The 57,069-nt window shown below is 35.5% G+C and carries 60 protein-coding genes, 2 tRNA genes and 1 pseudogene (2 of these 63 only partly in view); 33 read left to right on the top strand and 30 right to left on the bottom strand.

The window, feature by feature from the left end; all coding sequences use genetic code 11:
- From STA7437_RS04980 to STA7437_RS05015, 8 genes are all read right to left on the bottom strand, one after another.
- Positions 1-510: the 5' end (the start) of a hybrid sensor histidine kinase/response regulator gene (locus STA7437_RS04980; RefSeq protein WP_015192287.1), read on the bottom strand. 1,818 nt of this gene lie to the left of the window's left edge; only the first 510 of its 2,328 coding nucleotides appear in the window; its start codon is at positions 508-510; the stop codon falls past the left edge of the window.
- 43 nt (positions 511-553) lie between these two features.
- Positions 554-2,041: a methyl-accepting chemotaxis protein gene (locus tag STA7437_RS04985; RefSeq protein ID WP_015192288.1), complete on the bottom strand. Its 1,488-nt coding sequence runs from the start codon at positions 2,039-2,041 to the stop codon at positions 554-556.
- Positions 2,042-2,084: 43 nt separating this feature from the next.
- A complete protein-coding gene (locus STA7437_RS04990; protein ID WP_015192289.1) occupies positions 2,085-3,437 on the bottom strand; it encodes a methyl-accepting chemotaxis protein in 1,353 nt (450 codons plus the stop codon).
- Positions 3,438-3,483: 46 nt separating this feature from the next.
- The gene (locus STA7437_RS04995; RefSeq protein ID WP_015192290.1) at positions 3,484-4,554 is read right to left on the bottom strand and encodes a chemotaxis protein CheW; all 1,071 of its coding nucleotides are present in this window, start codon (positions 4,552-4,554) and stop codon (positions 3,484-3,486) included.
- A gap of 42 nt (positions 4,555-4,596) precedes the next feature.
- Positions 4,597-5,724 (bottom strand): response regulator, encoded by a 1,128-nt coding sequence (locus tag STA7437_RS25390; RefSeq protein WP_071882324.1) that lies wholly within the window; start codon positions 5,722-5,724, stop codon positions 4,597-4,599.
- Between the two features lie 455 nt (positions 5,725-6,179).
- Positions 6,180-6,458, bottom strand: a complete 279-nt coding sequence (locus tag STA7437_RS05005; protein WP_015192292.1) for a TMEM165/GDT1 family protein — start codon at positions 6,456-6,458, stop codon at positions 6,180-6,182.
- A gap of 28 nt (positions 6,459-6,486) precedes the next feature.
- Positions 6,487-6,879: a TMEM165/GDT1 family protein gene (locus STA7437_RS05010; protein ID WP_015192293.1), complete on the bottom strand. Its 393-nt coding sequence runs from the start codon at positions 6,877-6,879 to the stop codon at positions 6,487-6,489.
- A 76-nt stretch (positions 6,880-6,955) separates the two neighbouring features.
- Positions 6,956-7,309, bottom strand: coding sequence for a YkgJ family cysteine cluster protein (locus tag STA7437_RS05015; protein ID WP_015192294.1), 354 nt, complete (start codon positions 7,307-7,309; stop codon positions 6,956-6,958).
- A 140-nt stretch (positions 7,310-7,449) separates the two neighbouring features.
- Here STA7437_RS05015 and psb30 point away from each other — a divergent pair, with 140 nt between their 5' ends.
- Positions 7,450-7,581, top strand: a complete 132-nt coding sequence (gene psb30, locus STA7437_RS25395) for a photosystem II reaction center protein Ycf12/Psb30 (RefSeq protein WP_015192295.1) — start codon at positions 7,450-7,452, stop codon at positions 7,579-7,581.
- A 195-nt stretch (positions 7,582-7,776) separates the two neighbouring features.
- On the opposite strand, the gene STA7437_RS05020 is transcribed toward psb30, so the two are convergent.
- The gene (locus tag STA7437_RS05020) at positions 7,777-8,736 is read right to left on the bottom strand and encodes an o-succinylbenzoate synthase (protein ID WP_015192296.1); all 960 of its coding nucleotides are present in this window, start codon (positions 8,734-8,736) and stop codon (positions 7,777-7,779) included.
- Positions 8,737-8,805: 69 nt separating this feature from the next.
- Positions 8,806-9,705, bottom strand: coding sequence for a beta-carotene hydroxylase (crtR, locus tag STA7437_RS05025; protein WP_015192297.1), 900 nt, complete (start codon positions 9,703-9,705; stop codon positions 8,806-8,808).
- Between the two features lie 368 nt (positions 9,706-10,073).
- On the opposite strand from crtR, the gene hisA reads away from it, so the two are divergent.
- Positions 10,074-10,847: a 1-(5-phosphoribosyl)-5-[(5-phosphoribosylamino)methylideneamino]imidazole-4-carboxamide isomerase gene (hisA, locus tag STA7437_RS05030; RefSeq protein ID WP_015192298.1), complete on the top strand. Its 774-nt coding sequence runs from the start codon at positions 10,074-10,076 to the stop codon at positions 10,845-10,847.
- A gap of 31 nt (positions 10,848-10,878) precedes the next feature.
- Here the strand turns inward: hisA and STA7437_RS05035 are convergent, their stop codons facing one another.
- On the bottom strand, positions 10,879-12,741 hold the full coding sequence (locus STA7437_RS05035; protein WP_015192299.1) for a fatty acyl-AMP ligase: 1,863 nt from the start codon (positions 12,739-12,741) through the stop codon (positions 10,879-10,881).
- A gap of 56 nt (positions 12,742-12,797) precedes the next feature.
- On the opposite strand from STA7437_RS05035, the gene STA7437_RS05040 reads away from it, so the two are divergent.
- On the top strand, positions 12,798-14,480 hold the full coding sequence (locus tag STA7437_RS05040; RefSeq protein WP_015192300.1) for a hypothetical protein: 1,683 nt from the start codon (positions 12,798-12,800) through the stop codon (positions 14,478-14,480).
- A gap of 39 nt (positions 14,481-14,519) precedes the next feature.
- On the opposite strand, the gene STA7437_RS05045 is transcribed toward STA7437_RS05040, so the two are convergent.
- A complete protein-coding gene (locus STA7437_RS05045; protein ID WP_015192301.1) occupies positions 14,520-15,002 on the bottom strand; it encodes a DUF29 family protein in 483 nt (160 codons plus the stop codon).
- Between the two features lie 447 nt (positions 15,003-15,449).
- On the opposite strand from STA7437_RS05045, the gene STA7437_RS05050 reads away from it, so the two are divergent.
- Together STA7437_RS05050 and STA7437_RS05055 are read left to right on the top strand one after the other, a co-directional pair.
- The gene (locus STA7437_RS05050) at positions 15,450-16,511 is read left to right on the top strand and encodes a spore photoproduct lyase family protein (protein WP_015192302.1); all 1,062 of its coding nucleotides are present in this window, start codon (positions 15,450-15,452) and stop codon (positions 16,509-16,511) included.
- 31 nt (positions 16,512-16,542) lie between these two features.
- Positions 16,543-17,406 carry an isocitrate lyase/PEP mutase family protein gene (locus STA7437_RS05055; protein ID WP_015192303.1) on the top strand — a complete coding sequence of 288 codons (864 nt, stop codon included), beginning with the start codon at positions 16,543-16,545 and terminating at the stop codon, positions 17,404-17,406.
- 57 nt (positions 17,407-17,463) lie between these two features.
- On the opposite strand, the gene STA7437_RS05060 is transcribed toward STA7437_RS05055, so the two are convergent.
- Both STA7437_RS05060 and STA7437_RS05065 read right to left on the bottom strand, forming a co-directional pair.
- Positions 17,464-18,681: a DUF4336 domain-containing protein gene (locus tag STA7437_RS05060; RefSeq protein WP_015192304.1), complete on the bottom strand. Its 1,218-nt coding sequence runs from the start codon at positions 18,679-18,681 to the stop codon at positions 17,464-17,466.
- Between the two features lie 247 nt (positions 18,682-18,928).
- Positions 18,929-19,117 (bottom strand): hypothetical protein, encoded by a 189-nt coding sequence (locus STA7437_RS05065; RefSeq protein WP_015192305.1) that lies wholly within the window; start codon positions 19,115-19,117, stop codon positions 18,929-18,931.
- A 154-nt stretch (positions 19,118-19,271) separates the two neighbouring features.
- Between STA7437_RS05065 and STA7437_RS05070 the strand changes: the two genes are divergently transcribed.
- Positions 19,272-21,989: an MGH1-like glycoside hydrolase domain-containing protein gene (locus STA7437_RS05070; RefSeq protein ID WP_015192306.1), complete on the top strand. Its 2,718-nt coding sequence runs from the start codon at positions 19,272-19,274 to the stop codon at positions 21,987-21,989.
- A gap of 362 nt (positions 21,990-22,351) precedes the next feature.
- On the opposite strand, the gene STA7437_RS05075 is transcribed toward STA7437_RS05070, so the two are convergent.
- The 6 genes from STA7437_RS05075 to STA7437_RS27355 all read right to left on the bottom strand — a co-directional run bounded on the left by STA7437_RS05075 (position 22,352) and on the right by STA7437_RS27355 (position 25,267).
- Positions 22,352-22,424 (bottom strand) — tRNA-Ala (locus STA7437_RS05075).
- Positions 22,425-22,481: 57 nt separating this feature from the next.
- Complete coding sequence (locus STA7437_RS05080) at positions 22,482-22,664, bottom strand: hypothetical protein (protein WP_015192307.1); 183 nt, start codon at positions 22,662-22,664, stop codon at positions 22,482-22,484.
- 96 nt (positions 22,665-22,760) lie between these two features.
- On the bottom strand, positions 22,761-23,531 hold the full coding sequence (gene hisF, locus STA7437_RS05085) for an imidazole glycerol phosphate synthase subunit HisF (RefSeq protein WP_015192308.1): 771 nt from the start codon (positions 23,529-23,531) through the stop codon (positions 22,761-22,763).
- A gap of 66 nt (positions 23,532-23,597) precedes the next feature.
- Positions 23,598-24,305 carry a rhomboid family intramembrane serine protease gene (locus tag STA7437_RS05090; RefSeq protein ID WP_015192309.1) on the bottom strand — a complete coding sequence of 236 codons (708 nt, stop codon included), beginning with the start codon at positions 24,303-24,305 and terminating at the stop codon, positions 23,598-23,600.
- A 104-nt stretch (positions 24,306-24,409) separates the two neighbouring features.
- Positions 24,410-25,135 carry an SIMPL domain-containing protein gene (locus STA7437_RS05095; RefSeq protein WP_015192310.1) on the bottom strand — a complete coding sequence of 242 codons (726 nt, stop codon included), beginning with the start codon at positions 25,133-25,135 and terminating at the stop codon, positions 24,410-24,412.
- Positions 25,136-25,144: 9 nt separating this feature from the next.
- Positions 25,145-25,267, bottom strand: a complete 123-nt coding sequence (locus STA7437_RS27355; RefSeq protein WP_281169250.1) for a hypothetical protein — start codon at positions 25,265-25,267, stop codon at positions 25,145-25,147.
- Between the two features lie 582 nt (positions 25,268-25,849).
- Between STA7437_RS27355 and STA7437_RS05100 the strand changes: the two genes are divergently transcribed.
- From STA7437_RS05100 to STA7437_RS05110, 3 genes are all read left to right on the top strand, one after another.
- Complete coding sequence (locus STA7437_RS05100; protein WP_015192311.1) at positions 25,850-26,155, top strand: hypothetical protein; 306 nt, start codon at positions 25,850-25,852, stop codon at positions 26,153-26,155.
- Between the two features lie 111 nt (positions 26,156-26,266).
- Positions 26,267-27,121, top strand: coding sequence for a M48 family metallopeptidase (locus STA7437_RS05105; protein WP_015192312.1), 855 nt, complete (start codon positions 26,267-26,269; stop codon positions 27,119-27,121).
- Positions 27,122-27,139: 18 nt separating this feature from the next.
- On the top strand, positions 27,140-27,808 hold the full coding sequence (locus STA7437_RS05110) for a bifunctional 4-hydroxy-2-oxoglutarate aldolase/2-dehydro-3-deoxy-phosphogluconate aldolase (RefSeq protein ID WP_015192313.1): 669 nt from the start codon (positions 27,140-27,142) through the stop codon (positions 27,806-27,808).
- A 32-nt stretch (positions 27,809-27,840) separates the two neighbouring features.
- Here STA7437_RS05110 and STA7437_RS05115 read toward each other — a convergent pair whose 3' ends face one another.
- Positions 27,841-28,251 carry a type II toxin-antitoxin system VapC family toxin gene (locus tag STA7437_RS05115; protein ID WP_015192314.1) on the bottom strand — a complete coding sequence of 137 codons (411 nt, stop codon included), beginning with the start codon at positions 28,249-28,251 and terminating at the stop codon, positions 27,841-27,843.
- Positions 28,238-28,501, bottom strand: a complete 264-nt coding sequence (locus tag STA7437_RS05120; protein WP_015192315.1) for an AbrB/MazE/SpoVT family DNA-binding domain-containing protein — start codon at positions 28,499-28,501, stop codon at positions 28,238-28,240. The genes STA7437_RS05115 and STA7437_RS05120 overlap by 14 nt, the downstream gene beginning before the upstream one ends.
- A 103-nt stretch (positions 28,502-28,604) precedes the next feature.
- Between STA7437_RS05120 and STA7437_RS05125 the strand changes: the two genes are divergently transcribed.
- The 15 genes and pseudogenes from STA7437_RS05125 to STA7437_RS05195 all read left to right on the top strand — a co-directional run bounded on the left by STA7437_RS05125 (position 28,605) and on the right by STA7437_RS05195 (position 42,982).
- On the top strand, positions 28,605-29,828 hold the full coding sequence (locus tag STA7437_RS05125) for a bifunctional cobalt-precorrin-7 (C(5))-methyltransferase/cobalt-precorrin-6B (C(15))-methyltransferase (protein WP_015192316.1): 1,224 nt from the start codon (positions 28,605-28,607) through the stop codon (positions 29,826-29,828).
- Positions 29,829-29,947: 119 nt separating this feature from the next.
- Positions 29,948-30,382, top strand: coding sequence for a DUF29 domain-containing protein (locus STA7437_RS05130; protein WP_015192317.1), 435 nt, complete (start codon positions 29,948-29,950; stop codon positions 30,380-30,382).
- 165 nt (positions 30,383-30,547) lie between these two features.
- On the top strand, positions 30,548-31,375 hold the full coding sequence (locus STA7437_RS05135; RefSeq protein ID WP_041619178.1) for an ABC transporter permease: 828 nt from the start codon (positions 30,548-30,550) through the stop codon (positions 31,373-31,375).
- A 45-nt stretch (positions 31,376-31,420) separates the two neighbouring features.
- Entirely contained in the window at positions 31,421-31,552 is a 132-nt protein-coding gene (locus tag STA7437_RS27360; protein ID WP_281169251.1) for a hypothetical protein, read from the top strand.
- A gap of 12 nt (positions 31,553-31,564) precedes the next feature.
- Positions 31,565-32,845, top strand: coding sequence for an ABC transporter ATP-binding protein (locus STA7437_RS05140; RefSeq protein ID WP_015192319.1), 1,281 nt, complete (start codon positions 31,565-31,567; stop codon positions 32,843-32,845).
- Positions 32,842-33,312, top strand: a complete 471-nt coding sequence (locus tag STA7437_RS05145; protein WP_041619179.1) for a class I SAM-dependent methyltransferase — start codon at positions 32,842-32,844, stop codon at positions 33,310-33,312. The genes STA7437_RS05140 and STA7437_RS05145 overlap by 4 nt, the downstream gene beginning before the upstream one ends.
- Before the next feature lie 89 nt (positions 33,313-33,401).
- Positions 33,402-34,464: pseudogene (locus STA7437_RS05150) on the top strand (IS4 family transposase).
- An 87-nt stretch (positions 34,465-34,551) separates the two neighbouring features.
- Positions 34,552-36,168, top strand: coding sequence for a hypothetical protein (locus STA7437_RS05155; protein ID WP_407696423.1), 1,617 nt, complete (start codon positions 34,552-34,554; stop codon positions 36,166-36,168).
- Positions 36,169-36,180: 12 nt separating this feature from the next.
- Positions 36,181-37,557, top strand: coding sequence for a glycosyltransferase (locus STA7437_RS05160; RefSeq protein WP_015192321.1), 1,377 nt, complete (start codon positions 36,181-36,183; stop codon positions 37,555-37,557).
- Between the two features lie 270 nt (positions 37,558-37,827).
- Positions 37,828-38,364, top strand: a complete 537-nt coding sequence (locus tag STA7437_RS05165; protein ID WP_041619180.1) for a hypothetical protein — start codon at positions 37,828-37,830, stop codon at positions 38,362-38,364.
- Between the two features lie 17 nt (positions 38,365-38,381).
- Positions 38,382-39,239, top strand: a complete 858-nt coding sequence (locus STA7437_RS05170) for a hypothetical protein (RefSeq protein WP_041619182.1) — start codon at positions 38,382-38,384, stop codon at positions 39,237-39,239.
- A 372-nt stretch (positions 39,240-39,611) separates the two neighbouring features.
- Entirely contained in the window at positions 39,612-40,382 is a 771-nt protein-coding gene (locus STA7437_RS05175; protein WP_015192322.1) for a hypothetical protein, read from the top strand.
- Positions 40,383-40,988: 606 nt separating this feature from the next.
- Positions 40,989-41,333 carry a hypothetical protein gene (locus STA7437_RS05185; protein WP_015192323.1) on the top strand — a complete coding sequence of 115 codons (345 nt, stop codon included), beginning with the start codon at positions 40,989-40,991 and terminating at the stop codon, positions 41,331-41,333.
- A gap of 36 nt (positions 41,334-41,369) precedes the next feature.
- A complete protein-coding gene (locus STA7437_RS24705; RefSeq protein ID WP_015192324.1) occupies positions 41,370-42,815 on the top strand; it encodes a lysozyme in 1,446 nt (481 codons plus the stop codon).
- A complete protein-coding gene (locus STA7437_RS05195) occupies positions 42,797-42,982 on the top strand; it encodes a hypothetical protein (RefSeq protein WP_041619186.1) in 186 nt (61 codons plus the stop codon). The genes STA7437_RS24705 and STA7437_RS05195 overlap by 19 nt, the downstream gene beginning before the upstream one ends.
- Before the next feature lie 900 nt (positions 42,983-43,882).
- On the opposite strand, the gene STA7437_RS05205 is transcribed toward STA7437_RS05195, so the two are convergent.
- The 4 genes from STA7437_RS05205 to STA7437_RS05220 all read right to left on the bottom strand — a co-directional run bounded on the left by STA7437_RS05205 (position 43,883) and on the right by STA7437_RS05220 (position 46,804).
- A tRNA-Pro gene (locus STA7437_RS05205) sits at positions 43,883-43,956 on the bottom strand.
- A gap of 87 nt (positions 43,957-44,043) precedes the next feature.
- Positions 44,044-44,889 carry a DNA adenine methylase gene (locus STA7437_RS05210; RefSeq protein ID WP_015192325.1) on the bottom strand — a complete coding sequence of 282 codons (846 nt, stop codon included), beginning with the start codon at positions 44,887-44,889 and terminating at the stop codon, positions 44,044-44,046.
- 113 nt (positions 44,890-45,002) lie between these two features.
- On the bottom strand, positions 45,003-45,923 hold the full coding sequence (locus tag STA7437_RS05215) for a Ycf66 family protein (protein ID WP_015192326.1): 921 nt from the start codon (positions 45,921-45,923) through the stop codon (positions 45,003-45,005).
- A 224-nt stretch (positions 45,924-46,147) separates the two neighbouring features.
- Positions 46,148-46,804 carry a phosphoribosylanthranilate isomerase gene (locus STA7437_RS05220; protein WP_015192327.1) on the bottom strand — a complete coding sequence of 219 codons (657 nt, stop codon included), beginning with the start codon at positions 46,802-46,804 and terminating at the stop codon, positions 46,148-46,150.
- Between the two features lie 153 nt (positions 46,805-46,957).
- Here STA7437_RS05220 and psaK point away from each other — a divergent pair, with 153 nt between their 5' ends.
- Positions 46,958-47,230: a photosystem I reaction center subunit PsaK gene (psaK, locus tag STA7437_RS05225; protein WP_015192328.1), complete on the top strand. Its 273-nt coding sequence runs from the start codon at positions 46,958-46,960 to the stop codon at positions 47,228-47,230.
- 98 nt (positions 47,231-47,328) lie between these two features.
- Here the strand turns inward: psaK and STA7437_RS05230 are convergent, their stop codons facing one another.
- Genes STA7437_RS05230 through STA7437_RS05240 form a run of 3 tightly spaced genes read right to left on the bottom strand, consistent with a single transcriptional unit; the run spans position 47,329 to position 50,347 of the window.
- The gene (locus tag STA7437_RS05230; protein ID WP_015192329.1) at positions 47,329-49,005 is read right to left on the bottom strand and encodes an alpha/beta hydrolase; all 1,677 of its coding nucleotides are present in this window, start codon (positions 49,003-49,005) and stop codon (positions 47,329-47,331) included.
- 55 nt (positions 49,006-49,060) lie between these two features.
- Positions 49,061-49,870: a PIN domain-containing protein gene (locus STA7437_RS05235; protein ID WP_015192330.1), complete on the bottom strand. Its 810-nt coding sequence runs from the start codon at positions 49,868-49,870 to the stop codon at positions 49,061-49,063.
- A gap of 9 nt (positions 49,871-49,879) precedes the next feature.
- Positions 49,880-50,347, bottom strand: a complete 468-nt coding sequence (locus STA7437_RS05240) for a helix-turn-helix domain-containing protein (protein ID WP_015192331.1) — start codon at positions 50,345-50,347, stop codon at positions 49,880-49,882.
- A 246-nt stretch (positions 50,348-50,593) separates the two neighbouring features.
- Here STA7437_RS05240 and STA7437_RS05245 point away from each other — a divergent pair, with 246 nt between their 5' ends.
- The 8 genes from STA7437_RS05245 (at position 50,594) to STA7437_RS05280 (ending at position 56,868) form a co-directional block, all read left to right on the top strand.
- On the top strand, positions 50,594-52,267 hold the full coding sequence (locus STA7437_RS05245; protein WP_015192332.1) for an ABC transporter substrate-binding protein: 1,674 nt from the start codon (positions 50,594-50,596) through the stop codon (positions 52,265-52,267).
- Positions 52,268-52,615: 348 nt separating this feature from the next.
- Positions 52,616-52,834: a type II toxin-antitoxin system HicB family antitoxin gene (locus STA7437_RS05250; protein WP_015192333.1), complete on the top strand. Its 219-nt coding sequence runs from the start codon at positions 52,616-52,618 to the stop codon at positions 52,832-52,834.
- 6 nt (positions 52,835-52,840) lie between these two features.
- On the top strand, positions 52,841-53,071 hold the full coding sequence (locus STA7437_RS05255) for a type II toxin-antitoxin system HicA family toxin (protein ID WP_015192334.1): 231 nt from the start codon (positions 52,841-52,843) through the stop codon (positions 53,069-53,071).
- A gap of 302 nt (positions 53,072-53,373) precedes the next feature.
- Positions 53,374-54,357, top strand: a complete 984-nt coding sequence (locus STA7437_RS05260) for a glycosyltransferase family 2 protein (protein WP_015192335.1) — start codon at positions 53,374-53,376, stop codon at positions 54,355-54,357.
- Between the two features lie 151 nt (positions 54,358-54,508).
- Positions 54,509-55,147 (top strand): hypothetical protein, encoded by a 639-nt coding sequence (locus STA7437_RS05265; RefSeq protein WP_015192336.1) that lies wholly within the window; start codon positions 54,509-54,511, stop codon positions 55,145-55,147.
- 88 nt (positions 55,148-55,235) lie between these two features.
- Positions 55,236-55,550 carry a carbon dioxide-concentrating mechanism protein CcmK gene (locus STA7437_RS05270; protein WP_015192337.1) on the top strand — a complete coding sequence of 105 codons (315 nt, stop codon included), beginning with the start codon at positions 55,236-55,238 and terminating at the stop codon, positions 55,548-55,550.
- Between the two features lie 223 nt (positions 55,551-55,773).
- A complete protein-coding gene (locus STA7437_RS05275) occupies positions 55,774-56,124 on the top strand; it encodes a carbon dioxide-concentrating mechanism protein CcmK (protein WP_015192338.1) in 351 nt (116 codons plus the stop codon).
- Positions 56,125-56,403: 279 nt separating this feature from the next.
- Positions 56,404-56,868, top strand: a complete 465-nt coding sequence (locus tag STA7437_RS05280) for a DUF29 domain-containing protein (RefSeq protein ID WP_015192339.1) — start codon at positions 56,404-56,406, stop codon at positions 56,866-56,868.
- Positions 56,869-56,878: 10 nt separating this feature from the next.
- On the opposite strand, the gene STA7437_RS05285 is transcribed toward STA7437_RS05280, so the two are convergent.
- On the bottom strand, positions 56,879-57,069 hold the final stretch of the coding sequence (locus STA7437_RS05285; RefSeq protein WP_015192340.1) for a hypothetical protein. The gene runs 301 nt beyond the window's last position; only the last 191 of its 492 coding nucleotides appear in the window; its start codon lies off the right edge, out of view; its stop codon occupies positions 56,879-56,881.

The following is a 57,069-nucleotide window of genomic DNA, read 5'->3' on the forward strand; positions in this document are numbered from 1 at the left end:
TGGCGTAACAGTAGAAGCAAAATCTCCCAATAAATCATCCTTAGACAACTTATTTGAATCTAACGTGGTGGGAGTTGAATCGGCAAACAAATCATCTGCTGGTGAAGATACTGTTTGAGAAGCAAGCTCTACCTCTGCTCCCATTAAGGCAGCTAAAACTTGAAAAGTATTGACATTGGCTTCTTCGCCTGTAATAGCTTGATGAACCAATTGTGAAATAGCATCTAAGGCTTGATAATAGCGATCGCAAGTTTGAGGATTAAAAGTCTCTTCTCCTCTTTTAATGGCAGCTAAACAATCTTCTAGTTGATGAATCAACATTTCGATCTCATTTAACCCCAACATCCGCGAATCACCTTTGAGGGTATGAGCTTCTCGCAATAATTCTTCTAATTTGACTTGATCTTGGGGATTTTGTTCGAGATGAAGTAAACCTTGTTCAAGCTTACCAATTCTTTCTGTGCTAGAAGCTTTATATAATTCTCTGAGTTCGTCGTCTTCGATTTTCATACTTTTTTTTAGATAACCTCAGTTTACTAACCAATGACAAATATCAAACCAACTCTTTAAGCTGTTGAGCAACCTCAGTCAGTTGTCGAGTACTAATCCTGACTTGACTAATGCCACTAGCAGTCTCTTTCGCACCCAAATCAATTTCCTTCATCGCACTCAGCATCTGTTGAATGGCTACTGCTTGTTGTTTAGCACTCAGAGAAATCTGTTGCGAATTAAGAAACACATTATTCACTGCATCAGCTACGCCTGCAAAAGTAGAAGCAGTTCCTTGAGCTAACTGTAAACCTTGGTTTACTGTTTTTGTTCCTTCATCAGTTACCATTACCGTACGATTAATCTCAGTTTGAATTTGATTAACCAAACCTTTGATCCTCTCGGCAGAAGTTTTACTACGTTCGGCAAGTTTACGAATTTCGGCAGCTACGACACTAAAACCTTGTCCTTGTTCGCCAGCATGAGCAGCTTCTACCGCAGCATTGAGAGCTAACATATTCGTTTGATTGGCAAGTTCGGCAACTAACTCAGAAATACCGCCAATTTGTCCAGTTTGCTCGCTCAGACTAATGATTTGTTGTGCGATCGCATTAACTTTGTCTTGAAGTAGATTCATGCCTGTCATGGTTTGTTGTACTACTTGAGTTCCTTGTTCAGCCAGATTAAGTGCTTGCCGTGCGCCATTGGCAGAGGATTCTGCTTGTTCGGCTGATTGACGCGAAGATGAACCCAATTCATCCATCGTGGTGGTAGTTTGACTAACTGAACTTGCTTGTTCGTTGACAGTGCGTTCTTGTTGTTCTACCGTTGAGGCTATTTGTGTTGATGATGATGCGATCGCAATTCCTGCATTTTTAATTGTTTGAATATATTTCTGCATCCTTGCTAAAACAAAAATCCAAGTACAAAGCAGAATAATTAAACTAATACTGACTATAACTACCACTGAAAATGCTTGCTGAGATTTGAGTTGAACATTTTGCTCTACATATTCTTTCAAAGCATTGCTTGTATCTTCTAAACCCTGAGCATAAATACCTTTTTGCTGCTCATACTCAAAACTAAACAGAATAGCTACTGCTTCTTTAGCTTTACCCTGATCAATCAATTTAAATGCTTGATCTTCCATAGCAATAAGTTTTTGATTCGCATCATCCGTTTTAGTCAAAACTTCACTTTTAGAAATCTTGGGTAATAATTGTTCAGCCTCTGCGATCGCAGTATCTAATTGGGGAACAAAATTTAAATAACGTTCTTCCCATCTTGTGTTATTAGTAGTAGCTGCTAAACGTGCGCTGGAGGTTAAAACTTCGTCTAAATAAGTAATTTGATTACTCAAGTTTAAAATTCTGGCATCTTGAGTTTGGATTCTTTGGAAAGTTTTGTACATATCCCAGATATACCAAGTTACTGAGCCACCAATAAAAATGGTAAAAACCATCGGAATCAGAAAAATCTTCAAATAACGTACACTTCCAGAGGAACTTTGATTGGGTGAATTAACTTGTTTTTTTTGAAGCAATTGAGTCATAATTACAAATCCCTTCGATTGAAATAAATTTCTTTTTCTCGATTTAAACCAACTCTTTAAGCTGTTGAGCAACCTCAGTTAGTTGTCGAGTACTAATCCTGACTTGACTAATGCCACTAGCAGTCTCTTTCGCACCCAAATCAATTTCCTTCATCGCACTCAGCATCTGTTGAATGGCTACTGCTTGTTGTTTAGCACTCAGAGAAATCTGTTGCGAATTAAGAAACACATTATTCACTGCATCAGCTACGCCTGCAAAAGTAGAAGCAGTTCCTTGAGCTAACTGTAAACCTTGGTTTACTGTTTTTGTTCCTTCATCAGTTACCATTACCGTGCGATTAATCTCAGTTTGAATTTGATTAACTAAACCTTTGATCCTCTCGGCAGAAGTTTTACTACGTTCGGCAAGTTTACGAATTTCGGCAGCTACGACACTAAAACCTTGTCCTTGTTCGCCAGCATGAGCAGCTTCTACCGCAGCATTGAGAGCTAACATATTCGTTTGATTGGCAAGTTCGGCAACTAACTCAGAAATACCGCCAATTTGTCCAGTTTGCTCGCTCAGACTAATGATTTGTTGTGCGATCGCATTAACTTTGTCTTGAAGTAGATTCATGCCTGTCATGGTTTGTTGTACTACTTGAGTTCCTTGTTCAGCCAGATTAAGTGCTTGCCGTGCGCCATTGGCAGAGGATTCTGCTTGTTCGGCTGATTGACGCGAAGATGAACCCAATTCATCCATCGTGGTGGTAGTTTGACTAACTGAACTTGCTTGTTCGTTGACAGTGCGTTCTTGTTGTTCTACCGTTGAGGCTATTTGTGTTGATGATGATGCGATATTATTAGCAGAAAATTTTAATAAAAAACTGATTCTACGACCAATAAATAAAATAGCAATCAGAATAACTATTTCTGTAGTGAATAAAAGTAATTCAAACAGTTTTATTTTTTTGACTTTGCTATTGTACATAGCTTCGGCAGCAAAAACAGCGTCATTAGCAATAGTAAAAAACTCTTGACTTTCATTAAAAATTTCATCTGCGTAAGTAGGATCTTGTCTAAGCTTGGTGATACTGCTTTTAAGATTTAACCACTTTGTTCTAACTTCTTGCATTTTTGTCAAAAAGTCTGAATTTTTAGCAGGCGGTAATCCTAATTCTTTGTCCCCATTAATTAAAGCATCGATAGTTTTGTCTAGCTTATTAATTAATTGATCGTCAGTTTGACCAGCCATTTCTTCTTTGATTAGTTTTTGACTAGCACCTCTGACAATCCCTGATTGATTAACAATTTTGGCATCACTATCAGTAGAAGTTGAAAAGGTACCAACCAAACCACTAACCGCAATGATTGTAATACCTATAATTGAGCCTTGTAATTGTGTAGTAATTTTCATGGATTTACTCTAAATTTAAGTTGAATTATTTCTAATTTTTTTGAAATCAACAAGCAATTTGTTCGTTATAATTCACTATCAAATTTGGTTGTTCAATTAATTTCTTTATATCCAAAATTCCAATCATTTTTTCTTCAGACAAAATAGTGGCTTGAAGATATTGATGTTTGTTTTTTTCTTCTAGTTCTTGTTTGGTTTCTTTATCTTTAAAGCAAGTAACATCGACTACTTCATCAATCACAATTCCAGTTACAAAGTCTTTTAACTTGACTATCGCTACTTTTTTACGACTTGTATCAGAACTATTTCCCAAATTTAAAAATTGACTAATATCAATTAAAGTAATAATTTTTCCTCGTAAATTCATATTGCCAACAATATGATTGGGGCAACAGGGAATAGGAGTGTAATGAAGTAGCTCTGTAAATTCTTCAATCAAATCTAGACTAATGCCAAAATATTCCTGATTTAAGCTAATGACAGCGATAGAACTTAGTTTATTTTTATTAAAATCAATCAAAGAATGACGTAAATTTTTGGCTCTTTCTCGTAAAATACTTTTAATTTCAGGAGTAGCATTAGGCAAACATAAACTATAGAAGTTACTAATATTAAGTTGATTCAAATTAGCTTCACTACCAATATTAATAATCTCTTCTACGGCAGCAATTGAATCGTGAACTTCATCATGATAGCGAACTAAGTTTTCATGATTTAATAAAATAATTTCTTGCTGTTCAACTTGAGCTATTCCTGTTATAAAAGGAAGTTTAATTTGTTTAACTCTGCCATAATCAATCTTATTTGTAATAGCCTGAGATTCAATTTCTTTTACTTCTTGAACCTGATTAACAATAATGCCAATTAATAATTCTTGCCATTTTAAAATAATTACATAATCATCTATCTCACATTCTGTTAAAGGTAATCCCAGCCTTAATGATAAATGCATTACAGGAACAATTTGGGAACGAAGATTGAGTATACCTACAACATCGTGCGGTGTTTCTGCTAAAGCAATCAATTCTGGTAAATAAAAAATTTCTTGAACGATATTGGCATCAATACCATAATGAGAATCATTAAGACTAAAAAGCAGATATGGTTTAGTGTCCATAACTATTTACAAGAAAAATTACAATTTGTCTTTAACAAGCAATCAAATATTAAAATAACTACCAACAATTTCCAGTAATTCTCGTTCATCAAATGGTTTAGTTAAATATTTATTAGAGCCAGCCATTTTCCCTTTGAATTTATTTACAAATCCATCTCTAGCTGTCAGCATGATAATCGGTAGTTCTTGAAATTTAGGAATTTTGCGAATGGTACTACATACTTCTAAACCATCAATATCTGGCATAGAAAGATCGAGAATTACTAAAGAGATAGGATTGTTATAAATAAAATTCAACCCTTCTACTGCATTACTAGCGAGTAACACTTGATAGCGATCGCTTAAAGTCCGATTTAACATGGTGCGGATGATCGGACTATCATCAATACAAACAATAATTGGTTGATTGCTATTTTGGATTTGATTATCATCAATTGGTTTGGTTGCAAATTTAATCCAACCCGCTTGCGCCCATTGATAATATGAATTAGCAATATTAAGTGGATCTTTGTCTAATTTTTTGGCAATATCTACTAAACTAGTTTTCCCATCAACCCATTCTTCTAGATGTTGTTGAACAGTTGGATTGGTAACTGCACTTAATCCTCCTCCAGTAAGAAATGGAATTGCATTCATTGAAGGAATTAAAGGTGCAAAACTAGACCATTTTTGTTGACGATTATTTAACTCTGATTTAAGTACAAACCAATCTAAAGCATGACAATCTTCACCAAAACTAAAATCAAATTTGAGTGAAGGATCGTAAGTAATTTTTCCTGGTAAAGAAGATAATTCTTCGAGTAACCAAATCACTCTTTCTTTAACAAAAGATTCAATCTCTTGCCATTTAAAAATTCGTAATTTAACTAATCCATTAATAGTCTCTTGAACTGAGTTAGAATTATCAATTTGTTTGAGTACAATTTTTAGCGCAGTATCAATTAAATTCGGTTGAAATTTCTTGCCTACAATCAAAGCAAATTCTCGATTATTAGGAACTTTTGAACCCCCGTAAACAATATTACCTTCATGCCAAATTAACACTTGAGATTTTTTAACTTGACTAGATTGGTCTTGAGTCTCTATGTTTATGATTCCAGTGTATTGGTCATTTTTTTTTGACTCCAGTATCAAATTTAATTGTTCAGATTCATATCGATATGATTGCATAGTTATATTCATAAATGCTGATCAATAAACAGCCTGGGTAAAACTTAATCTTATTTTTCCCAAACTTTCAGTAAAACTATCAAAGATAATCAAAATTTTATGAAGCGATTTAGTCTGACAATGCTTATTTTTTTTAACTATAGTAGTCAACAATATCTGATAATTATAGAAAATAACTTATTTATTTCTCGATCTTGAAACTTTTTTACAAGAAAACAATTAAACGAAATCAATTTTCTTCGTTAAACCACAATATTTAAATTGTTCTTAGTTTAAAGTATCAATATTTTCAATAAAAATTATTTTAAAATAACTAATGAATAAGGTTAAAGTCAAATGCTTTAATAATCTTCGTTGTTTTCTAACAAATATTTGTAAGGGTTACTGATAGCTTACCCTCACAAACATATCGGTAAGGTTGATTATCCTAAAAATAAAAAACCACAATGAATAATTTAGGGTTTATTAGGCTGCCAGACTAAACGTAATGCCATAATTGCAAATCCAATCGCAGCAAACGCTTTGAGCAAACGTTCTGGTAAAATTTGTGCAAAGCCTCCACCAGCAATAACACCTAAGAAACTAGCTAAAATCAAAGCAACGGTTGAACCTAAAAATACTGCGCGAGGATACTTAGAACTTCCACCAAGTGCGATCGCAGCAAGCTGACTTTTATCTCCTATTTCTGCTAAAAATACGGTTATAAAACTAAGACCTAAAAGTTGCCAATCCATTATTAATTATTAATTATTAATTATTAATTTAGCTAATTATATCTTGAATTAACCAACCAGTAATTAACAGTAACAAAATTGCTATTCCTAAATCTAAGGTTTTTGGAGATAATTTTTTGGCTAACCAATAACCAATCAAAACGCCTAATAAACTGGTAGCAACCAAAGCCATAGCTGCCCCAAGAAAAACGATCCAAGGAGATTGAGATTCAGCACTCATAAAAAGAGTAACTAATTGAGTTTTATCTCCTATTTCAGCTAAAAAAATCGTAATAAACGTCGAACTAAAAACTGTCCAAAAATTATTTGTTTTATAATGGCTTAAATGTTCTTTAAAATTAACTTCAATAGGATTTAATTCAGTTGTTAATAAATCTATTTTTTCGGGTAAGGGATGATCTTTAGTTTTCTCCATTAACATTTCGAGTTGAAGTTATTCATGAGCAGTTAGCCTATTTTAAGCTTAATTGCCGATAGTTTGGTATTTCATTAAAGCGTTAAAGGTCATAAACTTCCTGATTATAATATTTCATTTCCTCGCTATTTGCTCCATACAGGTCTTCAATGTGTTGATGACAGCAATCAATCGCAAACTCATCAAACTCTTCAGAAGTTACTCCATACATTTGCTCAAAAATATCTGATTTGACACGACAAAAACGAGGACGATCCTCATAAATTTGGCATTTTCTAGTTTCATGGTCAAAATTGATACACCAACCGTCTTTTCCTACCATACTCAGATATCTTTGCAATTCTTCAGAAGAAAGATAGTCTTCTAAATCAGGTCTTTCACTAGGAGCTAGATAACAACAAGCTCCACAATTATTAACACAACGCCAAGTTACCATATTTTATTTATTGAAACAAAACTTTACATACTTTTGTATATATGCTGAGAATTAGCAGATAATTCCCAGGTATTATAGACAATGGCAGACATGATTAAGCCATCTATCAAGCTCGGTTTGGGTAAATTTTAGGAGAAAAGATGAGTTTTATAACTAACCTTTTTAGTGGTATCGATTTCAATGTAATTTTTCAATTAATTTTTGTAGCATTAATTATGCTCTCAGGCCCGATAGTCATCTTTTTGTTGGCTGTACGCGGTGGTGATCTATAAAAGCTCTTTTATATTTTTTATCTTAAATACCCTTCTTAGGTAAGTAGGGTATTTTTTATTTGCCTTTTATTATTTTAGCTTTGTGAGCGGGAAGCAACGCTTATTTGTTAAGAAGGGATCATGACTAGGAATTGTGGCGGTAGGATAGGCTGATATGAAGTTCTGTTGAATGAGTTAGACAAAAGAGAAAGTAGTTCACGATAGCCAGTTATCAATACCAAAACCAACAGCGCGATCGCTATAATTTAATTCTTGAGCTAATTTCAGTACCGCTTGTCTGCCAATTTCAGTTTCAAATACTGAAGAAAAAACAGCATCAATTGAGTAACTATGACAAAACTGACGTAAGTGGCTAGGAAAGCCACATATTGCTGGTTTAATTACAAAAATTCCTCGCCATCCTTGTTGATAACACCATTGCAATTGATCTAACTGAGCGACAGATTCATCTAATGCCAAAGGTGTTTGATATTGATTGCTTAAAGTTAGCATTTCTGAAAAATGTTCAGGAGCTAAAGGCTGTTCAATAAATTCTACTTGCTTGCTGCGATCGCTTATTGCTAACCAATTTTTTGTCTCTTCTAGAGTTAATCCTCCATTAGCATCTAATCTAAATTTTGTGGTGGCGGGTAAAGATTGAAGCAGTTGTTGAAAAATTTCGATTTCTTTTAAAAAAGATTGAACTCCAATTTTCCATTTAAACGTAAGAGGAGACTTTAATGAAGGTGAATCTATTTGACGCCAAATTTTTTCCGATAAGTTTAAAGCTGATTTTCCTGCTGGTAACAGATAACAATAGTTTAACGACTTTTTTCGGTTTAATTGATCAGTAATTGGGGTAATTGCTTGACTCTTAAATACTTCTAAAGCTGATTCAAACCCAAACTGACAAGCAGATAAATGATCGGGAATTGAATTAATCGTTGTTGCTGTAATAATTGAACCTAGCTGCTGACAAAATTCTAATGCTTGCTCAAGAGTTTCTGAACCAAACCACGGTACAGGAGCAATTTCTCCCCAACTAATTTTACCTTTGCTATCTACTAAAGAAATAATAATTCCCTCGCGTACTTGCCACACACCGTGACTTGTTTGCAAGGGTTTTAAAAAAGAACGTCGATAAAGACGAAATTGAAATTTATAGCGATCGCTCATTATCGATGATATTATGTTGCTGTGACTTCATTTTACTCAGTCTCAAAATTTAAGCAACCTCATTACTACTTATTCTTTAATTACTGATTTATTTTTATGAGAATGAAAACGAATTCCCAAAAAAATGTCATACAGAAAAACCCAGAAATTTTTACCTTCAAATAAACCCAAAGATTGATCGCATCCTTTTGCGTCTAATAAAGGTTTAGTGGCACGATAAGCAGCTTGATATTTATACCAAGGAATAGAAGGCCAAAGATGATGAACTAAATGATAGTTTTGTCCTAAAATTAACAAATTTAAAATAGGACTAGGATAAACTCTGGCATTTTTCCAGCGATCGCGTTCTTGAAAAGGTCGGTGCGGTAAATAGTCAAAAAACAGTCCTAAAGCAATTCCTACTACTAAAGCAGGAACAAACCAAAAATTAGTTATATAACCGATAAAACCATATCGAATACTTACAATAACTATAACAGCCAAAAATAATCTACTCAAAAACCATTCTAGTAACTCGTAATTCTTCCACAAACGACGCTTAAAGAAAAATACTTCGTGATAAAAAAAACGAGCAGCAATGAGCCATAAAGGACCACCTGTCGAGACAAAATGATCGGGGTCGTTTTCTGGATCGTTGACATGAGCGTGATGTTGTAGGTGTACTCTCGTAAATACAGGAAAAGCAAAACCTAACATCAAAGCACTGCCATGTCCCAAAATCGCATTCAAAACTCGATTACTATGGGCGCTATTATGAGAAGCATCATGGATAACTGTTCCAGATAAATGTAAAGCAAGGACATTAGCCGAAAAACAGCACCAGCCTGGAACTCCCCACCAGAAATAACCAATAACGGATAAGGCGATCAGCATCAGGGCTGCTGTAAACATTAAAACATTGATATTAATACCACCATGAGGTTTAAGAAACTCTTTTGGTACTGTCCGCAGCGTCTGAGCCGACTGCATTGTTGTTTTTGCTCCTTTATCCACACATATATCTTTCCTTGGGTAGTTTACAATACTATTGTCATGAGGTAAAGATTTGTAACATTATCTAATGTTATTTGTGTCTAGTTTACTCTCAATGATTAGTTAAACAATGATAACTGCTTAGTTGTTGATAGTTAAGACCTACGGTAGTGCGCTTCGCTTATGTTAATGGTTGATTATTTCATCCCTCATCATTCACAACTGATAAGTGATCACTGTTAAACGCGATCGCCTTAAAAATTCTAACAGAAACTTCAATCTTTTAGTTAAAGACAATTGAAAAAGCCTATCCATCTCTACAATAAGATTGAGGCTACAGCTTTTAGATCATTGAGTAAATTTTTATGGAAGTTATACCTGCAATTGATTTATTGGAAGGGAAATGTGTGCGTTTGTACCAAGGAGATTACGACCGCTCGCAAGTATTTAATGAAAATCCAGTGGAAGTTGCCCGACACTGGGTTGAGCAAGGAGCAACCAGACTTCATTTAGTCGATTTGGATGGAGCTAAACAAGGAAAATCAGTAAATTTAAACGTAATTGAATTAATTACGGCAGCTATACCTATTCCTGTACAAGTAGGAGGCGGACTACGCGATCGCTCTGCGGTAGCTAATTTACTTAATTTAGGTGTACAACGAGCAATTTTGGGTACTGTAGCAGTAGAACAACCAGAATTAGTTACTCAATTAGCACAAGAGTTTCCAGGACAGATTGTGGTGGGAATCGATGCTCGTAATGGTCTAGTCGCTACTAGAGGTTGGTTAGAAACGTCGGCAGTAGCAGCGACAGAATTAGCGCAAAGAATGGCACAACAAGGTGCAGCAGCGATTATTTATACGGATATTCATCGTGATGGCACGCTTTCTGGCCCTAATTTACCAGCGTTAAGAGAGTTAGCAAATGCGATCAATATTCCTGTAATTGCTTCTGGTGGAGTTAGTTGTTTAACTGATTTATTGAGTTTATTGGCATTAGAACCTTTAGGAGTGACAGGCGCGATCGTTGGTCGAGCGATTTATACTGGAGATGTCGATCTTAAGGAAGCTGTTCAAGCTGTGGGTAATGGTCGTCTGCAAGATGTTCCTTCGGATTTTGGTTCTTCTACTTTTGCGTGATTATTGAGTAGAGGCAATTCATCAATTGCTTCTACTTGTCAATCTGGCGGATTTGGTAGAGAAAACGGCGTAATTTTCCGCGAAATAAACCCGAATAACGACGTAAATGAGTCATAGGGTTTAAATATCTATGAATTACGGTAGTGAGGTCGCTGCTACTGGGAGGAGATTGCCATATCGCGATCGCTTTGAGGTTTTGATTGAGATATTGTTCTTTACAAAAACTGCGTTTGACTTTACCGCTAGAGGTTTTGGGTAAACTTCCTGGTTGTAGAAGAGCGATCGCATAAACATCGACAAAATGTTCTGCAAAGATTCGCCAACGAATTGTTTCTACTAATTCATCTACGTCAAGACAATTGCGATAACTGCGTTCTATTTCTTGAACAATGACTAATTTTTCTTCCCCTGCAACATTAATCGAGAAAGCTGCACCATTATTTAAACTGAAAGCAGGATGAGATTGTTGAACGGTTTGTTCGAGATGGTGAGGATAACAGGTAAACCCCCAGAACATCATTACATCTTTGAGACGACCTGTGATAAATAATTCTTGGTGGTCTAGAAAACCTAGATCACCTGTTCTTAAAAAGGGTTGTTCTGGATGATCGGATAAATAAGCTTGAAAGGTTTGCTTACTTAATTCTGGTTGCTGCCAATATCCCTGCGCTACTCCTGAACCTGCTACCCAAATTTCTCCAACCTGATGGGGAGGACAGGGGGTTAAAGACTGAGGATCGACAATGACTATCTTTTCATCTAACCAGGCACGACCACAACTAATTACAGAACAAGATCCTGGTTTTGCTATTGTACTAAGAACAACTCGATTTTGTTCAAGTGCTTTTTCTTCGACGTATTTAATTATGGGTGCTTCGTTTTTTAATCCTCCTGTGATAAATAAGGTAGCTTCTGCCATACCATAACAAGGATAAAAAGCTTCTCTACGAAAACCACAATCGGCAAAATAATGAGAAAATTGTTCAATAGTTTTTTGACGAATAGGTTCAGCACCTGTAAAAGCTAATTCCCAACTACTGAGATCGAGATGTTGTTTTTGCGCCTCGGTTACTTGACGACATAACAAGTCGTAAGCGAAATTAGGACCACCACTAATTGTTCCTCGGTAGTGAGAGATTGCTTGTAACCAACGAATGGGTTTTTGAATGAAAGCGAGGGGAGACATGAGAATACATGGTATGCCTAAATAAAGAGAGTGCAAAACATTGCCAATTAATCCCATGTCGTGGAATAAAGGCAACCAACCGACACCGATACTCTGGGAATTACCAGCAAAAACTAGTTGCAACATCTGTTGATTGGACATTAAATTTTGATGGGTAACCATTACTCCTTTAGGAGTTCCTGTTGAACCAGAAGTATATTGAAGAAAAGCTAAATGATCTGGAGTAAACTGAGGAATTTGATAGTTGATTGATTGATTGAATTTAATACTTTCTGTATTTAACCAAACTAATTGGGAGGCGATTTCTGGGTCTAGTTGATGTTTAGTTTTAGTTAGTAATTTTTGAGTAGTTAAAATAATCTTTGCTTGAGAAGAAATTAAACGTCCTTGCAAATTTTTGATTGCTAAAAGATTTTGAGGCGGATGGCAAGGAATTGCGATCGCTCCTGCATAAAGACAACCAAAAAAAGCGGAAATAAATTCTAAACTTTGTTCGTAAGGATAAATGAGAATTACTGGTTTATTGTTAGATGGTAATGAACTTATTTGAGAGGCAATTGCTTTTGCTTGCTGGTCTAGTTGTTGATAAGTAATAGTTTCTTCTTTGCTTTCTCCATCTTTGAGAAAAATATAAGCAATTCGATCTGGTTGTTGTTTGGCAAGATCGCGCAGGTAATCAACTAAAGTAGAATAATTAAACGGTTGCATAATCTGTAAATATATAGCAGAATATTTTCCCTAAAAAGACTCAAAAAAAATCACCAATGACTAATAATAAAAATAATCTTTGGTTTGGTTTAAGCTTACTTGTTACTTTCTACTTTGGACTAATTTCTTTACATTATGTTGTTAGTAATCAATACATTATTCAAGATGATGCTCGACAACATTTAATTTGGTTACAAAGATTAGTAGAGCCTCAATTATTTAAAGATGATTTAATTATTAATTATTTTGAGAGTGTTGCGCCGATAGGATATAAATTTTTTTATTGGTTTTGGGCAAAATTAGGAATTGCACCGATTGAATTGGCGAAAACTTTGCCTTTGATTTTAGCAATTATTACTACGATTTATATTTATAAAGTTACTCTTCAAATCTTTCCTCTTCCTCTTGCTGGTTTTTGGTCTAGTTTATTTGTCAATCAATTGATATGGCTTAATGACGATTTAGTTTCTGCTAGTCCAAGAGCTTTTATTTATCCTTTGTTTAGTGCTTTTTTATATTATTTAATTAAACAAAAAATATTTGAGTTATTAATCGCGATCGCTTTAATAGGCTTAATTTACCCACAAGTTTTATTGATTGAATTGACAATCTTAACAATTAGATTAGTTAGTTGGCAAACCAACTCAATTAAATTTTGTCAAACTCAAAAAGATTATTTTATTTTCTTAGCTGCTGTAATTATTGCTTGTCCAATTTTATTTATTTATGCGACTAATAAATCCGAATTTAGTCCAGTTGTAACATCTCTCCAAATGCAACAAATGCCCGAATTTGGTTTACATGGTCGTAGTCAATATTTTGTAAGTAATCCCATCTTATTTTTTCTGAATGGTTCTAGTGGTTTAAGCTTACCTATTTTTCCTACGATTGTTTGGATTAGTCTGAGTTTACCTTGGTTATTAAAATCTCAATCACCTTTAGTAAAATTAATTCACCCAAAAGTAAAAATTTTATGGGAAGTTTTACTAGCATCTTTATTGATGTTTATACTAGCTCATTTATTGCTACCTAAATTACATCTTCCTAGCCGTTACACTTATCATAGTTTTAAATTAGTTATGGCGATCGCATCAGGAGTTGTTCTTGTAATTTGGTTAGATTATTTTTGGCAATGGTTTTTAAAAAAGAATAAATTTAAAACTAAATTAATTTCTATTTTAGTAAACTTTAGTTTAGCTACAATTATTATTTTTCCTGCAATTCCTGTTGTATTTTTAGTTTGGTTTCAAAATTGGCAAATTGGTCAAGCACCAGTAATTTATCAATTTTTATCTTCTCAACCTCCAGATACTTTAGTTGCGTCTTTAACAAGAGAAGCTGATAATATTCCTGCTTTTTCTTTTCGGTCTGTTTTAGTAGGAAGAGAATTTGCTCTAGCTTATCATACAAATTATTATCAACAATTTAAGCAACGAGTTATTGATTTAATCAAAGCACAATCAAGTCCGAATTCATTAAAAGCTAAACAAGTTATTCAAAAATACAGTATTGATTATTGGCTAGTAGAAAATGATTTTTTTCAACCAGATTACTTATTTCAGTACGATTGGTTAAATTATAGTTCTTTTCATAATTTAGTAAACCAAGCAAATACTAACCTAAAACAAGGCGAAGTTCCTGCTCTAGCAAAATTAATCAAAGAAAATAAATGTATTAGTGTAGCTACTCAAAACCTAACTTTATTAAATGCAGAGTGTATTCTTAAACAATCAAACTAACAAACTTTGCCATTCTTGATAATTAATTTTTTGGTAAAATTAAGAACAAAAGTCTTTTAACTTGTTTTCAATTGCGTTAATTAATTCATCTTGATTATTCAAGTAAGTTAATTGTAGTAAACTATTAGCAAAATTGAATAAAGAAATGCGATTACATTGAGCTTTTAATTCTTTATAATCTATACCACCAAAAATTTCTCGACTAGCACTAACTATGGCAGTATTAAAATTATCTTCTATGTATTCTTGCCAGTTTTCCGAGTAAATATAATGCGCTTTTTTTCCAAGTTTATTTCGTTTTTGAATAGCGAGAAGACTATTAATAATAGATGATTTCCAAGAGCTAGTTAAGCGATTTTCTACTTGTATTTTAATTAAATGAATTAATAAAATTACTAAAAATGATTCTAAATTTCTAATTTCGCTTTGTCGTCCCATTTCTTCTAGCTCTTCGACTATTAACAAAGCCTGTTCAATCTCACCGGCTAATAAATGTTTTTTGAGTTCTAATATTTCCAACATTTGTTTATCTTTAATTTGTAGCTGATTAAATTTATTGTGACAATTTCTTTTCTTTAATTTTATAATGGAAAGATAAATCGCTCTTCGTCCTTACAATAAAATATATTTATTATTCATTATTTCTATCACAAAATTTACTAGATTGATCCATAAACAAAATAACAACCAACCGATAAATATATCTGTTCCTTCGCAAATCTCAGAACAAAGTTGATCAGCGTTTATTCGTGGACATTTTTAAATTATCTGTTTTTGAATATTTTCATCTCAATAATTATCAATAAAACAGCAACTTCTTAAGCCAACATATTTTTAACTTGACAAAACTTCTGCAAGTAGAGAAATCCGACTATTTTTGAAAAAACTATTTAGTTACTAATTACTAAGATCGAGATAGCTAATAATACTAGATTGCCCTGCAACTCTCAAAGGGACATTTAATCTTTGATGATACAAACTCTTACCTCTTCTTCTACTCGTCTGTGGTTACCAGAGCGTGTTTTAGTTACTCCTGCTGCCCTTCAAGAATCTTGGGGACAACAAATTATCAAGCGAATTGAATCTTATCAGATACCAATACAAGAATTACCCCACAATCGATTAACTAATTTAAAAGGAAAAACCGAACAAGAGACTTATGCTAAAGCTAAACGAACCTTAGCAATAGTGACTGCACCACCAAGTAATTTTAAACTAAATCCGATTCCTCCTTCGGCTGACTGGCAATTTCATCTAGCGCAAGGATGTCCAGCGCACTGTCAATATTGTTATTTAGCTGGAAGTTTATCTGGAGTCCCTATCACCAGAATTTATGCGAATTTACCAGAAATTCTCGATAATCTAAGCCAATACGAATCAAAAGACCAAGAAACTAGCTTTGAAGTTAGCTGTTACACAGATCCTCTTAGCATCGAACATCTAACAGGTAGTTTAGCTGAATGTATTCGTTACTTCGGTACTCGTTCTCAAGCTCGTTTACGATGGGTTTCTAAATTTGATGGGGTTGATAAACTATTAAATTTACCTCATCAAGGTCATACTCGTTGTCGTATGAGTGTCAATGCTGCACCAATTAGTTGTTCTTTTGAGGGAGGTACAGCTAGCGTAAATGCTAGACTACAAGCACTACGAAAATTAGCTTTACCAACTAATCAAGGTGGTGGTGGGTATCCTGTTGGATTAGTAATTGCACCAATTATGGCGATTTCAGATTGGCAGTTACATTATACTCAGTTGTTCGAGCAAATTAGTACTATGTTAGATTTTAACTGCGATCTAACTTTTGAATTAATTACTCATCGCTTTACCCCCAAATCAAAAGAAGTTTTACAAAGTTGGTATCCAAACAGCAAGTTAGATTTAGATGAAGCAAACCGCCATCGTAAATATAATAAGTTTGGTGGGGTTAAGTATGTCTATAATACGGAAAAAATGAAAACGTTACAGACTTTTATTGAAAAACAAATTCAAGCAAGGTTTCCTCACGCAAAAATTCTTTATTGGACTTAACCTGAATAAATTTTTTTAAGAGCTTGATTTTATGTCTTTTTCCAGTCAACTGCGACAGTTACTTACTCATCCCAAAATTTTGGTTATTCCTGGTGTTTATGATTGTTTAGGCGCAAAATTAGCCGAACAAAGCGGATTTGAAGCGAGCGCTACTAGTGGTTTTGGTATTGCTGCTTCTACTTTGGGAGTTCCTGACTACGGTTTGTTGACTGCGACGGAAATGCTTAATAGTACAGGCAAGATTGCTAAGTCAGTTAAGATTCCTTTAATTGCTGATTTAGATACGGGTTACGGCAATGCTTTAAATGTGATCCGCACTGTTGAAGAAGCAGTAAATTTAGGTATCAGTGGCATTATTTTAGAAGACCAAGAATTTCCTAAAAAATGCGGTCATTTTGACGATAAACGAGTTATTTCTACATCTGAACATTGTAGTAAAATCAAAGCAGCTATTCAAGCTCGTGGTGAAAGTAATTTAGTGATTATTGCTCGAACCGATGCTCGTGCGCCTTTGGGTTTAGCAGAAGCGCTCGCCAGAGGACGTGCTTATCTCGATGTTGGTGCAGATGTTTTATTTATTGAAGCACCCCAGTCGGTTACTGAATTAGAAGCGATCGCGCAAGCTTTTCCCGATGTACCTTTAGTAGCTAATATGATTGAAGGTGGAAAAACTCCCGAACTAACAGCTTCAGATTTACAACAATTGGGTTTTAAAATTGTCTTTTTTCCATTATCGGGTTTACTTGCTGCTACTAAAGCTATAAATGAATGTTGGCATTATCTTAAAGAAAATGGAACGACAGTAGGATTTGAACCAATAGTTGATTTTCAAGATTTTAAAAGCGCGATTGATTTACCTAAATATCGTCAACTTGAACAAGATTTTAGGAGCTAGATTTTTTATTTTTGTACAGACGTAACATGTTACGTCTCTAAGACTTTTGATTTTAGATTAAACTCTCTCTTCTGGTGGTGGTACAATCCCAAATTTACATAAAGTGCGATCAATTTCTTTGAGTGTTTGAAAATCTTCTTGAGGTAAAGGATAGCTACTACTATTAAACAAACTCGCACTTACGGAAGGATATTTTTCTAAAAAAGAAAAAGCCTGTCGAAACTCTTGCGGTGTCGCTTTAATTACAGATTCAAAGTGACAGGGAATAATTTGCTGAAAATCCCAACTTGCTACTCTATTTGCCCAATTTAACGTCTTTGCTGGTGCGCGGTTAAGAATCCATGTTTGTAAGATAGGTGCCACAAATAAACGTCCATTACCTCGTAAAGCATCAAACGCCTGCTGCCAATTTGGTTTCCATTGAAAAGGAAATAAACCAAAATAAGCCTTTTTAGAGCGATCGCTTGCCTTGAAAGCATTTTGAAATACTTTACTCCATTTAGGAACATCTAAAACACTAGAACGAAAATAAAGAGCAAACAAACAAATCCTTTGCCAACCTTTGCGTCGATTTTCTTGAGTATCAGCGATCGCATCAGTAGCATTATCTCTAGCGTGAAATAATAAAGGGTAAGAATCGAGTTGAACGATTGCTGGAGGATTTTCTGGAATCGAAACAATTGAATCGGTAACTAATAATGTACGCGATCGCTTATGGAAAAAAGCAACTTCTTCAAATTTACCTAAATTGAGATCGATCTCATCTAAAATTGCATATTCGAATTCTGAAGCGAAGGGTGTTTGAGTACTATCTGCTGGTAATATCTGAGTGCGTTGAGCAGGAAAACCTAGCCAACTTAAAGGAAGATTGACAGGAAAACTCCATTGATGGGGAGAAACATAAACCTGGGCGTTGGAAAAATTGCGAGCAAAGGGAACAACAAAACCTTTATGTTCTAAACCTGAAATAGTAGGTAAAATAATATACTTAACTTCACCATGTTCTGCTACTAATTCATGAACCAGCTTTAAACATTCTTTGGTTGGTGCAACTGGTGCATAAACTAATAATCCCCCTTGCTGTAATTTAACTACAGTCATCCTAATGGGGACAACTACATAAAAGATGCCTTGCAGTTGTTCAAAAGTCCAGATTGTATCTTGAACAATTTCCTTACGAATTGTACGTCTTTGACTATAAGGATAAATTGGTACGAGAAACCAATATCGCCAGAAATAATCCTTTGAATTAGATTGATGCTTAATTTGAGACACGCTAACTTTTCCTCATCAATTCCCTTCCCTAGAAGTTGGAGTTTAGCAAATTGTTGTCCCATTCACCTAATATTTTTGAAAAGATTTTTCTGAGCAAAACCAAATAGGTTAAAGTTCAAGGCAATTCAAATAAATTTTTGTTTCTAAATGAATTTATAGCAGTTCTCAGACTTGTAAGGTACATTTAATTCTGCCTTCTGCTTAAAGCAATTAACTTTGTACCTCATGACTATAAGAAACGCTATAGTTAAGCAATTTCATGTCCAGCAGCCACAATTAACTGTTTGAATGTTTCTGCTGAAGCTTCTGATTTTACAGTAACTTTTTTTGCTTGAGAATCAACTTCTACTTGAGCATCAGGTTCAGAAGTCAGTATAGTTTTTTTAAGATCATCGGCAGCCTCTAAGCTATTAAGAGTTGGTACATAAAATTCCATGATTATTTAAACCTTTGATAATGTATTTCATATCCTAGTATTCGCGATCGCTTTTTCACAACCATCTTAAGAGAGAGTATGAAAAGTAAGTTATATCTTCTTTAAGATAGAGATTATTTAATAAGCTTTTTTTTTATTACTAATAAATCAAATTATGAATGCAGAAACAACAAGATTAGCCGATGGCAATTGGCAACAGTGGGGTCCTTATCTAAGCGATCGCGCCTGGGGAACTGTTAGAGAAGATTATAGTGCCGATGGTACAGCATGGGATTATTTTACTCACGATCAAGCTCGTTCTCGTGCTTATCGTTGGGGAGAAGATGGCATTGGCGGAATTTGCGATCAAAAGCAAAGATTATGTTTTGCGATCGCGCTTTGGAATGAAAAAGATCCGATTCTGAAAGAAAGATTTTTTGGTTTAACTGGTAATCAAGGTAATCACGGGGAAGATGTCAAAGAATATTATTTTTATTTGGATAATACTCCGACTCATTCTTATATGAAAATGCTCTATAAATATCCCCAGGCGGAATTTCCTTATGCTGAGTTGGAGAGAGAGAATCAACAGCGCAGTCGTCAAGAATTTGAGTTTGAACTATTAGATACTGGGATATTTAAAGACAATAATTATTTTGATGTTGTAATTGAATATGCTAAAGCCGATCCAGAAGATATTTTAATTAAAATTAGTGTTACTAATCGTGGTTCGGAAACCAATAATTTACATTTATTACCTACACTTTGGTTTCGTAATACTTGGTCATGGGAAGATAATTCACTCAAACCCCAACTCAAAGTTTATCAAAAGAATGAAAGCTCTAGCATTATTGAAGCCGAACATTCCGATTTAGGAAAAAGATGGTTAGTCTGCGACCATAATAATCAGGTAGCAAATGGTGATTTGCCCTTACTGTTTACCGAAAATGAAACCAATAGCCAACGGTTATTTGGAATCAAAAATAATTCTAATTATGTTAAAGATGGCATCAATAATTATGTAGTTAATGGTCAAACTGAGGCAATTAATCCCAATCAAATTGGTACTAAAACTGCTGCTCACTATTTACTTAATTTAGCTCCAAATGAAACTCAAACTATTTGCTTGCGTCTTCAAAATAACCTTCCTAACAATGATTTTGATTTAGAAGAATTTGATTCAATTTTTCAACAAAGAAAAGCAGAAGCAGATCAATTTTATAGCCAACTTACACCTTTCTCTTTATCCCAAGATCATGGTAATATTCAACGCCAAGCCTTTGCAGGGTTGCTATGGAGTAAACAATATTACGCCTACAACGTTGATCGCTGGTTAAAAGGTGATTCTGCCATGCCTCAACCTCCAAACGAACGAAAAAAGGGCAGAAATCGTCAATGGATTCATTTAGATAGTGATGATATTATCTCGATGCCCGATAAATGGGAATATCCTTGGTTTGCTGCTTGGGACTTAGCTTTTCATGTTATTCCCTTGGCTTTAGTTGATGCCGAATTTGCCAAATATCAACTCGATATCCTCACTAGAGAATGGTATATGCACCCCAATGGACAAATTCCCGCTTATGAATGGGCATTTGGGGATGTTAATCCACCTGTTCATGCTTGGGCAACTTGGCGCGTCTATAAAATCGAACAGAAAATGAAAGGCGAAGGCGATCGCGTTTTTTTAGAACGAGTTTTTCAAAAATTACTGTTGAACTTTACCTGGTGGGTAAATCGTAAAGATACCGAAGGAAAAAATGTCTTTGAAGGAGGTTTTTTAGGTTTAGATAATATTGGAGTCTTTGATCGCAGCGCACCCTTACCTACTGGTGGGCATATCGAACAAGCAGACGGTACGAGTTGGATGGGGATGTATTGTCTTAATATGCTAACCATCGCGCTGGAGTTAGCTAAAGAAAATCCTGTCTATGAAGACATTGCGACGAAATTTTTTGAACATTTCCTTTACATTGCCCAGGCGATGAATCATATTGGCGAAGATGGAACGCAACTATGGGATGAAGAAGAAGGCTTTTTCTACGATGTCTTACATTTAACTCATGGGAAACAGATTCCTCTCAAAGTACGTTCGATGGTAGGATTAATTCCCTTATTCGCGATCGCAATTCTCGAACCAGATATTTTAGCTAAATTACCAGGTTTTAAAGAACGTGTGGAATGGTTTATTAATCATCGTCCCGATCTCAAACACAATGTTGCTTGTATGGAAACTAAGGGGGTAGGGGCAAGAAGATTATTAGCTTTATGTTATGTTACGCCTCATCATTTTAATCCTGAAGATAAATTACGCCGAATTTTGGCAAAATTACTCGATGAAAATGAGTTTTTAAGTGATTATGGCATTCGCGCTTTATCCAAATACCATGCCGAACATCCTTATATTTTTAATGTCAACGGACAAAATTATTGTGTCGATTACGAACCTGCTGAATCTAGTACGGGTTTGTTCGGAGGTAATTCCAACTGGCGTGGTCCAATTTGGATGCCTGTTAATTATCTGATTATCGAAGCTCTACAAAAATTCCACTATTATTTAGGAGATGATTTTAAAGTAGAATGTCCCACTGGTTCAGGTAACTGGTTAAATTTGTGGCAAGTTGCTAGTGAAATTTCTCAACGCCTGATGCGAATTTTTTTAGAAGATAATTCTGGTTATCGTCCAGTATATGGCGGAATTGATCAGTTTCAAAACGATCCTCATTGGCATGATTTAATTCTCTTTTACGAATATTTTCATGGTGATAATGGTGCTGGTATAGGTGCTTCCCATCAAACAGGTTGGACTGGATTGATTGCCAAGTTAATCCAACAATGGGGTGAATTTGATGGCGATTTCAGCTTCGCTGAGACGCGGAGCGATCGCGATTAAGATCAAATCCGTTAACTCGTTGTAATTACTTATTACTTCAATTTGATTTTTTTTTCCTCCTGTCTCCATAGATTTTATGGCTATTAATACATTCACTTTTTGAGAGGCTAATTTGCCAAACTTATCAGTCTTGGTGAATTATTGAAATATTCTACTTACGCCATTTGACAGAATTACCCAATGGTTGTATGATCCCACAGCTTTACAGTTTAGACACGAATTTAAAGAGTTGATGAAGTAGCTTGATTTAAGTTTTTAGGTAGGAGTAGAGTGATGACTAATGGACGGATTTTGGACGAATACGAGCAATTGAATAGGGAAAGGCATCGGTAAAAGGACGGTAAATTAGGCGAAAACAAATATGGAGCTAACCGGGCTCGAACCGGTGGCTTTCACAATGCCATTGTGACACTCTACCAACTGAGTTATAGCCCCTAGAATAGCGTATATTATCATGCCTTAAAAAGACGACTTTAGTCAAGAGTAAAAAAATTAAATTAAATGACTTAAACAATTGCCCATGAGAAAATAAACAATCATCATAGCACCAGCAGAAGCAGCAACCAGCATACCTGCTAACATTAATGAAAATTCTTGTTGCGCTAAAGCTTCTTGCATCAAATGCAGTGACCAGGCAACCAAAGCAACATCAAATATGAGAATTGGAATCAGCATTTTTTACAAAATGTAAACTTTAGTCTATTTTAATACACAATTTTTAGTAAAGGAGTTAGATTTTCTAAGTTTTTAACTTTTGTAAAAACCAATAGGTTAAACCGTCCTAACTGAAACTTGATGTTGTTGTAAATAAGTTTTGACATCAGCAATGGTCAACTGCCCGTAATGCAAGAGTGAAGCTAACAGAGCAGCCTCTGCTTTACCTTCAGTAAAAGCTTCGTAGATATGTTGACAATTTCCTGCCCCACCAGAAGCAATTACTGGAATTTCTACTTGTTCGGCAATAGTACGAGTGAGTTCTAAATCGTATCCAGCTTGAGTTCCATCGCCATCCATGCTGGTAACCAATAGCTCTCCTGCGCCTCGTTGTTCTACTTCTTTAGCCCATGCGATCGCATCTATTCCTGTATTTTCTCTTCCACCTCTAACATAGACCTCCCAACCTGGGTTGCTAGAGTCTTTGCGCCTTCTAGCATCGATCGCGACGACAATACATTGTTTACCAAAGCGATCGCTTGCCTGATTAATAAATTTAGGATTTTTAACCGCAGCCGAATTGATACTGACTTTATCTGCCCCTGCTCTTAACAATTTTTTAATATTTTCTAAGGATTGAATGCCACCACCAACAGTTAAAGGAATAAACACTTGTTCAGCAGTACGATAAACTACGTCAACAATTGTGTCTCTGTCTTCATGAGTTGCGGTAATATCAAGGAAAACTAATTCGTCCGCTCCTGCATCATTGTAAATTTTGGCTAATTCAACTGGATCGCCAGCATCTTTAAGATCGACAAAGTTAACACCTTTAACAACTCGTCCGGCATTAACATCTAGACAAGGTAAAATTCGTTTAGCAAGCATTGGTCAAATTAAGTTTCTCTGATCGGCTCAGTATTTCTTATTATTTGTTAATTGTCAATACATTTTTTAATATTGCTCTGAACGCTCAGAAAACAATCCTAAAATAGGACCTAAAATCGCGCCAAAAATAAAACCGCCTGCGTGCGCCCAGTAAGCTACACCACCGTTTTCCATGCCAACGCTGGTACTAACTTCTAAGGAAGCTACACCATTAAAAGCTTGTTCAAGAAACCAAAAACCTAAGAAATAAATTGCAGAGACACGAAAAGTAGGAAAAAAGAAACCTAAAGGAATAACAGTAATAATTTTGGCAGAAGGAAATTTAAGTATATATGCTCCCATAACTCCAGCGATCGCACCAGAAGCACCTAATGAAGGAATATCAGATAATGCAGAGAAGTACCATTGAGATAAAGCAGCTAAAACGCCACAACTTAAATAAAAAATTAAATATTTGACCCTGCCTAGTTCTTCTTCGATGTTGTTACCAAAAATCCACAAAAACAACATATTAAAACCTAGATGAGCAATACTAGCATGAAGAAACTGGGAGGTAACTAGAGTCAAAGGTTCTGGTACGGGTTGAGCTAAGGTAATTCCACTAAAACTCGCAGTTAATTCTTTAGGAACAACAGCAAACAAATGGAAAAACAGGTCTAGTTGTTTAGGGTTTAAGCTAATTTCATAAAAGAAAACAACTATATTGATCGCTATTAGAGTATAAGTGAGGTAAGGTGTAATTTTGACTGGGTTTTCATCCTTTAAGGGAACCATAATTTTTTGATTAAGGTGGTTTTTAAAGAAATTATAAATTATTAAGCAATTACACCCTTGAATTTTCAAATCCTGAGCAAAAATATTTCCTAATTAAATTCAGATTAGTAACCAATTTGGAGAGTTACTGATGCTTCTACTGCTTGCTCTCCACCAATAATAGGAGTGCTAACTTTGTCTTGACTTCGAGCAGAAAAGGCTTCATTTTGAACCATCAGAGGTTGAGGAGGATTAGCTCCATTAATTTGAATAGTTACAATAGATTTAGCAGTTAAACTTAAAGCCTGTAACACAGCCTCAGCCTGAGCTTGAGCATCTTGAACTGCTTTTTTTAATGCTTGTTTTTGGGCATTAGCAACAGCTTCATCACTAGCAGTAAAACTAATATTATCAATTCTGGTTGCACCTGCTTGAACAGCTTGATCGATTAAATCACCCAATTTTTCTGTACTGAGACGAAAACTAAGTGTATTGATACCAACATAACCAATTAGTTTTCTTTGTTCATTACTATAATCATAACTAGGTTGTAGTTGAATGCCTGTAGTTTGAAGTTGTTCTACCTGGCGCGATCGCAAAAATTGAACTAAACTATTAGTTTGTTCGGCAATTTGTTGTTGTACTTCAGTAGCCGTTTTGCCTTGAATTTCTACTCCTAATTGAATATTTGTTAGAGTAGTAGTAATTTTTTCAGTTCCTTGTCCTGTAACAGTTAAAGTAGACACAACTTGTTCAGCAGCACTTGCTTTAAAGGGTAAAGCCAAACCAATCATAACTATTCCCATCAGAATTAAGTAACGAAACTTAGACATCATATAAGTAAACCACATAGATTTTTTTTAATAATTTGAAGGTTCTTTGGCAAGAATTTTTCTGGAGTTGCCATCACTTTTAGACGTAATATCAATCTCGCCTGTTTCATCAACGCCCAAACAAACATCAGAACGTAGTTGGTTTACCAAATCTAACAAAGAAATTTATTGATTATTTTGAAGAATTTTTAATTATTTAATGGTTGTTTGTTTACCTAAAATTAATTCTTTAACAGCAACATCAAACAAGCAGACTGTTCAACCAAGATACCTAACTCAAAGTGATACAAAATAAAATTAAAGTACAAATAAAGTAATTAAAATAAAACGCAAAGGTAAAGTAATAAAAACAGATTAATTGATTCGATTACTTAGAAATCATTCAACTTGAGCTTATAAATTGTCAAATGCAGTAGATAATTATGAACAATTTTTGAACTAGTAAAACTTATTGGACTACTGATTTAATCTTGAGAATAGTTGTTTAATATACTCTAAGCAAAGCTCTCGATCTTGTTTTAGTTGTGACCCAAAATACTGTTAAGTAAAATTTTTTAGATTATTGTAATGTAAGATACTTTTTTGCAAATCGATCTAAATGTATCAAATAAGTAACTAAAGTCTTGGATTTTTTTAAAGAAAGATTTAAGATTCTTGAAATTTCAATCTAGAGGCAGATTTTCCTTCTATTGTAGTAAATAAGCAAAAATAGCTAACCTAGGCAATAAAAAAATGACAAGTTACAATATGAGAATTTTTAATAATTTCTTAGTTTCTCTTTTGGTAACTGCACTGATCAGTTTTAGTACTCCCATAATTTTTTTCGGAGTTATTTTAGGAATTTTATTAATCGTCAGTCAGATACCTGGGGTTGCAGTATTAGGACAAACTGGCGCAATTGAAGTTTTAAATTTTTTAGCCGTTTTTGGTAACGGACAACCACTAATCGGTGTGCTTATTCTGGGTGTCGTAGGAAGCATAGTAGGCGGATTATTTGATATCTTTAACTTCTATCGATATCAAAGTTTACGCGGTTAGGTAATATTTATCACAAATTTAGATTAGGATCGAGGTAGAGACGGCAACTTGAAAGAAAAAATATCGTCTACTACAAATAGTAATCGTCTCGATTTTAGTATTGTCTCGATCATGTTGAAGCATTTTTCTAAATTTCTTTGGTATTCTCACAGACGTTGGTTATACGTCTTGCTTTCTTTAGTTTGTTGTGTAAGTATTGCGATCGCAAAACCTCTCCCTAGTTATGGTGTTCCCTGGATAGAATTATTCATTAGAGGAGCGCAAATCTATCAACTATCAAATATTTCTGAGACTCAAGAATCTCAATTGGGTCAAGAGATTAATCAACAATTGATTAGTTCGGGAAGAGCTCCAATATCTTCTAATCAAACCATCACTAATTATATTAATGAAATTGGACAACGTTTAGCTAAAACCAGCGAACGCCCGAAGCTTAAATATACTTTTCAAGTAGTAAACGATAATGGTATTAATGCTTTTGCCACAATGGGTGGATATGTGTACGTTAATCTTGGTTTAATTAAAAAAGCCAGCAATGAAGCAGAATTAGCTAGTGTAATTGGACATGAAATTGGTCATATTGTTGGTCGTCATGCTATTCAACAAATGCGTCAACAAGCAATTTCTCAAGGTGTATTAACCGCAGCAGGATTAAATCGCAGTGCAGCAGTCCAAATTGGAGTTGAATTAGCACTTTCTCGTCCTAACAGTCGCGAAGATGAATTAGAAGCAGATCAACTTGGACTAGTTAATCTCAAAAAAGCTGGTTATGCACCTTCAGGAATGATTAGTTTTATGGAGAAATTACTTCAAAAAGGTGGTTCGGTTCCCAATATTTTAAGCACTCACCCTGCTACTTCTGACCGAATTAAAGCTTTAGATGCCAAAGTCGATCCTCAAACTGCTAACGTTGGGATGGGTTTAGATTCTCAAGCATATAAAAATAGAATTAGCTCTATATTATAGTGATGGGGTCAGACTACTTTGTCTAGGTTAAATACATCGCTGAACTTAATTAACTCTTGGTCAGAAGTATTAACTTTACATAGAGCGATCGCAGTAATTCGTTCTCCTAATCAAGAAATGGGTTTAGCGATGGCGCAGGCGGTGGCGAATGGTGGAATTCGTTTAGTTGAAATTACTTGGAATAGCGACCAACCAGAAAAATTGATTGCTGAACTAAGAGTTCGATTACCTTATTGTTATATTGGTGTCGGGACAATTTTAAACCCAGAACAACTGCAAGATGCGATCGCATCAGGAGCGCAATTTGTTTTTTGTCCTCACTACAATCCTGCGATTGTGGCAGCAGCAGTAGAACATTATCAAGTTCCTATTGTACCTGGAGCTTTGTCTCCTACAGAAATTATTAATGCTTGGCAAGGTGGTGCGAGTGCAGTTAAAGTTTTTCCGATCGAAACTGTAGGAGGAGCAAACTATATTAAGTGTTTACAAGCACCATTAGGTCATATTCCTTTAATTCCCACAGGTGGAGTTAAAATGGACAATGCCAAAGAAATGTTAAGTGCTGGTGCGTTAGCAGTTGGTCTTTCTAGTAGTCTATTTCCTAAATCTTTATTAGTTACAAGAAATTGGCGAGAAATTACTCACCGCGCTCAGATTTTATGCTCTGAGTTATTCAATTTTCCTTAGTAGCACTTTGGTAACATATTATACTTTAAAGATTAACCATTATTCTGATCTAGGTGAGGTTTTAACACTTTACACTGTGTTAGTTCACTCGCCTTCTTGATAAACTTTTCGTCAAAGGTGTATAGTTCCAAACAGTGTTGACTCTGTGCTAAATGAAAAGCATCTGCAAAATCTAACCCATTTTCATGCCATTGAAGAACTTGAGCAATTAAGTTAGCATTGGCAAGATGGACGTTTGGCAAACCAAATAGCTGCTGTAAAGCTTGACAAATTTCTTTTGGGTTGAATTTATAGGCAAATCGCAGAACCCATTCAGTTTCTAGAATTACTGTATTGCTGATAAAAATATTCTGTGACTGAAAAATTTTTAGACTTTGTTGATATTGTAATTGGTCATCTTGGGTTAATAGTCGCACAATAATATTGGTGTCAACTGTTATCATTATTTAATCTCTCTACTCCCTTACGAATAGCATCTTCCATATCCTCAAGACTTTTGGGAGTTCCTTGATACTTTAAGCAACCTGCTACCCGATCTAAGGTTGTTTCGGGAAAAGGTTTTTTTGGTTTTAAGAGAATTCCATCTCCCATATCAATTGCTATTAATTCTTGTCCTTCTTCCCAGTTATGACTTTCTCGCAAAGCTTTGGGAATAATGACTTGACCTTTACTCGACATTTTTGTAGTTTTCATCAGAATAATGAAGGGTCAAAAGTAAGAAATATGTAAGAATTATTATAACCTTACCAGAATGACCGATTTTTATCTCTAATGCTTAATAGTTAATTGTTTGTTCATGACACTCAACAATTTTCCTCAAAAATGGCTTTCTATAATCGGTATTGGTGAAGATGGACTAGCAGGATTAAATAACGTCGCGCGATCGCTTTTGGATAGTGCAGAAGTTATCGTAGGAGGCGATCGCCATTTAGCTATGCTTCCTGATACAGATCACAGGGAAAAGTTGGTTTGGACTTCTCCAATCAAACATTCAATTGCAGAAATTATTCAACGACGGGGACAGTCTGTCTGTGTTTTAGCTAGTGGCGATCCGATGTGTTACGGCATTGGTGTAACTTTAATTCGTTACATTCCCATAGACGAAATGAGTATAATTCCAGCACCGTCTACTTTTAGCCTAATGTGTGCGAGATTAGGTTGGTCATTAACAGAAGTAGAATTATTAAGTTTATGTGGACGCGATCCAACTTTACTTCATGCTTTTGTTTATCCTCATGCTCGTTTATTGATTTTAAGTGCAGATAAACAAACACCAGCAACAGTAGCCGAAATATTAGTAACTCAAGGATATAGTCAAAGTGAAATAACAGTCTTAGAACATTTGGGAGGAGAAAAAGAACGAATTATTCCAGGCGTTGCTGCTACTTGGGATGCAAAGGATGTTGCCGATTTAAATGCGATCGCTTGTTATTGTATTCCAGACTCTCATACTATTCCTCTATCTCGTGTACCAGGTTTACCCGATCTTGTTTATCATCATGATGGACAATTAACTAAAAAAGAAATACGAGCGATTACCTTAGCAGTTTTAGCTCCTTTACCAGGACAATTATTATGGGATGTGGGTGCTGGTTGTGGTTCAATTGGAATTGAATGGATGCGAAGTGAGCGAAGTTGTAGAGCAGTCGCGATCGAACAGAATAGAACAAGAATTCAATACATTGCCGATAATGCTGCTGCTTTGGGTGTGCCTAATCTTCAGATTGTCGCAGGAAAAGCACCGACTATTTTAAAAGATTTACCCCAACCAGATACTATTTTCATTGGTGGAGGTTTAACTACTCCTAATTTATTAGAAACTTGTTGGAATATTTTACCTGCTAAAGGTCGATTAGTGGCGAATGCAGTCACAGTAGAAAGTGAACAGAAGCTATTGCAATGGCAAGGCGAATTAGGAGGAGAATTAACCCGTATTGCTATTTCTCGGGCAGAACCTGTAGGAAAATTTTTCGGTTGGAAAGCGATCGCGCCTGTAACTCAATGGGTAGTTGTGAAGTGAAAATTTTAGTTGAAAAATCCCAAGCGATCGCTTAAATATTGCTTATTCTGCTGCTGACTTATTTATCTTTTTTATTCGTATCGTTTTAAAATCAAGCTAAAACATTAAATTAATAAATTATGAATTATCACACTTTATACGACAAAGATTATAGTGAGTGGATTCAAGAAACCTTAAAACAAATAAAAGCAAAAAATTTTGATCGGGTAGACTGGAACAATTTAATTGAAGAAATTGAAAGCATGGGAAAAAGCGAAAGAAGAGCGTTATTAAGTCTTTTTACCCAATTGCTTGAGCATTTATTAAAAATGTCTTATTGGGATATAGAAAAAGAACGTAATTATCGTCATTGGGCATCTGAAGTTGTTAATTTTAGAGCGCAAATTGAAAGTAGATTAGAAGATAGTCCTAGTTTGAGAAGGGAATTACCAATCTTTTATGAACGCGCTCACTCAACTGCAATTAAATCTGTCTCAAAACTGTTTAATCTCGATCAAAAAGCTTATATCTCTCTAGAAAATGCTTTGGATGAAGAATGGTTTCCAGAGCTTTAAAAAAAATTATGACTTTATTGAGCTAAGGCGATCGCGTGGAGCAGCAATTAGGAATATATACGCAATCGTTGTTAAAAGAAATATTACTTTACGCAAGCAATTTTTGTCTTGAGATGGGTATTCTAAAGCATATTTTTAGTGCGCGAATCTTTAATTAAATATATTATGTCGATTAACCAAGAATTGATTATTGAAGCAGGTCGCACAGAAAGACAATATTGGCAAGATATTTGGCGTTATCGAGAGTTATTTTACTTTCTGGCTTGGCGAGATATTTTAGTACGCTACAAACAAACTATTATTGGTATAGCTTGGGCATTACTCAGACCGTTTCTGACTACAGTCGTTTTTACTTTAGTTTTTAGTAAGCTAGCAAAATTACCATCAGACGGTGCGCCTTATCCTATCTTAGTTTTTGCAGGAATGCTTCCTTGGCAATTTTTTGCCAATGCTTTAGCAGAATGTAGCAATAGCTTAATTACTAACGCTAATCTGATTTCTAAAGTTTACTTTCCTCGCCTCATTGTTCCTGCAAGTGCCGTAATTGTTAGTTTTGTGGATTTTTTGATTTCAGGAATGATTTTGCTAGCTTTGATGATTTGGTATGATTTTGTTCCTAGTTGGCGAATTATAACTTTACCTATTTTTATTGCGATCGCGTTTACCGCTTCAATGGGTGTAGGGTTATGGCTATCGGCGTTAAATGTTCAGTATCGGGATTTTCGCTACATTGTGCCGTTTATTATTCAATTTGGTTTGTATATTTCTCCTGTAGGTTTTAGTAGCAGCATCGTACCCGAACAATGGCGTTGGTTGTATTCTCTCAATCCAATGGTAGGAGTAATTGATGGTTTTCGTTGGGCAATTATTGGCGGAGATATCCCAATTTACTGGTCAGGTTTTATTATTTCTATTGGTTTAGTAACATTATTATTTATTAGTGGTATTTGGTATTTTCGGAGAATGGAAAAAACTTTTGCCGACGTGATTTAGTTGTGACTACATCGTGGAAAAACATATAAATATCTAAAATTACCAATGATTGATATCTCGCACAGCGATACTTTAAGCGATCGCTCTTACCGAGCAAAAAAATTTTCCCCAGATGATAATTTTTGCGTGAAGAATGGGAAGTCTAGTGATATAGATCGCAGTCAATTTACTGTTTAGTGCGGTAAGAAAGTGTCTGATACTATCATTAGGGTCGAAAATCTCGGTAAAAAATATATCATCGGGCATCAGCAGGAAGGGCGTTCTCAATATGTCGCTTTACGAGATGTAATTGCTGAGGGTGCGAAGTCTGTAGTTAAAAGATTTACGAAACCTCAAGAGAGTAACTCTAATCGTGAAGAGTTTTGGGCGTTAAAAGATGTTTCTTTTGAGATTAAACGAGGGGAATGTGTTGGTATTATCGGGCGTAATGGTGCAGGTAAATCAACCTTACTCAAGATTTTAAGTCGCATTACTGAACCAACGACGGGGCGTATTTCGATTAAGGGTAGAGTTGCCAGTTTATTAGAAGTAGGTACGGGTTTTCATCCAGAGTTGACTGGTAGGGAAAATATCTATCTCAATGGTGCAATTTTGGGGATGAGTCGGGCGGAGATTAAGAAGAAGTTTGATGAGATAGTTGCGTTTGCAGAGGTAGAAAAGTTTCTGGATACTCCTGTCAAACATTATTCATCTGGGATGTATGTACGTTTAGCGTTTGCAGTTGCTGCCCATTTAGAACCAGAGATTTTGGTAGTGGATGAGGTTTTAGCAGTTGGTGATGCTGCGTTCCAGAAGAAATGTTTGGGCAAAATGGGAGATGTGGCAACCAAGGAAGGGCGAACGGTTTTATTCGTTAGTCATAATATGGCTACTGTTCAAAATTTATGTTCTCAATGCTTATATTTAAATAGTGGGAAAATAAAAGAAGTTAATTCAACAGAATTTGTTATTAATCAATATTTAGTAGATATTTCTTCTGAGTCTAATAAAGATTCTCTTGCATTTAGAAAAGATAGACAATGTTCTAATAAAGTTAAAATAGTTAATTTTTATATTCTTGATGATTGTCGAGAAAAACAATCTGTTCTTCAGTCTGGTAACAATTATACTTTTGTTATGGAATATGAAAATTATTGTGTAGAAAAAATATTTGATGATGTAATTGGTAGTATTGCTATTACAGATAATAGAAATGAAATTACATTTTTAATTCGTTCTAATTTTACCGATCAAAATTTTTCTATTAATCAACAAAAGGGTTATATTGAGGCACAAGTAAAAGATTTTAATCTTACAACGGGAATATATAATACTATACTTTTTTTATCGCATAGAGAAACTGAAATTTTAGACTGTATTAGTAATGCTTGCATAATTCAAGTGGAAGCTGGTGATTTCTTTAATACAGGTAGTATAGGTCTTCCCTCTCATTGTAAAACTTTAACTCGTGCAGACTGGATAACAAAATGATAGCAACTAAGTTCATTATTTTAAAACTTATACGTTATTTATTGAAAACCATATTTGGCATTAAAAATCTAGAAAAAACAATAGTTTTTATTTGTCGTTTATTAGGCATAAATTTATTAAATCTTGCCTATAACAATATAGGAATATTAAATTACCAAAATTGTGATATTTCTGGAGAAAACTTAGTAATAAATAAAATTTTATCTCAATATTTTAACAGCCAACAAAGCTTATTTTTTTTTGATATTGGTGCGAATACTGGTAGTTATTCAACAAAATTAAGGCAAAAATTCAAGAATGCAATAATTTATGCATTTGAACCTAACAAATATAGTTTTGATGAATTATCAAAAATTAAACTTGATTTTAATATTAAAACTTATAATTTGGGCTTAAGTTCAAAATCATGCCAGCAAAAAATTTATACATATGCTGATGAAATTAAAAGCCAACACGCAAGTTTCTAAGTACAGGACAAAAAATAAGCGAAAGACTTGCAAAGTCTTATAGAAAAGGGGTTTGATGAAAAGTAACCACACTTAAACAACGAACCCCTATGAATCAGATTAACTTACTTAGACAAACCTTAAAACCTCATCTTGGATGGCATGGCGCACGCTTAAGTTTTTTCGCTTTGTTTTTGATTGCCTTAGTTAGAGTTAGAACAGTAAATTTGACAGAAATAGCAACAGGTTTTCGGACTCATGCCCAGACAGAATCTAGTTACAAGCGGTTACAACGTTTCTTTCGAGATTTTGACCTTGATTATTCTGCGCTCGCTCTTTTCAATAGTTACTTTAATGGATATACCACAACCTTGGATTTTAAGTACAGATAGGACAGAATGGTCTTTTGGGCAAACTCAGTTTAATATTCTCTTTCTGGGAATAGTGCATAAGGGAGTGGCGTATCCTGTAGTTTGGAAAATGCTGCACAAGAAAGGCAATTCTGACAGTGACGAAAGGATGGACTTACTTGATCGCTTCGAGGAAATTTTTCCTGATGCTCAGATAGCCTATCTAACTGGCGACCGTGAATTTATTGGTCAACAATGGCTCTCGTATCTTTTAATTGAACCGACAATTCGATTTCGATTGAGAATCCGAGAAAGCGAGCGGATCGACGATGGAAAAAAACAACTTAGAGCTTCAATTGTCTTTGCTCATCTTCAACCTGGAGAAACTCAAATCTTATCTGGCAAAAGATTAGTTTGGGGACGTTTGGTCTATGTTTCTGCTTTACGTCTGGATGATGGCGAATTATTGATAGTCATTAGTCCCGATTCTTCTTCTAGCGCAATTTCAGATTATGGGCAACGATGGGGTATCGAAACTTTGTTTGGGATGTTTAAGACCAGAGGCTTCTGTCTCGAATCTACTCACTTCAATGATTCAGAGCGATTGAGTAAGTTATTAGCTTTGATGAGTTTAGCTCTTTGTTGGGCAGTTAAAACGGGAGAATGGTGGCATCAACATCAACCTATCAAAGTCAAAAAGCATGGACGATTAGCTAAAAGTATTTTTCGTCATGGTCTTGATTATTTGCGCTCGATTTTTACCGATTTGGATTTAAAACAATTTCAGTTTCTTGAATCCTTAAAATTTTTGTCCTGTACTTAGCTAATTAGTTTATATCCTGTTCCTCAAATCATAAATCAGATTAACCAATTGCATCAAGCGAACAAAAAAGTAATATATATTTCTGATATGTATTATTCCTCAGATATAATTAAATACTTTTTAAAACAAAAATATATATGGAAATCTGAAGATATTATATACGTTTCCTCTGAAGAAAGAGTTAACAAAGCATCTGGAAATTTATTTAAAGAATGTCTCGATCAATTATCTTTAAAACCATCTCAAATATGTCATATCGGAGATAATTTACATTCCGATGTTAAAATTCCAAATAAACTGGGAATTAAAGCCCAAGCTTTTACTTATACTCACTTAAATCGCTACGAGCAAAAAATATCTAACAATACAGAGCCTCCACTCAAGTTTCGTTCTCTTTTAGCAGGTACTTGTCGATTAACCCGTTTACAGTCTCAAGAAAAAATTTTTCACAATCAAATTATTTGGGATACAGCAAGTAATGTTATTGCTCCAGTATTATTCGGATTTGTTTACTGGTGTCTTTCTCAAGCTCAAAAAAAAGGTATTCAAAGATTATATTTTGTAGCTAGAGATGGTCAAATACTTTTAAAAATTGCTCACATTATTTGTAAAAATTGGGGTTACACTATTGATTGTCGTTATTTATATGGTTCTCGTCAAGCTTGGCATTTTCCTGCTATTCAAGAAATTGGACAATTTGAATTAGATTGGATTTTCGATCCGACTGAATTTTTATCTGTTTATTCAGTTTGTGAAAGAGTTAATGTAAATCCTGAAGAAATAGAAAATATTCTCGAACACTATAATTTTGAACGAAGTATTTGGAACAAAAACTTAACTGAAGAACAAAGATATTTTTTAAAAAAAGTATTTGAAAATGAGCAAATTAAAAATCTAATCCTAAATAAAGCTTTACAATTTCGTCAAATAACTCTTAATTATTTTGAGCAAGAGGGTGTCTTTGATGATATTCCTTTTGCAATTATTGATATTGGATGGAATGGTAGATTGCAAAAATCTTTAAGTCAATTACTTAGTGTTGCCAATCGATATCCTTTAGACGGAATTAATGGTTTTTATTTTTCATTATCAAAACGAATAAAACCTTTTTCAAAAGATAATTTATTTGTGTATTTTGCCGATACTAACTTAAATCCAGAAAGAAATTTTGTTTTTCTCTATAAAGGAGTTTTAGAACTTTTTGTTAATGCCGATCATGGTAGTACAATTAGATTTGAAAAAATACAAGAAAAATATATACCAATTCTACGAGGTAACAAAAATGAAAAAGCAATACAATGGGGACTGTATATATTACAAAAGGCAGTAATATTTTTTGCCGAGCAATTAGTACGTATTTTAGAAGAAAATCAAATTAAAGAAGAATATATATTAAATATTTCTAATTTATTACTAAAAGAATTTTTATTATCGCCTTCTTATTGGGAAGCATCAGTATTTGGTTCTTTCCAAATTACAGAAGATCAAACAGAAAATATTTTCTATGAATTAGCTCCTAAGTATAATTTATTTAATACTTTACGACTAATTTTATACAATAAGCATATTCATCATAACGTTTGGTTTCCTGCTTCAAAAATTAGAAGTTCTATAATATGTACTATATTGCTTAATCAAATTGGAAAAGGTATTAAAACTAAAATAAAGCAAAAATTAAAACCAATTAATTTTATGAAAAAATAATCAAATTTATTAATGATAACAAATATTCTTCAACTTAGTACTCAAGACATTAGTGGTGGTGCAGAAAAAATTGCTTACACTCTACACCATAGTTACTTAGTTAAAGGTCACAATTCCTGGCTTGCTGTAGGAACGAAAAAATCTGAAGAAAGTAATATTTTAGAGATTCCTAATGATAAATATCGTAACCCTTGGGCGAAACTATGGCTTAAAACCGCCAACCCGTTATTCCCTATTATTGAAAAAAACCGAGTTGCTTGGAAATTCCATCGATTGCTTACCCAAACCATCGGACAACCAAAACGGTGGTTAGAACGTCAACTAGGACATGAAGAGTTGGATTTTCCTGCTAGCATCGATATATTGAATTTACCGCCACAGCAACCCAATATTTTACATTGTCACAATTTACACGGTGAATACTTCGATTTAAGAGTTTTGCCTCAGTTAAGTAAACAAATTCCTACTATTTTGACCCTGCACGATGCTTGGCTTTTAAGCGGACATTGCGCTCATTCTTTAACTTGCGATCGCTGGAAAACTGGCTGCGGACAATGCCCAGATTTAAACATCTCACCTGCTATTAAACGTGATGCTACAGCTTACAATTGGCAGATCAAACAACAAATTTACGAAAAAAGCAAACTTTATCTCGCTACTCCTTCACAATGGTTGATGGATAAAGTCGAACAATCGATACTTCAGCCAGCCATTATTGAGAATAAAGTTATTCCAAATGGTATCGATCTGTCTATTTTTCATCCTGGCAATAAATTTGCTGTTCGGTCAAAATTAAGTATTCCTGTTAATGCCAAAGTAATTCTTTTTACTGCTAATACGATTCGGAATAATCCTTGGAAAGACTATCAAACTATGCAGACTGCCATAAATATAGTAGCTGAGTGTTTAAACCAAGAACAGATTTTGTTTATCGCATTAGGAGAAGATGCACCAGAAACACAAATTGGTTCAGCAAAAATTAGATTTGTTCCCTATCAAAAACATCCAGAAACAGTAGCCTCTTACTATCAAGCAGCAGATGTCTATATTCATGCTGCCAAAGTCGATACTTTTCCTAACACTATTTTGGAAGCACTTGCTTGTGGTACTCCTGTAGTTGCTACTGCTGTTGCTGGTATTCCCGAACAAATTGAAGATGGTGGTACGGGTTTTTTAGTTGCACCAGGCGATATTAATTCTCTGGCAATTTATATAGAAAAATTATTACTAGATGACGTTTTGCGAAATCAAATGAGCGATCGCGCTGCTATAGTAGCAAAGCAAAAATATGGATTAGAACGGATGGTTGATGAATATGTGAATTGGTATCAACATATTCTAGAAAATTATAAATACTTGGTGGTAGAAAGAGAGTTAAATCAAAACTAACAAAAGCCTGGATGGACAGAAATATATCAGGAGCTTTGGGAATTTTCTCAAGACACTGGTAGATACATCCTCTCTTGAAAATATCAAGAGTGCATTTGTTAATGAGTATTAATATTTGTTAACGAAAAAGTATCGGTAAATCCCGAGCTTATGTCAGTTTTTTATATATCGGAGCGGCGGGATTTGAACTAATGACTTCATTTAGCTATGACGAGACATCAAGGACTTAAATGCTTACTCATTGGTAATTTCAAGCAAAGTGAGTAAAAAGTGAGTAAAGATTGCGATTACGAAGTAGGCTTTGAAGCCTTATTGAAGGACTTCAAAAGGTATCAAAAAGATAGTCCAAAAGGGATTAGCTTGATTCGCAAAGGTCAAACTATATCTTTACAGTTCAAGATAGGTAAAAAGCCTAGAAGCCAGTATGGTTGCAACTGTTCCTTTACCTTAGATGGGATGGTAGAAGCTCTTAGCAAGGCTAACAAGGTAGCTGAAGCCTTAAGGTTATTTGCTAGCGAGGTTGAATTTTGGCAATGGTACGACAAAGAAATTAAGGAAGTAGGCAAGATAGAGAATGACCTACTCACTTTTAAAGACGCGATCGCGAGAGTAGAAAATGATTTTTGGAATAGACCAAGCAGAACAAGAAGGAGAAGAGACAAAAATAACCCTAGTGATATTCGCTCTTATAATCGAACTTATGGGCATTTCTTTAAATTATTGCCTCAAGATAAAATAGTTAACTTAACAGACATAATGTCTGCTATAGACACAAAAAAAGGGGTACAAGACAGTATGGCTATATAGTCGGAGCAATGAGAAAGATGGCTAGGCTGTGCAAGAGAGAAGATATATTAAAAGGACTAGAAAGCATAGATACAGAGCAAATTGAATTTCAAGAACTGCAAACTGTTGAGTTAGAAGAGTTTCTAGCCTGGAGAGATAAAGTACTAGGCATTACCTCTTCATTGCACTTCAATGCTGACTTAGAAATAAGAGAGCGTTGGCTATGGGTATTTTCAACACAAATAGTGTATGGGTTAAGATTGTCAGAAGTGTTCGCTATCCAGAACTTGGATAAACCCTTTGTAACAAAAGATAAGCGAACAATCCCAGCTTTAAGCGATCCCGAGAATACTGACAATCTAATTTACATTGGAGAAAAAACAAACCTAGGGACTAAGGTAAAAACTGGTAGCAGGCTAGCTAGACCTTTTATTCCTCCTAAATACCCTAATCTCATTGAAATGTTAAATATTAAAACTCCTGCCTTGCCTACTAACCGCCCTAGAAGCGATAGGCCTGAAACTATAGCAGGGTTTTACGCTGCTGAAGCTAGAAAAAGGCTCATTAAATGGAGCGCTCCATTTACCCAGACTCATGCGGATAGGCATTTAGGGAATGTTAACGGGGTACAAGCAGGAATACCGCTAGAAGTAAGAGCGCAGTCTATGGGGCATACTTCAGCAATGAATGACTCTGTTTACAAGAAGCGTCAAGCGACTAAGACGACTATTGACCTACTGCTAAACAGTAATACCAACGCTGTCGACTTCGTAACTGGACTAAATGAGGCTAAGAAGCTACTACAGGATTATCCTCATAGCTTAGAACCTGTAGCTAAGTTAATAGCAAGGGTATACGGCAAAAATGAGCAAGAGATACTAAAACTACTTTCTTAACCCTATTAATCACAAATAAACTATGTAAGGGTAGCAATACCCTTTTTTTTGTTTGTCATTAGCTCAAGGTATGGTAGCGATCGCGCGAATCCAGGGACGATGAAAACTAACTAATATTACCTATACCAAAAAACTCTCTACAGCACAATAGGACAAAAGAACTATAAGGAAGTGAGGTAACCAACCCTACCAGGGCAATAAGGATTATATCTCTAGTCTATTCGTCGTCAATAGTTCTTTCAGAAGCTCTACGACCCAAGCTATTGACTACTCATCGCGACTAGATAATCTCTTATTTTTGCGCCCTGGGGAGGGATTGGGTTTCCTTTTTTTAAGAGGAAAGTTCACAAACAAATCTCTTAGGAGGGTTCTATGGTAACACAAGTAAACAGTAAAGCAATCCAAGCAGGTCAAAAAATCACTCTAACCTACGAAGACAGAGAGTTTGAGGTAATAGTAATCGACCCACACGGGTTAGGGCGTAACCAACCTCTAATCGGATTCGGGTTCAGAATGGCAGAGCGTCATATTGGGATACCAAACTATACCCTGTCAAGATGGTTAATGAAAGAATCAGTGTTTGAGGGTGCTGCAAATAACGAGTTCTACAGCCTGAAACTACCTTCTGGTAAACGGTTGAGGGTGGTGCATTTTTTGGGAACAGACAATAACGAGTACATGGTTATTGAAGCTTCCGACTGGGTAGACTTAGCTGGCGATATTGCAGAGACACCAGGAAAACTAAGAAAACCAGCCAGAAGAAAAGTAATAGACTTCCTAAAGTGGTTTGCAGTCAAAGGACTATATGCAGAAGCTTACGCAGCCTTAAAAGGTCAGTACACTCAAGCGGATAGCATTAACCTTTCCACCTGGCTCAACTCAAGATTAGGAGGTATTCCTGTCAGGAATCAATACACCAACTTCTTGACCCAACAGGGTTGTTACAAATGGCACGAGTACGCTAACTGGACTAACTATGTCTATAAGGGTTTGTTCGGTATGACAGCTAAACAAATGAACGAACAATGGGACTTGATTGATGGGGACAAAAAGATCGCTCGTAATCGTATCTCCGAAGCTCAGGGACTAAACGCGAGGGGTTCGCTCCTCGCGTCGCGATCGCATTTTGTGAGAAGCAAGTGATTGAGTTATTTGTGGACGACCTAACAGAAGCTCATGATTTAGCTATTTCTATTGCCAAGCGAAAGTTCTTAAGAGGGCAAGAGTAAACGTATATAAAAATATTGCAATATTTTAGGGTATGTCCTCACGTTTCCCTTAGTTAAAATGAGTTTAATACTGATAACTATTTGTTGATAAGTTAAGCAGGTAAATAACAAAAAACAAGGGAGCGTGGCGACTCCCTTGAAATGGTAGGACAAGAAACCAAATCTACCTGCATGACTTAAATTATTATAGCCAATCTTCATAGGGAGCGTGACCTAATTTCTTATCAGGTAAATTTAGTATTCTCCTCAAAATAACGTCAAGGTAAAAATCAAAACTACCGTAGTTTCTGCCCCAAAGAGTCGATTCTTCGAGTAATTTTAGGATTGCTTGCTTTCTGTTAGACTCAGCATAACTCAAATTCTTGGTTGTCACAGCGATTATTTGTCAAGTAATTATTGCCTTACTTAGCAATAGTAACAATTTAAGTTTAATTATTACTAAATTGTGTAGTTTAGTAGGCAGTTAAAGGTAATTTTGTGGATACTAGAGTAGTAATTTAAAAAAACAAAATAACAAAATATGGCTGGTTTAACTTACGCACAATTATTTGGAACTAACGCTTACGCACAAAACACTCTTGAAATACCTACTGGGTTGTATTGTTTGTATAACGAGAATCCAGACAGAAAAGGACTAGTTATTAACAACATGACTTCCAACGGACAAATATATCTGGGATTAAACGATAGCGTTAGTCCAGGCGAGTATCTTGTTGTCATCCCTCCAGACGCATCTTACAGTTTTGATTTTGCTTACACAGGTGAAATTTGGACTTATACCACAGACGAAAACAACACCATTAAAGCTACTGAGTTTGGAGAAGGCGACGGGTTTAACCCTAACTGGACTCTTCCCGAACAGTAAAACAAATACAACAACACAATTAAACCCCATCCATAAATGAAAGACATTCGCCAAAAAGCCATCAAGATTATATCTGATCACTTTGAGAAACTCCCTGCTACTCTTGTTTCTTCTGACTACGACTTAGATACTTTTTGTCGTAAGTTTCTAAGGCTTCCTTCTCGTCCTAGTGATGACAGGGTTTATGGATGGCTTACTCCGATTCAAGAATTTGTAACCTATACTCCCGATTTAACTACCTCTAAAGCTGGAATAAACTTTATTAAGTTGTGGGAAGGATTAAGACTTAAGGCTTATCGTTGTCCCGCTGGTAAGTGGACTATAGGTTATGGAACTACTAAAGGAGTTAAAGCTGGTCAAGAGATAACCCAAAGGGAAGCTGAATCGTTATTAAGGAATGACCTAGTTGTTTTTGAGGACGCTACCAGAAACCTGGTTAAAGTTCAGCTAAGCCAGAATCAATTTGATGCCTTAGTGAGCTTTGTCTATAACGTAGGAGAAGGAGCTTTTGCCAAGTCTACTCTGCTACAGGTACTTAACGAGGGAAAGTTTACAGAAGCAGCTAACAACTTTGACAATGGAGCGTCGATTAACTCTTCAGCAGATACCTTTGCTGCCATAAGAAATAGCTTAAACGAGCGTAAGTACCACCGATTTTATATCCCTAGTGGCGACCCAGAGTTTCCAGGGACGTTTAAAGAAGGAGTTGAGCAAAATGCGATAATGATTTGGGATGACATCGATCCTTCAGTCTTTACCAGGACTCCAGAAATATATAGGTTGTTCAAGTTTGGCTACGACCGCTCGTGTTCGGTAATTCAGATATCCTCAGAAAAGCCAGGTAGCAACCTTAAATTCGATTGCTTTTGCCCCAAAGTTTTTAGCTCAATCCATCCTTTTCATGTCGACCCTTCTTTTCCCGAATTTAAAAGAAGACTATTAACAATCCCTACTTCCAAATTAGAAACGATTACCAATGCAGACTCCAAACCACTGGATATAGTTGACTACGACTGGACTGGACTAGATGTTGAATTCAAGCAGTACTGGTGTTATCAGAAGGCAGGAGAGTATTTAGCTACCAGGAGAGCAATTTCTCGTGGACTAAGACTTAAAAGTGAACAAAAGATAGTCTGTGTTGACTTAGTTACTACTGCCGTTACTACGGGTTTATGGGACAGCTTGACATTCGCGAATACCAAGCTGAATAGTTACTTTGATTGGCTGAAGTCTGAACAAGAAGAAGAGAAGGATTCTTTAGAGAAGATGATTCAACAACTTGTAGAGTCAGAAGAACAACAAGCTAGGGAAAAAAAACTAGAGGAATCTAGGGTTTACGTAGTTCGACTAAGAGGACTGATAGAAACTTGGTACGAAACGGGTTACCTCGTAGAACGTCCTAAAAAGAAAAGAATTAGGGAGCTAATGCGAGCTAAAGGATATAGGGTAGGTAAGACAGGCGCATGGTGCAAGAAACTATAGATTATTGGGAGCTATTGACTGCCATAGATACAGAACTAGCTCGTATAGGCTGGAGTACTAATCGAGCAAGACTTTATATCTACGCTACTTACGGCAAACGTTCTAGGCATCAGATGAGTGATGGACAATTAATAGAGTTCTGGGAATTCCTAAAAGCTTTTCCCTGAAGGCATTCATCAAAACCTTGCAATATTTTACCCTATGCTTACACAGCTTTCTTTCCTTTCTTTGTTTTGAAAATAAAAACATCCCCCACCCGACAAGAAAAAAGAGATTATGTGACTGAAGTGAGTGTCAAGAGCTTGATACGCAGTATTTACGAAGTAACTCTGGACGGGAACAAGGGAACTAATAAAATCTCGCTCAACAGGGGGGAATGGGTGTGTACCTACTTACTTACTATTTGGTTGTGCCTGATATGAGTTTAAAGATAGAAGCTGCTATAGCCAGAAAATTGAGACAAGGTTCTGATGTAGTTCACAAGAGTGCTTTGCAGAGGATATTCCCCAAGATACTGATAGCTGCACTGAATGGTGACTGTGGCGTACGGTACCGAGGTAGAGTGAGTTCTGAGGATAAGGAGTATCTAAGAGAGCTTGGCTATAGGATTGAGAACGAGAGGTTAAAGAGCTTGTTTATTTACTGGGATAATTAGCGGAGCAGTAAGTAAAACTTATAGTGGTAAAATCTACCATAATTAGTCCTAGTAGCTCTCAGCTACTCCCTCAGAAAGGATAGAGCGATTTTAGAGCTACTTACTCAAACTTATCAATCAGTGTTGCAGTACACTTTTCGACTGGAACTGTTGTAGGTCGGAGAGGTTACCAGTCGAAAAGACGACTGATTTTACCCTTAAAATACTCTGCTTGTTCTATTTGACAGAATGACCTAGCTGTGTTCTGAGTAATGGTAGAAATAACCATATAAAGACTTGTTACTTAGGGGCTATTTTTACTCGCTCTGTTGGGATAGATTTAAGGGTAAGTGAGTAAGAAATGAGTAAGCAAAGCACCACGTTTAGTGGTGTTGTGGGGTGAAATCCCGAGCTTATGTCAGTTTTTTATATATCGGAGCGGCGGGATTTGAACCCACGACCCCCACTACCCCAAAGTGGTGCGCTACCAAGCTGCGCTACGCCCCGAAGTTCACGGACTATAATAATACACTTTCTTACCCCTATTAAGCAAGTAAATTTTAAAAATTCTTTAGCACTATCCTATTGTTACCTTTAATAGTTTGTAATTATTACTTCAGGAATTTTGCCTCGCTTGTCACCTTTAGAATTAATTGCTCTGGTTGCATAGACAAACTCAATCTTGTAACTAGAATAAAGATCAAGAATCAGAGGAGCATTGGAGTTAGAAACCATAAATCTAATGCCTTGAGCATTAAGGCGATCGCAAAGATTACGTAGGTTTAACTGCATCGAGAGATCGAATCCATCTTGACTGTATCCAGTAAAGTTAGATGTAGCATTTAATGCTACATAGGGAGGATCGAAATAGACAAAATCGTCCAGGGTAATTTTTTCTTCAACCTCAAGGAATGAACCAGTGATAATTTTCGCTTTTTGAAGTACTTTACTACAAGCTCTTAAATTAATCTCATCAACAATTTTAGGGTTTTTGTAAGACCCCATTGGAGTATTAAATTGACCTTTAGAATTGACACGATATAATCCATTAAAACAGGTTTTATTGAGATAGATTAGTCTACTTGCTCTTTGAACATCAGACCATAATTTATATTCTTCGCTTCGGTCAATATTTCTAATTTGATAGTAGTAGTCTTTTTTGTGAATATGTTTTTTTAAATCAGTAATTAATTCTTCAACTTTATCCCTAACAACTTGATAAGTATTGGTCAATTCTTCGTTAATATCGATGAGAACAGATTTTTCTAGTTGTAAATAAAAAAATAATGCTCCGCCACCAACAAACGGTTCAAAGTATCGGGAGAAATTTTGAGGAATTCGTGCTGTTGTTTCTGATAGTAGTTGAGTTTTTCCGCCAACCCATTTGAGAAAAGGTTTTGCTTGAATATTGATATCTATTGTTTTATTTTTTACAGTCACTGAAATAATTAAAATTTAGATAATCAAATCAAAAGCGATCGCTTGAACTGAGGGCAAGATCGCCCAGGAGCGAGGCGCTGCGCGATCGCTTTAAATGGAAGCAAATTTTACATTTAATAATCGTAATTAATGCGACGGTCTATGTCTTCATCATTGATTCGAGAAGGATTATAATTTCTCTCATCCTGTTCTTCACGATTCCAACTATTATCTGAATCTGTTTCAGCAGGATCTAATGGTTGATAATCGACATAATCAGTAGAAAAACTGTCGTTATCATCGACATAACTGCGTCCCAAATTGCTTGGATCTAGTTTTTTGGGTTTTGGTTGGCGGGGAGTTTCATCAACAAAATTGTCTTTAGCAGTAGGACGAGAACGATTTGGTAATGGTGTTTCATTCCAACCTTCTTCTTGTCCCCAATCGTCAGAACGATTGCCTCTTACTTCTCTGTCTTGATAATAATCATTACGAGGTGGAGTATTGCCACGGCGAGGAGGACGATTATTGGTTTGAGCAGAATATCTCTCTCTTTCAGGACGAGAACGATTTGGTCTACTCGGATAATCTTCTCTAGATACGCTAGCAGATCTACGGGAAGAACGAGGTGCAGGTTCTTCGTATCCACGTAATCTAGGACTATCGTAATTGGGAGTAGCGTCGTATTGGTCTGGTTCGATTTGGTCTAATTCTGCTTCTGTATATACCCTAGTCCGACTAACAGGGCGATCGCGGTCAACTATCGGAGTATTGCGTCTTGCTTGTTCTGTAGCTACACCCCGTAAGCGAATACTTTCTACCGCAAAGAAAATTGCCGAACCTGTCAGGAGAAATTGACCAAATTGAAGAATTGGGTCTAACCGCCATCCTTGAAACAGTAAAATAAATCCGCAGAGTAACCCTACCGCAGCAAAGAAAATATCATGATCTCTTGATAGTTCTGGCCGAACAGAACGTAAAAAATATAAGGATGCTCCTGCTACTGCTAAAAATATTCCTAAAATACTGGCTGAATTCAGCCCAAAATTAACCATTACTGCTCTCCTAACTTGCTTTTAGCGGGATTTTAGATAAGATGTTAAATATATAAACTAAGTAATCTCAACTTATATTATTTTGTCTAAGATTAACAAAATCTGCCTCGATATTTTTGGGTAAAATCAGCCATAAGACTCGCTAAACTTTAATTGAGTTTTTAAATACTTAAGATCTTAGTACAAAGATTCAAATCTAGAGATAATCGTTTCTTAACTAATAGCTAAATAAAACTGCTTGATTTACCCTTGATCGAATCTAATTGATGAAATAGTTGAGTCACTTTGTTTAAATCTTTATTGCCTGGAGCTAATTCTACTCCACTAGATAAATCTATTCCATGAGGTTGAAGTTGACTTAAGGCAACTAAAATATTGTCTGGTGTTAATCCTCCTGCTAAAAACCAAGGTAAAGGAGAAGTCCATTGGGTTAATTCTTTCCAGTTTAAAGTATGTCCTGTTCCTCCTAGTAATTGGGGATCGTAAGCGTCTAATAACAAAGTATTGACAGATTGCGCATAATCAATAACTTTAGCTAAAGATGCATTAGTTTTAATTCGCAAAGCTTTAATCAATTCTACTTGTGGTGATAACAAAGTTCGTAACTGCTGACAAAACTCTGGTGACTCATTACCGTGAAGTTGTACTCCTGTTAAACCCGTTTCACTAACAATTGTCACAATTGCATTTAAATCAAGATTAGCAAATACTCCAATGGTATTAACTTGTTGCGGTAATTGTTGAATAATAGTCTTGATGGCTGAAACTTCTAGATAACGAGGAGATGCTGGGACACAGATAAAACCTAATTCTGTTGCACCCAATTGAGCTATCGCATTTCCTTGCTCTAGGTTAGTGATTCCGCATATTTTAACTCGCATTCTGGATTCAATTAATTAGATTGGGTTTTTTCTTAGTAAAAATTTGAATTACTGTAAATTATTAAGAAGAAAATATATTTTCTTGAAACAGATTTTTATAATTCCTGTAAATTGATCAATCATAGTTTATCAAGACGGGAGTTCAAATATATAATGATCTCTACTTTGGTTTTGGCTGCTCACACTACCCCTTCAACCATTGAGTGGAATACATCGGTAGCTTTAATCATGATTTTAAGTAATCTGTTTGCTATAGCTATCGGGCGTTATGCAATCCAAAATTCAGGTAAAGGACCAGATTTACCCGTCCCTAAGCCTGAGTTATGGGAAAAATTTGGGTTTCCCGAATTGTTAGCGACTACGAGTTTCGGTCATATCTTGGGTGCTGGGATAATTTTAGGATTGGGAAATGCCGGAGTATTATAATATTTAATACTTTTAAGATTAGAAGTAGGGGTAATTCATCAATTGCCCCTACTGAAGCTTGCCCTCGAGCGAAGTAATGAATTTTGACTTTTAATTTTTTATTGAGGATTTAATTGTAAATTTAGCGATCGCACAAGACTTAAAGGCAATGCACTACGGCTAATTTTGGCTGCATATGCAGAATTTAAGTAAGCTTGATAACTTAAGTGCTGTAAAACATAGCTTTCAAAAAAGATTAAACCCAGTTGTTTAACGTAGGTTTGAGCGATTTGAGGATCAGGACCAATTGCCTGAGAAGGCAAAGAAATACTACCAGAAGATTCTTGTAAAGTAGAAAAGTGAGTTGCTCCTTGAAGTAGAACTAAATATTTTTCGGAATTAGTCAACCAAGTAAAAGGTTCAATTTGCTCTGATAAAGCAGGTGTCACAGGATCTGCGCTACTAGCTATCAACATAATAGGTATTTTAATTTCACTAATCCCTTCTTGTCCAAACACAGCACTAGTCAAAGGATTAATTGCGATCGCAGCAACAATTCTTTCATCTCGTAAGTTATATCTCTGATTGGGTAATTCTAAGGCAATACATTGCAGTAAAAGAGAAAGATTAAGAGAATTATCAATGTCTTGACAGGCTTGATTTAAACTGGCAAAATTCAATCTCGCACCTGCCAAAGCTAAAGCTGTGTAAGCACCAAAAGATTGACCGATAATTCCTACCCTTCTGACTTGTAATTGTGGTTCATAATTAGTTTCTAAATGATCTAGTAAAAATTTAATATCTAAAGGACGGTCGATTAATTCTTCAGGTAAAGTCACTCTATTCGCAAAACCATTAAATAACGCTTGAATTTGACCAGCATTACTACCTGGATGTTCAGGAACTGCTACAGCAAAACCATAGGAAGCTAGATGAGTTGCCAAATAAGCAAAAGTAGTGCGATCGCCACCTAAACCGTGAGAAATAACTATTAATGGTAAACGACCAAAAGTGTTGGGAAGATACAAATCAACGGGAAAACGGCGATCGCGATAACGATCTTCTAGAGTTAGAAGTTGTTTACGATAAGAATAACTACCTGGTTGATTAAAACTGGGCAAAGGAAGATTTTCCAGAGAATTATTAGTAGCAGTTTCTTGAAGAGCTTGTTGTTCGACTTGTGCGATCGCTGATTCTGTATCTTGGACAATTTCGCTCAAATTTTCAATGATTTGGAAGCCTCGTTCAGAATTAAGGCGAATTCCATAGGTAGGAAATTGTTTAAGAATATTTAAAGGAGTTAATCCTTCTTGATCGGCTGAAGCCATAATTAAAGCTGAACGCAGGGCATAAAAACCAGATTGACCAGCTTTAGTTTGAATGACTTGAGCTACTTTAGCTAGAATTCTTTCTCCTTGAGGAGAATAAAGAAATTGTGTGACGGCTAAAGGAGTAATATTTGCTTTAGTGAGTAAAGCAGTTCTAAGTTGTTCTAGTTGTTCTTGAGATAATAAATTGGCATAATTACTTAAGTTCGCATCTATCACACCTGTCCTAGCATAAGTTTCTAAAGATTCTACTGGGAGAGAAAATTGTAGCAGTCCGTAATCGAGATAAATTTTTTCCGCTGCTGAAGTTTTAGAAGCTTGAACAAGGGGAACACTTAAGCAAATACTTAAATTACAGATAGTCAAAACTAACTGCAATAAATAAGAATATCTTAGCCAGGAAAAACTAAAATATTGCCGAATAGTTATTTTTGATTGGTTCTGTTCGAGAGGAAATACGAACGTCATTAGGCAAATTAAACTAAGAGCGTCTAATACTGTTGTAACATTCCTAGGTTTGATTTCACGGTTGAGGAAATTCTTGGTTTAGCTTATCTTCAAAATTTTCAAATTTTTCTAAATCTTCTATTGTAAAATTTGCTTTAACAATATTATTATCAGTTTCTTTAAATATCTCTTTTCTCGTCTTGTGTGTAATTGACAAGGTTTTATTTTTAGCTTGTAAACAGTACTGTTCTCCCTGATAAACTCTTTCGTGATTTGGATAAGATTTACCTACTAATCGAATAGTCTTTTTCGCAATATTGGAAATACGAAAACTATATAATTCAGATAAAATATAATTAGAAAAATTGGGAACTTGAAGACTTAGACGATTAAGTAAATCTTTAACAGTCATTGGAGGTTTAATCAAAGACTCTGCTTGTGTGCAAATAATTTCTGCAAGAGTATCTCTGCCAAAATCAGAACAAAGATCGATTAAAAAATCATCTGGATGTTGTGCTTTAATATCAAACAATTGAAGAGATTCGTTTGGAAAATCTTTCAAGTTAGAAGTAACAATAAGATCGGCTTTAACTTTTACCGCCACAGCTAAGACATGACGATCTTTAGGATCGTTGGTCATGATTGGAATTAATTTTTCATAATCTTCAACTATTGCTTCTGGAAAAGATTGTTTAATTTGCTTTTGATACCTTGCTGTTTTTTCTACAGTCATTCTTCTTTTTTTAACAAGATTGCGAGTGACTTCATCTAAAATCTCTTGAGAAAAATGAGGACGATATAGTTCAGCTTCCGCAATACGTAATAAAGTATCGCATAGAGGCATAGGAAAAAGAACGCAGGCATCTAAAACTACTACAGGTTTCACACAATGTATTTATTCATCAACACAGTTAGTGTCTTCATCATAAAATCCTTCTTCTTGTAAGAAAGCAGTAAATTCACTCAAACTTTTACTGCGTTGACGATCTCTTAGTTGTTTGTATGCAAAAATATCTCGACAATTAATACGTCTGTGTTTTCCTACTTTGGTGTGAGGAATTTCTCCTTGTTCTAATAATTTAATCAGATAAGGACGAGATACATTTAATAAATCTGCTGCTTCTTGAGTTGTCATTTCTTGATCTAAAGGAGAAATAGTAATTGAATTTCCAGATGCCATTGCTTCGACAACTTGATACAAAGCATTGTAGACAGACTCGGGTAAAACGATTTCTTCTCCAGTACTACTAATGAGTTTTGGTAAAGATTTTTCAGCAGTTAAAAACTTTTCTAATTTTTTAATCGCTGAAGTTTCATTCTTTTTGGGTTTTAAAGTGTTAAAAGAACTTAGTTGCTTAGACATGATATTCAATTTAAATACCTTTTGCTGTTATTTTTCAGCAGTAGGTTAGGTTAGCTGTTTTCTAATTGGATCATAGCAGACAATCGCAATATCCGAAATAAATTAAATAATCGAAACTAACGCCTTTTGATCAAGCTTGAAAAACCTAAAAGTAAAATTAAGTTTAAAGTTGCGTTCACGACAAAAGCCTACAAATCGATTAACCTTGATTGTGCGAGATCAATCTATTTAGTCTTACCAGCGACAATGATCGGTAATAGGTTTTCTTTTTCTAGACGAAAATTAGCTAAATACTTCGGTTTATTTTTCCTTTGCTTTACCTTAGCAGTAGGTTGTAATAATCAATCAACTCAAACACCAAACCAAACTAATAATACTCCTGATAATAATCGGATTTCGATAGGTACAACTCTTAAACCCCGTACTCTCGATCCTGCCGACAGCTACGAATTAGCAGGATTAAATATTATTTATAATGTTGGCGAAAGTCTTTATAGTTATGAATTAGGTACTACTGAGATTAAACCATTGTTAGCTACAGAAATGCCCAAAGTGAGTGAAGATGGTTTGACTTATACTATTTCTTTGCGTCAGGGAGTCAAGTTTCAAGATGGTACTCCTTTTAATGCAAAAGCAATGGAATTTTCCCTCAATCGTTTTATAGCTAATGGTGGTAAACCTGCTTTTTTATTAGCTGATGTGGTTGAAGGTGTGGCAGCGACAGGAGAATACGAACTAACGATTAAATTAAAACAACCTTTTGCAGCCTTTCCTGCTTTGTTGGCTTTTCCTGGTGCTTGTGCTGTTTCTCCTCAAGCTTACAAAATTGGTGCAGGAGAATTTTTACCTAATCAATTAATTAGTACTGGTAAATATAAATTAGCTCAGTTTAATAGTGATTCGATTAGTTTAGATGTAAATGAAAATTATTGGGGGGAAAAACCAGCTAATCAGGGCATCAATATGCAGATTTATGCAGGAAATTCGGCTAATTTATTCAATAGTTTTCGTACTGGGGCGATAGACGTAGCTTATCAATCTCTAGAACCCAATCAAATTCAAAATCTACTTGATAATACAGAGAAAAATCAAGGACAAGCGCGCTGCTCCGCAGATCACTGCGCGATCGCAGGATCAGGAACAGTAGTAAATTATTTAGTATTGAATTTAAATCAAGAACCTTTAAATAAACCAGAAGTAAGAAGTGCGATCGCATCAGTGATAGATCGTGGTTTAATTAATCAAAGAGTTTTACAAAATCAAGGTGAACCTGTTTATAGTTTAGTAGCAACTGCCTTTGATAGTTATACACCTACCTTTAAAGATGCTTACGGTGACGCTAATGTAGCTAAAGCCAAGGAATTATTAACTAAAGCTGGTTATTCAGTTCAAAATCCCGCTACTATCGAAATTTGGTATCCTTCTGGTTCAATTACCCGCAGTATTGTGGCGGAAACTTTGAAAGCTTTTGTCGAACAAGAATTAGGAGGAATGCTGGAATTTATACCCCAAAGTGTTGAATCTGCTTCCTTTTTTGGCAATATCAGTAAAGGAGTTTATCAATCTGCTTTAGCGGATTGGTATCCCGATTTTCTCGATCCCGATAATTATTTGCAACCATTTATGAGTTGTAGTAAAGGTACAGTAGCCAAAGGTTGTGAAACAGGGGCAGCACAAAGTCGAGGTTCTTTTTATTATAGCGATCGCGCTAATCAATTAATCAATCAATCGAGAAAAGAACAAAATCCCGAAACTCGTCAAGCAATTTTTGTTCAATTACAAGAACTTCTTGCCCAAGACGTACCTTATATTCCTTTATGGCAAACGAAAGATTATGCCTTCGCTCAAAATGGTATTACGGGCGTTACGATTAATCCCAGTCAGAATTTTCCTTTTTGGACAATTAAGCGAGGAGCATAATTTTCTTTCTTAAGTATTGATTATCGAATCGATCTCTCATCTTTTGCATTTGGGATGCTGAAATTTTGTTTTCCAATGTGCGATCACGGATAAGCTACTCCATCTAGTAATAAAGAGAGATCTCGCTCAAACGCGAGGCACTACGCGTACGCGCTAACGCAAGGGTGGACAAAAATCAAAGAGAAAAAAGCTTTTCAGGTTAAAGGATTTGCCTACTTACAAATATCATTATTCTCCAACTCTGTCCGAAATTTCAGGAAAATCAATCGCTTTAACTCTTCTTTCTCTAGAATAAAATAAAAATGGGGAGTTTAATTAACTAAATAGAAGAGATAGAAATAGATAGAAATGGAAAAAATTATTAACTTGCACATCGAGAAACTCCCAGAAGGTTATTATTTAGCAACAACAGATGACCTTCAAGGGCTGGTTGTTCAAGGTAAAACTATTACCGAAACTCTAGAAATTGCGCGTGATGTTGCCCAAAAACTTCTCGAATCTCAAACAGATACAAGCCTAAATCCTATTGCCGAATCCTTTGATTATCCCTTGGTGATTGGTCAGTAATTAATCATGGGAAGACTGGCAGGATTTAAATATCGCAAAATCACTAAGGTTCTACGGGAATTTGGATTTGAGTTTCACCGTCAGGCTGCGGGTAGTCACGAAATTTGGTTTAACTCAGAGACAAATCGATACACGACAATTCCCAACCATCGAGGAGATATGCCTGAAGGAACATTAAGGGCTATTTTAAAGCAAGCAAATATAGATCCAGAGGATTTCCTGCAAAAAGCTCACTAGCCAAGGCGCGGAGCAAACTCCTCGCTCCGCGCAGTCGCGCGCGCGCCAACGCAAGAGTGGGCAAAAATCAAGGAGAAAAAAGCGTTTCAGGTTAAAGAATTTGCCTACTTAAAAAGATCGTTATTCTCTCAATCAAAGCGGTTTCAGCTTCGCTGAGGCACTTTGTGGTCTCGCCAAAGGCGAGGCGCAGAGCGATCGCTTAAATAATTTTTCCATAAAGATCTGAAATTACAAGCCATAGGATAAGCTAAGGGACATCTAATTTATGAATGTTGAATCTGAGAATTTAATCTTCAACACAGATGACAAAACTAATTATTCAAATTCCTTGTTATAACGAAGAAGCAACCTTAGGATTAACTCTTTCTCAGTTACCCCGTCACATAGCTGGTGTCGATCAAGTAGAGTGGTTAATCATTAATGATGGTAGTCGCGATCGCACTGTAGAAGTCGCCCAAGCTTGTGGTGTCGATCATATTGTGAATTTTCAACACAATCAAGGTTTAGCAAAAGGTTTTATGGCGGGGTTGGAAGCTTGTTTGCAAGCAGGGGCAGATATTATTGTCAATACTGATGCGGATAATCAATATTGTGCTGAAGATATTCCCAAACTAATTCAACCTATTTTAGATGGTGAGGCAGAAATAGTGATTGGTGCAAGACCGATTACAGAAATTAAAGACTTTTCTCCTCTCAAAAAATTCTTACAACAATTTGGTAGTTGGGTGGTTCGTCTAGCGAGTAAAACTGATATTCCCGACGCGCCTAGTGGTTTTCGTGCTATTAGTCGCGAAGCAGCTTTAAGATTAAATGTTTTTAATGAATACACTTATACTTTAGAAACAATTATCCAAGCTGGACAAAAAGGAATTGCCATTACCTATGTTCCCATTAGAACGAATAGTTATTTGCGTCCATCAAGATTAGTCAAAAGTATCCCTGCTTACGTTCAGCGATCGATTATTACTATTGTTCGGATTTTTATGACTTATCGTCCTCTTCAATTCTTTATGATGTTGGGGAGTGTACCTTTTAGTTTAGGTTTTCTTTTATGTCTCCGTTGGTTAATTTTATTTTGGGGAATTGTGGGCAACGATCCTACTAAGTCTCGTGTTCCTAGTTTAATATTGGCAGCGATTTTAATCTTAATTGGTGTGCAATTATGGATTTTTGGCTTAATAGCAGATTTATTAGCTGTTAATCGTAAATTATTAGAAGATATCCAGTTGAGAATGCGTCGTAGTGAATTGAAATCAAATCGAGAAACCAGCAGAATTTTCAAATAAGTTTCTTTTTTAACTAAAATGTCAGCCAGAATTCCCTATCCTTTTATAAGCTGGGGTAGTTCATGAACATAAACTAAATTAAAATACTCAAATCGCCAGTAGAGCTACAATTCAGATAAGTGATAAGCAAAAACTCGATCGCGCTGGATTGATGACATACACAACTCAAGACTTAATCGAAATACTCGATCGCGAACTAAAAGCCAACTGGAAAGGTGAACGTATTGTCTTGTCATCGGAAGAGAGAATTAATAATCCAGTTGTAGCTAAATTTCTCAACATGGATCGAGTCAGTAAAGTCTTTGCTTATCAAGATTTTCGTCGTCAAGTCCACGAATATCAGCAAGAACACCAAGTTTCGGGAATTATCTGGCACAATTGCACTTTTCGAGGCAAAACAATTAAATATCCAGAAGTTTACAATCAATTGATTCCGATTGAAGGAGATAAAGAGATTTTGATGTGCGCCAAAGAATCAATCCTTGCTTTTTGGTACGAAGTTACTGAAGGAATGAATTTTTGGCTAGCTAATGCATTAAAAAAAGGTAATCACTTAAGTGTAAAAACTGATGAAACAATTAACAGTATTCATCAGCAAATTAGTTCTGAATATGCAAATAAAATAGTTAGACAAGCAGAATGGGCAGAAATTGATGCTTCTCTGACCGAAGTTTACTTAGGTTTATGTTGGGGCGATCCTTTAGAATATCGTTATCAATGGGCAAAACCTAAATCAGGATGCGATCGCATTATTGCAGCCGAGACTGAACCAAGTTCGATCAAAATATAGTAATTTGGAGATTTTAAATCTATAATTCACCATTGAACCTGATCAATGATTGTTATTATTTTTCTACCAGGATTTTAGGAGCAAAACTATGTCCCAACAAGAAGCAGTGGGCGTGATCGAGACTTTGGGTTTTCCTTCGATTTTAGCAGCAGCAGATGCGATGGTTAAAGGTGGTCGTGTTACGTTAGTTTATTTTGATAAGGCAGAAAAAGGTAATTTTATTGTTGCTATTCGTGGCGGAATTTCCGAAGTTGAACCAGCAATGGCAGCAGGTTTAAAAGCAGCAGAAGAAACTTTTGGTGGTCAAGTTATGAGTCATTATACAGTACCCAATCCACCAGATAATGTCGTCGCTGTTTTACCTATCGATTATACTGACAAAGTTCAGGAGTTTCGCTCTTAATCACAACTATATTCAAAAAGCCAAAGAACAGTTAAAATTAAGGTTCGTAACCGATAATATTCAAAGTTATTCCACAGTAGTCAGTCACAAGTTAATTAGCAACTCTATTCTTAAGCATAAGATTGTCTGATAACTGTACAGACCTAGCATGCTACGTCTCTACTGATAACTGTAAATGTTACTCTTGATTTAATTTATTCATAACTGATAAAGGAGATAATTTATGCCAGCGCAACAGGCAGTTGGAGCGATCGAAACAAAAGGTTTTCCAGGTATTTTAGCAGCAGCAGATGCGATGGTTAAAGCTGGTCGAGTTACTCTGGTAGGCTACATTAGAGTTGGTAGTGCGCGCTTTACCGTAAACATTCGTGGTGATGTTTCGGAAGTTAAAACTGCTATGGATGCTGGAATCGAAGCAGTAAAAAAAACTGAAGGTGCTGCTTTAGAATCTTGGGTGATTATTCCCCGTCCTCATGAAAACGTAGTTGCAGTTTTACCTATTGATTATAGCGAAGCGGTTGAGCCTTATCGTCAAAGAGTCGAAGGCAGAGTTCTTCCTATCGCTCGTAGCTAAAGTATTTTCAGTTAATTTAGCTTTGCAAGTGGGAAATGCAAAGTTCCCAAGTCGAAAAGGGGCTGATCAACCGAATAATTCGGCAAATAGCCCCTCATGAAAACAAACTCTTAAATCAATGTAGTACAACACGTTCTGTATAGACTTCAAAAGAATTACCATCAAGTAAAACTGACAGTTTTTGTGTAACAGGTGAGCGGACTTAAAATAGGTAAAAAGACCCAAACCTTACCAAACATTGAAGTATTTGAACTCAAATACAATAACTGGAGTTTAAATATGACTACTCAACTGTCATCAAATATTAATAGCAATAATCTTTATGAGCGCGATTATTATCTTTGGTTATCACACACTGCCCAACTCATTAAGGAAGGTAAATTCTCGGAAGTAGATACAGCTAAATTAATTGAAGAAATCGAAGATACAGGCAGGAGTGAGAAACGTGCAATCAAAAGCAATTTAGTTATTTTGCTACTTCATCTACTTAAATATAAATATCAACCAGCTAAAAGAACTAATAGTTGGAAAGCTAGTCTGAGGAAGCATCGAAGAAGATTAAGAGATGATTTTCAAATAAGTCCAAGCTTAAAACGTTATTTTGAAGAAGTTTTTGACGAATGTTACCAAAATAGCAGAGAACAGGCTGCAGATGAAACGGGATTACCCCTTAATACTTTTCCAACTCTTTCCCCTTTTACACCTGAACAATCTCTTAATCCTGACTATTTACCTGAAAATTAACATCATTGTACTAATAATCACTAGCAAATAATCTTCTTTTGATTGCTCTAATATAAAGAAAAATTGGAAATTGATAGTATTCAATAACTAACCAAACTAAACAAAATAGGTGAGAAAAAAACGTTAAGATTAGCCAAACTAGAGGCAACCAAGAAAGAGGACTATCTGGTAAAGGCGGAAATAAATAAGCACCTATGCCAA

The sequence above is a fragment of the Stanieria cyanosphaera PCC 7437 genome, assembly GCF_000317575.1.
Classification (GTDB): Bacteria; Cyanobacteriota; Cyanobacteriia; order Cyanobacteriales; family Xenococcaceae; genus Stanieria; species Stanieria cyanosphaera.

What these genes read in the sequence shown, in the direction of transcription:
- STA7437_RS05010 (WP_015192293.1), bottom strand. Translation starts at nt 6,879, where the DNA reads ATGTTAATGGAGAAAACTAAAGATCATCCCTTACCCGAAAAAATAGAT.
- STA7437_RS05080 (WP_015192307.1), bottom strand. Translation starts at nt 22,664, where the DNA reads ATGCTGATTCCAATTCTCATATTTGATGTTGCTTTGGTTGCCTGGTCA.
- crtR (WP_015192297.1), bottom strand. Translation starts at nt 9,705, where the DNA reads ATGCAGTCGGCTCAGACGCTGCGGACAGTACCAAAAGAGTTTCTTAAA.
- STA7437_RS05065 (WP_015192305.1), bottom strand. Translation starts at nt 19,117, where the DNA reads ATGGAATTTTATGTACCAACTCTTAATAGCTTAGAGGCTGCCGATGAT.
- STA7437_RS04990 (WP_015192289.1), bottom strand. Translation starts at nt 3,437, where the DNA reads ATGAAAATTACTACACAATTACAAGGCTCAATTATAGGTATTACAATC.
- STA7437_RS27360 (WP_281169251.1), top strand. Translation starts at nt 31,421, where the DNA reads ATGATTGATATCTCGCACAGCGATACTTTAAGCGATCGCTCTTACCGA.
- STA7437_RS05055 (WP_015192303.1), top strand. Translation starts at nt 16,543, where the DNA reads ATGTCTTTTTCCAGTCAACTGCGACAGTTACTTACTCATCCCAAAATT.
- hisA (WP_015192298.1), top strand. Translation starts at nt 10,074, where the DNA reads ATGGAAGTTATACCTGCAATTGATTTATTGGAAGGGAAATGTGTGCGT.
- STA7437_RS05255 (WP_015192334.1), top strand. Translation starts at nt 52,841, where the DNA reads ATGGGAAGACTGGCAGGATTTAAATATCGCAAAATCACTAAGGTTCTA.
- STA7437_RS05040 (WP_015192300.1), top strand. Translation starts at nt 12,798, where the DNA reads ATGACTAATAATAAAAATAATCTTTGGTTTGGTTTAAGCTTACTTGTT.
- STA7437_RS04985 (WP_015192288.1), bottom strand. Translation starts at nt 2,041, where the DNA reads ATGACTCAATTGCTTCAAAAAAAACAAGTTAATTCACCCAATCAAAGT.
- hisF (WP_015192308.1), bottom strand. Translation starts at nt 23,531, where the DNA reads ATGCTTGCTAAACGAATTTTACCTTGTCTAGATGTTAATGCCGGACGA.
- STA7437_RS05020 (WP_015192296.1), bottom strand. Translation starts at nt 8,736, where the DNA reads ATGAGCGATCGCTATAAATTTCAATTTCGTCTTTATCGACGTTCTTTT.
- STA7437_RS05120 (WP_015192315.1), bottom strand. Translation starts at nt 28,501, where the DNA reads ATGAAAACTACAAAAATGTCGAGTAAAGGTCAAGTCATTATTCCCAAA.
- STA7437_RS05275 (WP_015192338.1), top strand. Translation starts at nt 55,774, where the DNA reads ATGCCAGCGCAACAGGCAGTTGGAGCGATCGAAACAAAAGGTTTTCCA.
- STA7437_RS05015 (WP_015192294.1), bottom strand. Translation starts at nt 7,309, where the DNA reads ATGGTAACTTGGCGTTGTGTTAATAATTGTGGAGCTTGTTGTTATCTA.
- STA7437_RS05095 (WP_015192310.1), bottom strand. Translation starts at nt 25,135, where the DNA reads ATGTGGTTTACTTATATGATGTCTAAGTTTCGTTACTTAATTCTGATG.
- STA7437_RS05265 (WP_015192336.1), top strand. Translation starts at nt 54,509, where the DNA reads ATGACATACACAACTCAAGACTTAATCGAAATACTCGATCGCGAACTA.
- STA7437_RS05045 (WP_015192301.1), bottom strand. Translation starts at nt 15,002, where the DNA reads ATGTTGGAAATATTAGAACTCAAAAAACATTTATTAGCCGGTGAGATT.
- STA7437_RS05175 (WP_015192322.1), top strand. Translation starts at nt 39,612, where the DNA reads ATGGTAACACAAGTAAACAGTAAAGCAATCCAAGCAGGTCAAAAAATC.
- STA7437_RS05100 (WP_015192311.1), top strand. Translation starts at nt 25,850, where the DNA reads ATGACAAGTTACAATATGAGAATTTTTAATAATTTCTTAGTTTCTCTT.
- STA7437_RS05155 (WP_407696423.1), top strand. Translation starts at nt 34,552, where the DNA reads ATGTATTATTCCTCAGATATAATTAAATACTTTTTAAAACAAAAATAT.
- STA7437_RS05215 (WP_015192326.1), bottom strand. Translation starts at nt 45,923, where the DNA reads ATGGTTAATTTTGGGCTGAATTCAGCCAGTATTTTAGGAATATTTTTA.
- STA7437_RS25390 (WP_071882324.1), bottom strand. Translation starts at nt 5,724, where the DNA reads ATGCAATCATATCGATATGAATCTGAACAATTAAATTTGATACTGGAG.
- STA7437_RS05240 (WP_015192331.1), bottom strand. Translation starts at nt 50,347, where the DNA reads ATGTCTAAGCAACTAAGTTCTTTTAACACTTTAAAACCCAAAAAGAAT.
- STA7437_RS04995 (WP_015192290.1), bottom strand. Translation starts at nt 4,554, where the DNA reads ATGGACACTAAACCATATCTGCTTTTTAGTCTTAATGATTCTCATTAT.
- STA7437_RS05105 (WP_015192312.1), top strand. Translation starts at nt 26,267, where the DNA reads ATGTTGAAGCATTTTTCTAAATTTCTTTGGTATTCTCACAGACGTTGG.
- STA7437_RS05125 (WP_015192316.1), top strand. Translation starts at nt 28,605, where the DNA reads ATGACACTCAACAATTTTCCTCAAAAATGGCTTTCTATAATCGGTATT.
- STA7437_RS05070 (WP_015192306.1), top strand. Translation starts at nt 19,272, where the DNA reads ATGAATGCAGAAACAACAAGATTAGCCGATGGCAATTGGCAACAGTGG.
- STA7437_RS05135 (WP_041619178.1), top strand. Translation starts at nt 30,548, where the DNA reads ATGTCGATTAACCAAGAATTGATTATTGAAGCAGGTCGCACAGAAAGA.
- STA7437_RS05115 (WP_015192314.1), bottom strand. Translation starts at nt 28,251, where the DNA reads ATGATAACAGTTGACACCAATATTATTGTGCGACTATTAACCCAAGAT.
- STA7437_RS05005 (WP_015192292.1), bottom strand. Translation starts at nt 6,458, where the DNA reads ATGGATTGGCAACTTTTAGGTCTTAGTTTTATAACCGTATTTTTAGCA.
- STA7437_RS24705 (WP_015192324.1), top strand. Translation starts at nt 41,370, where the DNA reads ATGAAAGACATTCGCCAAAAAGCCATCAAGATTATATCTGATCACTTT.
- STA7437_RS05250 (WP_015192333.1), top strand. Translation starts at nt 52,616, where the DNA reads ATGGAAAAAATTATTAACTTGCACATCGAGAAACTCCCAGAAGGTTAT.
- STA7437_RS05230 (WP_015192329.1), bottom strand. Translation starts at nt 49,005, where the DNA reads ATGACGTTCGTATTTCCTCTCGAACAGAACCAATCAAAAATAACTATT.
- STA7437_RS05090 (WP_015192309.1), bottom strand. Translation starts at nt 24,305, where the DNA reads ATGGTTCCCTTAAAGGATGAAAACCCAGTCAAAATTACACCTTACCTC.
- STA7437_RS05220 (WP_015192327.1), bottom strand. Translation starts at nt 46,804, where the DNA reads ATGCGAGTTAAAATATGCGGAATCACTAACCTAGAGCAAGGAAATGCG.
- STA7437_RS05245 (WP_015192332.1), top strand. Translation starts at nt 50,594, where the DNA reads ATGATCGGTAATAGGTTTTCTTTTTCTAGACGAAAATTAGCTAAATAC.
- STA7437_RS05185 (WP_015192323.1), top strand. Translation starts at nt 40,989, where the DNA reads ATGGCTGGTTTAACTTACGCACAATTATTTGGAACTAACGCTTACGCA.
- STA7437_RS05270 (WP_015192337.1), top strand. Translation starts at nt 55,236, where the DNA reads ATGTCCCAACAAGAAGCAGTGGGCGTGATCGAGACTTTGGGTTTTCCT.
- psaK (WP_015192328.1), top strand. Translation starts at nt 46,958, where the DNA reads ATGATCTCTACTTTGGTTTTGGCTGCTCACACTACCCCTTCAACCATT.
- STA7437_RS05035 (WP_015192299.1), bottom strand. Translation starts at nt 12,741, where the DNA reads ATGCAACCGTTTAATTATTCTACTTTAGTTGATTACCTGCGCGATCTT.
- STA7437_RS05160 (WP_015192321.1), top strand. Translation starts at nt 36,181, where the DNA reads ATGATAACAAATATTCTTCAACTTAGTACTCAAGACATTAGTGGTGGT.
- psb30 (WP_015192295.1), top strand. Translation starts at nt 7,450, where the DNA reads ATGAGTTTTATAACTAACCTTTTTAGTGGTATCGATTTCAATGTAATT.
- STA7437_RS05195 (WP_041619186.1), top strand. Translation starts at nt 42,797, where the DNA reads ATGGTGCAAGAAACTATAGATTATTGGGAGCTATTGACTGCCATAGAT.
- STA7437_RS05170 (WP_041619182.1), top strand. Translation starts at nt 38,382, where the DNA reads ATGGCTAGGCTGTGCAAGAGAGAAGATATATTAAAAGGACTAGAAAGC.
- STA7437_RS05130 (WP_015192317.1), top strand. Translation starts at nt 29,948, where the DNA reads ATGAATTATCACACTTTATACGACAAAGATTATAGTGAGTGGATTCAA.
- STA7437_RS05280 (WP_015192339.1), top strand. Translation starts at nt 56,404, where the DNA reads ATGACTACTCAACTGTCATCAAATATTAATAGCAATAATCTTTATGAG.
- STA7437_RS05260 (WP_015192335.1), top strand. Translation starts at nt 53,374, where the DNA reads ATGACAAAACTAATTATTCAAATTCCTTGTTATAACGAAGAAGCAACC.
- STA7437_RS05050 (WP_015192302.1), top strand. Translation starts at nt 15,450, where the DNA reads ATGATACAAACTCTTACCTCTTCTTCTACTCGTCTGTGGTTACCAGAG.
- STA7437_RS05145 (WP_041619179.1), top strand. Translation starts at nt 32,842, where the DNA reads ATGATAGCAACTAAGTTCATTATTTTAAAACTTATACGTTATTTATTG.